44 protein-coding genes, 1 tRNA gene and 2 pseudogenes are annotated in these 46,490 nt (G+C 63.0%); 24 read left to right on the top strand and 23 right to left on the bottom strand.

The features are described 5' to 3' along the window. Positions 1-417: 417 nt before the first annotated feature. Entirely contained in the window at positions 418-2,358 is a 1,941-nt protein-coding gene (locus tag CN933_RS30810; RefSeq protein ID WP_018096972.1) for a M23 family metallopeptidase, read from the top strand. 77 nt (positions 2,359-2,435) lie between these two features. Here CN933_RS30810 and clpB read toward each other — a convergent pair whose 3' ends face one another. The 6 genes from clpB to CN933_RS30775 form a co-directional block, all read right to left on the bottom strand. Further along, positions 2,436-5,042 carry an ATP-dependent chaperone ClpB gene (clpB, locus tag CN933_RS30805; protein WP_018096971.1) on the bottom strand — a complete coding sequence of 869 codons (2,607 nt, stop codon included), beginning with the start codon at positions 5,040-5,042 and terminating at the stop codon, positions 2,436-2,438. A 255-nt stretch (positions 5,043-5,297) separates the two neighbouring features. Beyond that, positions 5,298-5,942, bottom strand: a complete 645-nt coding sequence (locus tag CN933_RS30800; protein ID WP_018096970.1) for a DUF4167 domain-containing protein — start codon at positions 5,940-5,942, stop codon at positions 5,298-5,300. Positions 5,943-6,275: 333 nt separating this feature from the next. Continuing rightward, positions 6,276-7,157, bottom strand: a complete 882-nt coding sequence (prmC, locus tag CN933_RS30790) for a peptide chain release factor N(5)-glutamine methyltransferase (protein WP_102763386.1) — start codon at positions 7,155-7,157, stop codon at positions 6,276-6,278. Positions 7,158-7,163: 6 nt separating this feature from the next. Next, positions 7,164-8,246, bottom strand: coding sequence for a peptide chain release factor 1 (gene prfA, locus CN933_RS30785; protein ID WP_018096967.1), 1,083 nt, complete (start codon positions 8,244-8,246; stop codon positions 7,164-7,166). Positions 8,247-8,315: 69 nt separating this feature from the next. Next, positions 8,316-10,583, bottom strand: a complete 2,268-nt coding sequence (ptsP, locus tag CN933_RS30780; RefSeq protein ID WP_018096966.1) for a phosphoenolpyruvate--protein phosphotransferase — start codon at positions 10,581-10,583, stop codon at positions 8,316-8,318. A gap of 190 nt (positions 10,584-10,773) precedes the next feature. Beyond that, positions 10,774-12,048, bottom strand: coding sequence for an aspartate kinase (locus CN933_RS30775; RefSeq protein WP_003533520.1), 1,275 nt, complete (start codon positions 12,046-12,048; stop codon positions 10,774-10,776). 355 nt (positions 12,049-12,403) lie between these two features. On the opposite strand from CN933_RS30775, the gene CN933_RS30770 reads away from it, so the two are divergent. From CN933_RS30770 to ubiG, 3 genes are all read left to right on the top strand, one after another. Continuing rightward, positions 12,404-12,949 carry a dihydrofolate reductase family protein gene (locus tag CN933_RS30770; protein WP_018096965.1) on the top strand — a complete coding sequence of 182 codons (546 nt, stop codon included), beginning with the start codon at positions 12,404-12,406 and terminating at the stop codon, positions 12,947-12,949. An 18-nt stretch (positions 12,950-12,967) separates the two neighbouring features. Next, positions 12,968-13,375, top strand: coding sequence for a DoxX family protein (locus CN933_RS30765; protein ID WP_018096964.1), 408 nt, complete (start codon positions 12,968-12,970; stop codon positions 13,373-13,375). A gap of 108 nt (positions 13,376-13,483) precedes the next feature. Then, on the top strand, positions 13,484-14,230 hold the full coding sequence (gene ubiG / locus CN933_RS30760) for a bifunctional 2-polyprenyl-6-hydroxyphenol methylase/3-demethylubiquinol 3-O-methyltransferase UbiG (RefSeq protein ID WP_018096963.1): 747 nt from the start codon (positions 13,484-13,486) through the stop codon (positions 14,228-14,230). Between the two features lie 12 nt (positions 14,231-14,242). Here the strand turns inward: ubiG and CN933_RS30755 are convergent, their stop codons facing one another. The 4 genes from CN933_RS30755 to CN933_RS30740 form a co-directional block, all read right to left on the bottom strand. Continuing rightward, a complete protein-coding gene (locus CN933_RS30755) occupies positions 14,243-14,671 on the bottom strand; it encodes a DUF1178 family protein (RefSeq protein WP_018096962.1) in 429 nt (142 codons plus the stop codon). Then, positions 14,668-15,525 carry a carbon-nitrogen hydrolase family protein gene (locus tag CN933_RS30750; RefSeq protein ID WP_018096961.1) on the bottom strand — a complete coding sequence of 286 codons (858 nt, stop codon included), beginning with the start codon at positions 15,523-15,525 and terminating at the stop codon, positions 14,668-14,670. Before CN933_RS30750 ends, CN933_RS30755 begins: the two co-directional genes overlap by 4 nt. A 98-nt stretch (positions 15,526-15,623) precedes the next feature. After that, positions 15,624-15,908 (bottom strand): glutaredoxin 3, encoded by a 285-nt coding sequence (gene grxC / locus CN933_RS30745; RefSeq protein ID WP_026168806.1) that lies wholly within the window; start codon positions 15,906-15,908, stop codon positions 15,624-15,626. A gap of 20 nt (positions 15,909-15,928) precedes the next feature. Further along, entirely contained in the window at positions 15,929-16,675 is a 747-nt protein-coding gene (locus CN933_RS30740; protein WP_018096959.1) for a ComF family protein, read from the bottom strand. A 194-nt stretch (positions 16,676-16,869) separates the two neighbouring features. On the opposite strand from CN933_RS30740, the gene CN933_RS30735 reads away from it, so the two are divergent. Continuing rightward, complete coding sequence (locus CN933_RS30735) at positions 16,870-17,766, top strand: methyltransferase domain-containing protein (protein ID WP_018096958.1); 897 nt, start codon at positions 16,870-16,872, stop codon at positions 17,764-17,766. 111 nt (positions 17,767-17,877) lie between these two features. On the opposite strand, the gene CN933_RS30730 is transcribed toward CN933_RS30735, so the two are convergent. From CN933_RS30730 to CN933_RS30705, 6 genes are all read right to left on the bottom strand, one after another. After that, positions 17,878-18,051, bottom strand: a complete 174-nt coding sequence (locus CN933_RS30730) for a Flp family type IVb pilin (RefSeq protein ID WP_102763385.1) — start codon at positions 18,049-18,051, stop codon at positions 17,878-17,880. Positions 18,052-18,236: 185 nt separating this feature from the next. Next, complete coding sequence (locus CN933_RS30725) at positions 18,237-18,557, bottom strand: hypothetical protein (protein ID WP_018096955.1); 321 nt, start codon at positions 18,555-18,557, stop codon at positions 18,237-18,239. A 263-nt stretch (positions 18,558-18,820) separates the two neighbouring features. Further along, on the bottom strand, positions 18,821-19,228 hold the full coding sequence (gene mutT, locus CN933_RS30720) for an 8-oxo-dGTP diphosphatase MutT (protein WP_026168805.1): 408 nt from the start codon (positions 19,226-19,228) through the stop codon (positions 18,821-18,823). A 5-nt stretch (positions 19,229-19,233) separates the two neighbouring features. Continuing rightward, positions 19,234-20,052 (bottom strand): GNAT family N-acetyltransferase, encoded by an 819-nt coding sequence (locus CN933_RS30715; protein WP_018096953.1) that lies wholly within the window; start codon positions 20,050-20,052, stop codon positions 19,234-19,236. 73 nt (positions 20,053-20,125) lie between these two features. After that, positions 20,126-21,367: a bifunctional glutamate N-acetyltransferase/amino-acid acetyltransferase ArgJ gene (gene argJ / locus CN933_RS30710; protein ID WP_026168804.1), complete on the bottom strand. Its 1,242-nt coding sequence runs from the start codon at positions 21,365-21,367 to the stop codon at positions 20,126-20,128. Positions 21,368-21,520: 153 nt separating this feature from the next. Beyond that, complete coding sequence (locus CN933_RS30705; protein WP_018096951.1) at positions 21,521-22,375, bottom strand: peptidylprolyl isomerase; 855 nt, start codon at positions 22,373-22,375, stop codon at positions 21,521-21,523. A gap of 244 nt (positions 22,376-22,619) precedes the next feature. Here CN933_RS30705 and secA point away from each other — a divergent pair, with 244 nt between their 5' ends. The 4 genes from secA to CN933_RS30685 all read left to right on the top strand — a co-directional run bounded on the left by secA (position 22,620) and on the right by CN933_RS30685 (position 29,585). Further along, on the top strand, positions 22,620-25,331 hold the full coding sequence (secA, locus tag CN933_RS30700; protein ID WP_018096950.1) for a preprotein translocase subunit SecA: 2,712 nt from the start codon (positions 22,620-22,622) through the stop codon (positions 25,329-25,331). A gap of 237 nt (positions 25,332-25,568) precedes the next feature. Continuing rightward, positions 25,569-26,768, top strand: a complete 1,200-nt coding sequence (gene cml / locus CN933_RS30695; RefSeq protein ID WP_102763384.1) for a CmlA/FloR family chloramphenicol efflux MFS transporter — start codon at positions 25,569-25,571, stop codon at positions 26,766-26,768. A gap of 153 nt (positions 26,769-26,921) precedes the next feature. Beyond that, positions 26,922-28,310, top strand: a complete 1,389-nt coding sequence (locus CN933_RS30690; RefSeq protein WP_018096948.1) for a lipopolysaccharide biosynthesis protein — start codon at positions 26,922-26,924, stop codon at positions 28,308-28,310. Positions 28,311-28,313: 3 nt separating this feature from the next. After that, the gene (locus tag CN933_RS30685; RefSeq protein ID WP_018096947.1) at positions 28,314-29,585 is read left to right on the top strand and encodes a GNAT family N-acetyltransferase; all 1,272 of its coding nucleotides are present in this window, start codon (positions 28,314-28,316) and stop codon (positions 29,583-29,585) included. A gap of 15 nt (positions 29,586-29,600) precedes the next feature. Here the strand turns inward: CN933_RS30685 and CN933_RS30680 are convergent, their stop codons facing one another. Together CN933_RS30680 and CN933_RS30675 are read right to left on the bottom strand one after the other, a co-directional pair. Further along, positions 29,601-31,247, bottom strand: a complete 1,647-nt coding sequence (locus CN933_RS30680; protein ID WP_018096946.1) for an AMP-binding protein — start codon at positions 31,245-31,247, stop codon at positions 29,601-29,603. 149 nt (positions 31,248-31,396) lie between these two features. Next, a pseudogene (locus CN933_RS30675) lies at positions 31,397-31,654 on the bottom strand (arylsulfatase); the annotation flags it as partial. 221 nt (positions 31,655-31,875) lie between these two features. Here CN933_RS30675 and CN933_RS30670 point away from each other — a divergent pair. The 8 genes from CN933_RS30670 to CN933_RS30635 all read left to right on the top strand — a co-directional run bounded on the left by CN933_RS30670 (position 31,876) and on the right by CN933_RS30635 (position 38,540). Next, positions 31,876-32,025 carry a hypothetical protein gene (locus CN933_RS30670; protein ID WP_018096944.1) on the top strand — a complete coding sequence of 50 codons (150 nt, stop codon included), beginning with the start codon at positions 31,876-31,878 and terminating at the stop codon, positions 32,023-32,025. A 152-nt stretch (positions 32,026-32,177) separates the two neighbouring features. Next, positions 32,178-33,074: a LysR family transcriptional regulator gene (locus CN933_RS30665; protein ID WP_018096943.1), complete on the top strand. Its 897-nt coding sequence runs from the start codon at positions 32,178-32,180 to the stop codon at positions 33,072-33,074. A 104-nt stretch (positions 33,075-33,178) separates the two neighbouring features. Next, a complete protein-coding gene (locus CN933_RS30660; RefSeq protein WP_102763383.1) occupies positions 33,179-33,982 on the top strand; it encodes a carbon-nitrogen hydrolase family protein in 804 nt (267 codons plus the stop codon). Between the two features lie 10 nt (positions 33,983-33,992). Further along, on the top strand, positions 33,993-34,655 hold the full coding sequence (locus CN933_RS30655; RefSeq protein ID WP_018096941.1) for an RraA family protein: 663 nt from the start codon (positions 33,993-33,995) through the stop codon (positions 34,653-34,655). A 57-nt stretch (positions 34,656-34,712) separates the two neighbouring features. Then, positions 34,713-35,768, top strand: coding sequence for an ABC transporter substrate-binding protein (locus tag CN933_RS30650; protein ID WP_018096940.1), 1,056 nt, complete (start codon positions 34,713-34,715; stop codon positions 35,766-35,768). A gap of 16 nt (positions 35,769-35,784) precedes the next feature. Beyond that, the gene (locus CN933_RS30645) at positions 35,785-36,852 is read left to right on the top strand and encodes an ABC transporter ATP-binding protein (RefSeq protein ID WP_102763382.1); all 1,068 of its coding nucleotides are present in this window, start codon (positions 35,785-35,787) and stop codon (positions 36,850-36,852) included. Next, positions 36,849-37,736 (top strand): ABC transporter permease, encoded by an 888-nt coding sequence (locus CN933_RS30640; protein WP_018096938.1) that lies wholly within the window; start codon positions 36,849-36,851, stop codon positions 37,734-37,736. Before CN933_RS30645 ends, CN933_RS30640 begins: the two co-directional genes overlap by 4 nt. A 9-nt stretch (positions 37,737-37,745) precedes the next feature. Continuing rightward, the gene (locus tag CN933_RS30635; protein WP_018096937.1) at positions 37,746-38,540 is read left to right on the top strand and encodes an ABC transporter permease; all 795 of its coding nucleotides are present in this window, start codon (positions 37,746-37,748) and stop codon (positions 38,538-38,540) included. A 201-nt stretch (positions 38,541-38,741) separates the two neighbouring features. Here the strand turns inward: CN933_RS30635 and CN933_RS32645 are convergent. Both CN933_RS32645 and CN933_RS30620 read right to left on the bottom strand, forming a co-directional pair. After that, positions 38,742-38,855 (bottom strand): annotated as a pseudogene (locus CN933_RS32645) (RcnB family protein); the annotation flags it as partial. A 317-nt stretch (positions 38,856-39,172) separates the two neighbouring features. Continuing rightward, a tRNA-Leu gene (locus CN933_RS30620) sits at positions 39,173-39,257 on the bottom strand. 269 nt (positions 39,258-39,526) lie between these two features. On the opposite strand from CN933_RS30620, the gene CN933_RS30615 reads away from it, so the two are divergent. Then, positions 39,527-40,057 (top strand): disulfide bond formation protein B, encoded by a 531-nt coding sequence (locus CN933_RS30615; RefSeq protein WP_018096934.1) that lies wholly within the window; start codon positions 39,527-39,529, stop codon positions 40,055-40,057. A gap of 2 nt (positions 40,058-40,059) precedes the next feature. On the opposite strand, the gene CN933_RS30610 is transcribed toward CN933_RS30615, so the two are convergent. Both CN933_RS30610 and CN933_RS30605 read right to left on the bottom strand, forming a co-directional pair. Beyond that, positions 40,060-40,617 (bottom strand): HNH endonuclease, encoded by a 558-nt coding sequence (locus tag CN933_RS30610; RefSeq protein ID WP_018096933.1) that lies wholly within the window; start codon positions 40,615-40,617, stop codon positions 40,060-40,062. Between the two features lie 105 nt (positions 40,618-40,722). Continuing rightward, positions 40,723-41,370, bottom strand: coding sequence for a DNA-3-methyladenine glycosylase family protein (locus tag CN933_RS30605; protein ID WP_018096932.1), 648 nt, complete (start codon positions 41,368-41,370; stop codon positions 40,723-40,725). Positions 41,371-41,524: 154 nt separating this feature from the next. Here CN933_RS30605 and gluQRS point away from each other — a divergent pair, with 154 nt between their 5' ends. After that, entirely contained in the window at positions 41,525-42,421 is an 897-nt protein-coding gene (gene gluQRS / locus CN933_RS30600) for a tRNA glutamyl-Q(34) synthetase GluQRS (RefSeq protein ID WP_018096931.1), read from the top strand. 18 nt (positions 42,422-42,439) lie between these two features. Here gluQRS and CN933_RS30595 read toward each other — a convergent pair whose 3' ends face one another. Then, on the bottom strand, positions 42,440-43,315 hold the full coding sequence (locus tag CN933_RS30595; protein WP_018096930.1) for a YihY/virulence factor BrkB family protein: 876 nt from the start codon (positions 43,313-43,315) through the stop codon (positions 42,440-42,442). A gap of 170 nt (positions 43,316-43,485) precedes the next feature. Between CN933_RS30595 and CN933_RS30590 the strand changes: the two genes are divergently transcribed. From CN933_RS30590 to CN933_RS30570, 5 genes are all read left to right on the top strand, one after another. After that, on the top strand, positions 43,486-44,319 hold the full coding sequence (locus CN933_RS30590; RefSeq protein ID WP_018096929.1) for an SDR family oxidoreductase: 834 nt from the start codon (positions 43,486-43,488) through the stop codon (positions 44,317-44,319). A 22-nt stretch (positions 44,320-44,341) separates the two neighbouring features. Next, the gene (locus CN933_RS30585) at positions 44,342-44,545 is read left to right on the top strand and encodes a twin transmembrane helix small protein (RefSeq protein ID WP_018096928.1); all 204 of its coding nucleotides are present in this window, start codon (positions 44,342-44,344) and stop codon (positions 44,543-44,545) included. A 17-nt stretch (positions 44,546-44,562) separates the two neighbouring features. Further along, a complete protein-coding gene (locus CN933_RS30580) occupies positions 44,563-45,141 on the top strand; it encodes a cob(I)yrinic acid a,c-diamide adenosyltransferase (RefSeq protein WP_018096927.1) in 579 nt (192 codons plus the stop codon). 38 nt (positions 45,142-45,179) lie between these two features. After that, the gene (locus CN933_RS30575) at positions 45,180-45,971 is read left to right on the top strand and encodes a rhomboid family intramembrane serine protease (RefSeq protein ID WP_018096926.1); all 792 of its coding nucleotides are present in this window, start codon (positions 45,180-45,182) and stop codon (positions 45,969-45,971) included. Positions 45,972-46,271: 300 nt separating this feature from the next. Further along, positions 46,272-46,490: electron transfer flavoprotein subunit beta/FixA family protein (locus CN933_RS30570; RefSeq protein WP_522954424.1), on the top strand; the 219-nt coding region annotated here is incomplete at its 3' end.

The raw sequence follows: 46,490 nt of genomic DNA, 5'->3' as shown, positions 1-46,490 counted from the left end.
GGCCCAGTCCCGACAATCAGCATCCGCCAATCTTGGAAACCCTAGAGCGAAGGACATCGTCGCCAGCAGCGCCGCCGCCCTCGTCAGTGATCGGGCTTATAGACCCCCACCCTCCGACACGTCAACAGGGTTCTTCAAAAAAAATGACAGTTTTCTGACAAAGCCCGGCAAAGCAGGGTTTTGCGGGGCGCAGATTCTTTTTGGAGCTCGTCCCTCGGGCTGTGGATACATAATTTCGCCCTTACTTCTTCACAATCGACCGATCTAAACCAGATCATCGCCGCTTCGTTCCGGAGGCGCCGCGTCGGGGCCAGCCCTGCGCTGCGATTTGACTTCCGTAAACGGAAGATGCACATCTTCGCGCAACGTATCGACGATAAGCATACGGCAAGAGCATTTAGGGGGCCTCCAGCCTGCATGAGCAGCGATAAGAACATGCTTCGTTCGCTTGGCGACCACCCGCCGATCCTAGCGGACGGCCGTCGCGCACCGGACCGGCGCGAGATCTCGATGCGCTGGCTCTCGGGCACGTTCTTGACCGGCATTACCTCAAGTCTTCTTATGGGCGTGGCGCTCTTTGCGGCCCTCGACGGACGGCAGCAACTGGCGATTCCGGCGGAAGCCTTTGCCGCGCTCGATCCGTCGGCGCCGGTCGGCGCCGCCAAACGGGGAGATCGCGTTCTTTCCCCCAACATCGTTGCCAAGCCAGCCGACAAGACCGTGATGGAAGTCTCGACCATGATCCATGACGGCGAGAAGGAGGTGGTGCGCCGCCAGCCCTTCGTGCATGTCAAGATGGCGCTTGCAGCCAACCACCAGACTTCCGAATCCTATCCCGACTTCGACCCGCTGGCGATCTTCTCCACGGATGAGGCGGACGCCGAAGCGCCGCCGGTGAAGACCGGAACGATCTACGGCTCCGACGTCGAGTCCGAGGTGGCATTGAAGACCGTGGATTTTCCGCTGAATGGCGGCGGCTTCGCACTCGGGCCCTCGATGTCGCTCGACGAGGTCGAGGAGAACGTCCGCACCAACGGCTCGGTGCTGACCGAAGGCAATACCCAGGTCGCCTCGCTCTTCTATGTCGACCCGCAACGCTTCGCTTCCGACGCCGACAACCTCGACCTGATGCAGGGCCTCGCCGCGCGCGTCGTCGAGGAGAACATGAGCGTTTCCTCCTATGAGAACATCACGAAGCAAAGCGTCGAATACGCCGACGACATCATACCGGTGCGCCGCGCCATACCCATTGCGACGGCGATGATCAATGCGGGATATGCCAAGGCCCAGGCCGAAGACGCGGCCGGCTATCTCGAAAAGGCGCTCGGCGCCAAGGAACTCGGCCCCGGCGACGTGCTGCGCATCGGCATCATTCAGAAGGGCGAAGAAGCAAAGATCGTCCGTGCCACGATCTATTCCCATAGCCGGCACGTGCTGACCATGGCAGTGGACGACCGCGGCCGTTTCATTCCCGGCGCCGAGCCGGCGAAGCTCGAAGCGGTAGCGGCTGCCTTCGACGACACCGGCAGGCCGGTGATTTCCAGCGGTCACGACCTGCCGAGGGTCTACGACGGCATCTACCGTGCGGCCCTTTCCTACGGCATGAACGCCGACATGATCGCGCTCGTCGTCAAGCTTTTGGCGAGCAATGTCGACTTCCAGGCTCAGCTGAAGCCGACGGATTCGCTCGAAGCCTTCTTCTCGGTCGCCGATGAAAGCGGCAGGGCAACGGAAGATTCGGAACTGCTCTACGTCAACGCCAAATTCGGCGACGCCGAGACGCGGTTCTACCGCTTCCAGGATCCGGACGACAATTCGATCGATTATTTCGACAAGGACGGCAAGAGCATCCGCCAGTTCCTGCTGCGCAATCCCGTTCCGAACGGCCATTTCCGCTCCGGCTTCGGCATGCGCCGCCACCCGATCCTCGGCTTCTCGCGCATGCACACCGGCGTCGACTGGTCCGCTCCGCGCGGCACTCCGATCATCGCGGCCGGAAACGGCGTCGTGCAGAAGGCCGGCTGGGACTCCGGCGGCTACGGCAACCAGACGCTGATCCGCCATGCCAACGGCTATGTGTCGTCCTACAATCACCAGAGCGCGATCGCCAAAAGCGTCAAGCCGGGAACGAAGGTCGTCCAGGGTCAGGTGATCGGCTGGGTCGGTACGACCGGCCTCTCCACCGGCCCGCACCTCCACTACGAACTGATCGTCAACGGCAACAAGGTGGATCCATTGCGTATCCGGCTGCCGGGAGGAAAATCGCTCGGGGGCGAGGCGCTGGCGAAGTTCGAGAAGGAACGCGAACGCATCGACGAGCTTCTCGGCGACGATGCGAAAGAGGTCGCAAGCAAGTAGCCGACCCATCGACGGTATCGCGAACTCGCAAAAAGGCCGCCCGGAGGGCGGCCTTTTTGGCTGTCGGAATGCGAGGCTTACGCGGCTTCCTGGTTCGCCCCCGCCCCGCGCTTGAAGTTCAGACGGTCTGAACCGGCAACGACCTTGATAACCGAGCCATCCGGGAACTCGCCCTGCAGCACTTTTTCGGCCAGCGGATCCTGCACGTATTTCTGGATCGCCCGCTTCAGGGGGCGAGCGCCGTAGGCCGGATCGTAGCCCCTGTCCGCCAGGAAAACGCGTGCATCGTCCTCGAGCTCGAGCGTGATCTTGCGATCCGCGAGGAGCTTGCGCAGCCTTTCGAGCTGAATGTCGACGATCGCGCCCATTTCCGAACGGCGCAGCCGGTGGAACAGGATGATCTCGTCGACGCGGTTCAGGAATTCCGGACGAAAAGCGGCTCTCACCACTTCCATGACCTGATCGCGAACCGCATCGCTGTCCTCGTTTTCGCCGAGTGCGGTCAGGTATTCCGCACCGAGGTTCGAGGTCATGATGATCATCGTGTTCTTGAAGTCGACCGTGCGCCCCTGACCGTCGGTCAGACGCCCATCGTCAAGCACCTGCAGCAGAACGTTGAAGACATCCGGATGCGCTTTCTCGATCTCGTCGAACAGCACGACCTGATAGGGCCGGCGACGGACCGATTCCGTCAGCGCCCCACCCTCCTCATAACCGACATAGCCGGGAGGCGCGCCGATCAGGCGGGCGACCGAATGCTTCTCCATATATTCGGACATGTCGATCCGCATCAGCGCGGTCTCGTCGTCGAAGAGGAAGCGGGCAAGCGCCTTGGTGAGCTCCGTCTTGCCGACCCCGGTCGGACCCAGGAAGATGAAGGAGCCAATCGGCCGGTTCGGATCCTGAAGCCCTGCGCGCGAACGGCGAACCGCCCGTGAGACGGCCTGGACGGCATCGCCCTGGCCGACGACCCATTTCGCCAGCTCGTCTTCCATCCTGAGCAGCTTGTCGCGCTCGCCTTCCAGCATCTTGTCGACCGGAATGCCGGTCCATCGAGACACGATGTGGGCGATGTTGTCGGGGGTCACGACTTCCTGGACCATCGGGTTGGCGCTGGCGCCATCCTGGCTTTCCGCCTCCGTCAGTTCCTTTTCGAGATTCGGGATCACGCCGTAGGCAAGCTCCCCTGCCCGCTGGAACTCGCCGTTGCGCTGCGCGATCTGCAGCTCGTTGCGCGCTTCGTCGAGCTGCTTCTTGAGATCGGCTGCCTGCCCGAGCTTCTGCTTCTCGGCCTGCCAGCGCGCCGTCAATGCGGCTGCCTCCTCTTCGAGCGAAGACAGATCGAGTTCGAGCTTGGCAAGGCGATCCTTGGAAGAAACGTCGGTCTCCTTTTTCAAGGCTTCCCGTTCGATCTTCAGCTGAATGACGCGCCTGTCGAGTTCGTCGAGTTCCTCAGGCTTCGAATCGACCTGCATCCTGAGACGCGAGGCTGCCTCGTCCATGAGGTCGATCGCCTTGTCGGGAAGGAAACGATCGGTGATGTAGCGGTTGGAAAGGGCCGCGGCCGCAACCAGCGCGGAATCGGAGATCCGCACCTTGTGATGCTGCTCGTATTTTTCCTTCAGGCCGCGCAGGATCGAGATGGTATCTTCGACCGTCGGCTCCTCGACCATGACCGGCTGGAACCGGCGGGCAAGGGCCGCGTCCTTCTCGACGTGCTTGCGGTATTCGTCGAGCGTCGTCGCGCCGACGCAGTGCAGCTCGCCGCGGGCGAGTGCGGGCTTCAGGAGGTTCGAGGCATCCATAGCCCCGTCCGCCTTGCCTGCACCGACCAGCGTATGCATTTCATCGATGAAGAGGATGATCTCGCCACCTTCCGAGCGCACTTCGTTCAGCACGGCCTTGAGCCGCTCTTCGAATTCACCGCGGAACTTCGCACCGGCGATCAACGCGCCCATGTCGAGCGCCATCAGGCGCTTGTCCTTCAGGCTTTCAGGCACATCGCCGTTGACGATTCTCAGCGCTAGGCCTTCCGCGATCGCGGTCTTGCCGACGCCCGGCTCGCCGATCAGCACGGGATTGTTCTTCGTCCGGCGCGAGAGCACCTGGATCGTTCGGCGGATCTCGTCGTCCCGGCCGATCACCGGATCGAGCTTGCCTTCCCTCGCCTCGGCGGTCAGATCTCGCGCATATTTCTTGAGCGAATCGAAGCCCTGTTCGGCATTGGCGCTGTCGGCGGTGCGGCCCTTGCGGATTTCGTTGATGACCTGGTTGAGCTTCGTCGGCGTGACGCCCGCCTTGGAGAGGATCGACGCCGTCGCGGCCGAGCTTTCGATCGCCAGTGCCAGGAGCAGGCGTTCGACGGTTACGAAGCTGTCGCCGGCCTTCTTGGCCGCCTCTTCCGCTGCGGTGAACACCTTGGCGAGCGGCTGCGACAGATAGACGGAGCCGTTGCCGCCGGTCACCTTGGGAAGCTTCGCCAAAGCTGCGGCCGTACCGACCTTGGCTTCGCGCGCATTGCCGCCGGCGCGCTCGATAAGCGAAGCCGCCATGCCCTGATCGTCGTCGAGCAATACTTTGAGGACGTGCTCCGGCGTGAATTGCTGGTGCCCTTCGGCCAGTGCATAGGTCTGCGCCGACTGCAGGAAACCGCGGACGCGTTCCGAATATTTTTCGATATCCATTCTCTACCTCCATAGCCCGGCGAGCCCATCATCGTGGCACTGGCCGGCGTTTCAGGATCAGGCTCCCGCATTCGGCAAGCCTTCGAAGCGAAATATGGTGCAGCGCTCTTCGGAATTAAAGAGCGGCAAATGGAGGCAGCAGAGACAATCGCGCGCGAATGCGCTCACGGTGGATGCGGCACGCGTCGAGATCCCACGAAAGCAAAAAGCCCAGCCGTTACGGGCTGGGCCTTTAAGAGAATCGCTGCGGAAGGGTTATTCCGAGGCGGCGAGCGCCGGGGTGCTGCCGTCGGTTTCGGGCTGCGCATCGCCCCCTGCCTCTTCCTGCGCGCCGCGGCGCGGCTGCCGGCGAGGCCGGCTCGTGCTGCGGCGACGGGAAGCCGAGCGACCGGCCGATCCCTGCGCTTCCTCTTCCATGGCGACTTCGGCAGGCATGCCCTCGATCACCGGCTGAGGACCCGAACCGTCGATGACCGGCTGAGGCTCGTTGGCCGGAGCCGCTGCGGCCGACGGAGCGGCCGGCATTTCCTCTGCGTAGCCCTGATCCAGATCGTCCTGATCGCGATCGGAAGAGTCACGTTCCTGATAGTCCTGGCGTTCGTCGCGCTGGAACCGGTCCTGCATCTGAGCCTGCGCAGCCGCGATGATGCGGTTGTAATGCTCGGCATGCTGCAGATAGTTCTCAGCGATCACGCGGTCGCCGGAGCTCTGCGCGTCGCGAGCAAGGGCCGCATATTTTTCGGCGATGTGCTGTGCGGTACCACGAATCTTCACATCCGGGCCGGAGCTGTCGTAGGTCCGCGTCAAGGGATTGGATCCCTTGCGATTGTTGTTGTTGTTGTTTCCGCTGTTGTTGTTATTCCGCCCACGGCCGCGCTTGTTTTGCTGTCCTGGCCTCATAGTCCATTCACCTGAATTTTCTTGATAATGATGATCATGTGGTTCCGCTCTCGGTGCGGAAAGTCCGCACCTGAGAAAACATGCGCCATGACAGATCGCCTCTTCGCGATCTCGGCGCCGGTCAACGTTAAATTAACAGGTACCCGCACAAGGCACTGTCGAACCCTAGCAACTCTTTCTTGAGAGCAATCCCCGTGGCCAGGTCATACTGGAACGAATCCTTGGTCCATGACCTTCTGCCCAGTGCGCGGGGTGAAACTAGCCCGCTTCCTTCGGGATTCCAAGCCCTTTCTTTGCTCTTCCGGAAAAGAGAAGTGCGAGTGCAGCATTTTTTCAACGGTTATTGCTGCGCTCAATATCCTGCTGGAACATCAGGACCCGATCGTTGCCGCCGAGGTCCTTTGCGGCAGAGAGCAAACGAAAGCCCTGCGCTTCGAATAGCGCCGTTACCGCTCGTTTTTGATCGAAACCGATTTCCAAGCCTATTACGCCGTCTGTTTCGAGATGGCGACCAGCGTGAGAAGCAATGGCACGATAGGCATCAAGCCCATCCTCTCCGCCATCAAGTGCGGCGACCGGATCGTGGTATCTCACTTCCGGTTCAAGCTCCGGTATTACATTGGACCGGATATAAGGCGGATTTGAGACGATGATATCGAACCGCCCATCCACCGCCTCGAACCAATTGCTTCGAACGGCTCCGAAGCGCGCCGCCAAGCCATTCCTGCGCGCATTTTCAAGTGCTGTCACCAGAGCGTCTTCCGATATATCGGTACCGAGGCCGTGCGCGTCAAGTACCGCTGCGAGAAGAGCAAGACAAATCGCACCCGTGCCCGTTCCAAGGTCGACGATGCGACAACTCCCCTTGCTTGAAGCGATTCGCCGCGCATGGGGAACCAGGCAGTCGACCAGGGTCTCAGTGTCCGGACGCGGTTCCAGCGTCTCTTTCGAGAGCTTGAGCTTCATGCCGAAGAATTCCCGCTCGCCCAGAATCCGGTAGACCGGCTCGTGCGCCGCGCGGCGCTCGACTGCGGCACGAATGCGAGCCGCATCCTCGTCGCTGACGAGCTCCCTCCCGCGCGTCAGGAGCGCGGCTAGCGCAAGGTCGAGCAGGCCGGAGATCAGGTGGCGTGCATCGAGCCCCGCCGATTCGAGGCCGGCGGCCTTCAGCCTGTCGCGGCTCTCGGCTAGGAGGCTGTCGAGGGTTTGGGCCATTGAAACTCAGTTCTGCCTTTCGCCGAGCAGCGCGAGCTGGCTTGCCTGATGGTCGGCGAGCAGCGCATCCACCACGTCGTCGATCTCACCTTCCATCATTCGGTCGAGCTTGTAGAGCGTGAGATTGATGCGGTGGTCGGTCAGGCGTCCCTGCGGAAAATTGTAGGTGCGTATGCGCTCGGAACGATCGCCGGAACCTACCTGGCTCCTGCGGTCGGCTGAGCGCTCGCTGTCGGCGCGCTGCCGTTCCATGTCATAGAGCCGGGAGCGCAGCACCTGCATCGCCTTGGCACGGTTCTGATGCTGCGACTTTTCCGAACTGGTGACGACGATGCCGGTCGGAATATGGGTTATGCGCACGGCCGAATCGGTCGTGTTGACGTGCTGTCCGCCTGCTCCCGAGGAACGCATCGTATCGACGCGGATATCCTCCGGGCGGACCTCGATGTCGATCTCTTCGGCCTCCGGCAACACCGCGACCGTCGCGGCCGATGTATGGATCCGGCCGCTCGCTTCCGTCTCGGGCACGCGCTGCACCCGGTGGACGCCGGACTCGAATTTCAACCGCGAGAAGACACCGCGTCCCGATACCGTTGCGATGATTTCCTTGTAGCCGCCGGCCTCGCCCTCGCTCGCGGACAGCACTTCGACGCGCCAGCCCTTGCCCGCCGCGTATCGCTCGTACATGCGGAAGAGATCGCCGGCAAAGAGGGCGGCTTCCGAGCCACCCGTACCGGCCCGGATTTCGAGGATCGCACTCTTTTCGTCGGCCGCATCCTTCGGCAGGAGCAGGATCTGGATTTCCTGCTCGAGCGCTTCGATCTTCTCTTCGACTTCGGGCTTTTCCATCTCCGCGAGGTCGCGCATCTCCTTGTCGGTCGCCCGGTCGGCAAGCATTGCTGCGATGTCGGCAAGCTCGGCAGTCGCCTTTTCATAGGCGCGAATCTTCGAGACGACCGGCTGCAGCTCGGAATATTCCGAGGCCAGCTTCACGTAAACGTCGGCCGACGGGCCGGCGGACATGCGCGCCTCGATTTCGCCGAACCGCCGCTCCAGTTCGCGCATCTTTTCAACGGGAAGCTTTGCCAAATCTCACTCCAAATGCACTCGCCTCGCCCGGATCGCGTCCGGACGGAGACGAGAGCCCTCTTGTTCAATCTAAACCGGTATGCCGTTCGCCGCAGCGAAATCGACCAGGAGCTGGCGGATCGACGTGTCGGACTTGACGTCGTCGAGCGCCGCCTCAAGGAGTTCGTTGAGCCTGCCGGCATCGAGCGCCAGGAGCATCGCCTTGACCGGCCCGACAGCCGTCGGCGACATCGAAACCGACCGGAAGCCGAGCCCGAGCAGCGCCATGGCCGAAAGCGGTTTGCTTGCCATCTCGCCGCAAAGCGTCACGGGCGTGTTGTTGCGCTCGCCGGCCCGCACGATCTCCCGGAGAATCCGCAGGAAAGGCCGGCCGAGAATGTCGAAACGTTCGGAAACACGCGCATTACCGCGGTCGACCGCCATGGCGAACTGGAAGAGATCGTTCGAGCCGACCGAAACGAAATCGACTTCGGCCATCAGTTCGTCGAGCTGCCAAAGCAGCGCCGGCACTTCCAGCATCGCCCCGAACTGCAGCTTGCGCGGCAACTGTTCGCCGAGCTTCGATTGGCGCTCGATCTCCTTCTGCAGGAGTTCTCGCGCGCTCTTCAGCTCCGCGACTTCCGTTACCATCGGCAGCATCATCTTGAGCTCGGCGCCGACCGTCGCTCTCAGCATTGCCCGGAACTGGGTACGCAGGAGACCGGGCCGGTCGAGCGACAGCCTGATGGCGCGCCAGCCGAGCGCCGGGTTCTCCTCTTCCGCGGCACGGAAATAGGGAACGACCTTGTCGCCGCCGATATCCAGCGTCCGGAATGTGACCGGCTTCCCCGCCGTCTGCTTCATGACGTTGCGGTAGAAAGCTTCCTGCTCCTCGGCCTTGGGCATGGTCGAAGCGATCATGAATTGCAGTTCGGTCCGGAAGAGACCGATACCTTCGGCACCAGCCTCGTTCAGATGGGGCAAGTCGACCAGCAGCCCGGCATTCATCTGCAACGTAATGCGCTTGCCGTCCTTCGTCAGAGGCTCGACATCCCTGAGAGCGCGGAACTGCGCCTGCCTGCGCGCACGGAAGCGCACTTTCTCCTCGTAAGCGCGCTGCAGATCGGCCATCGGCCGCAGATGCACCTTCGCATCGTCGCCGTCGACGATGATCGCATCGCGGTTTTCGGCGAGCGCCACTGCCCCTGCCGCCTGACCGACCACCGGAATGCCCATGGCGCGGGCGACGATGACCACATGGCTGGTGACCGCCCCCTCCTCCAGCACAAGGCCGCGCACGTTCTCGCGGGGATAGTCGAGCAACTCCGCAGCGCCCATGGCGCGCGCGACGACGATTGCGTCATTGGGGAAATCGGCAGCCGAAAGCTTGGCGCCATAACCCGAAAGCTGGCGCAACAGCCGGTTCGCAAGATCGTCGAAATCGTGCATCCGCTCGCGCAGATACGGATCGGTCAGCCGGATCATCCGCGCCTTGGTCTCGCTCTGCACCCGCTCCACCGCCGCTTCCGCCGTAAGGCCGTTGCGGATCGCCTCCTCGAGCTTTCTCACCCAGCCGCGGTCGTGGGCGAACATGCGGTAGGTCTCCAGCACCGCGCGGTGCTCGCCCTCCATCGAGACGTCGCGGCGCGACAGCATGTCGTCGATGGAGATGCGCAGCGACCCGAGCGCTTCCGCAAGCCGCTGCAGCTCCTGCTCCGTGTCCTCGTTGAGCAGATTGGTGACGACGATGCGAGGCTCATGCAGGACGACGTAACCGAGTCCTATGCCTTCGCCGTAGCTGTTGCCCTCGATCGTCACCGGGCGGGACAGATCGAGCTCGAGCCCGGGCTTGGTGATCTTCTTGAGCTCGCCGGTCGCAACCATCTCGGCGAGCACCATGGCGGTCGTTTCCAGCGCCTCGACCTCGTCCTCGCGATAGTTGCGTTGCGCCTTGTTCTGCACGACGAGGACGCCGAGCGCGCGGCCCGTGCGCAGGATCGGAACGCCGAGGAAAGAGTGATAGATCTCTTCGCCCGTCTCGGGCAGGTAGGTGAAGGCCGGGTGCGACTGGGCATCGGAGAGATTGAGCGGCCGCGCCGAAGCGGCAATCGTGCCGACGAGGCCCTGTCCCATCTTCAGTTGCGCCAGGTGCACCGCCGTCTTGTTCAGGCCTTCGGTCGCGTAAAGTTCGAGCACGCCATCGGAGCGCAGCACGTAAACCGAGCACACTTCCGCAACCATGTTCTGCGCTATCTGGCGCACGATCCGGTCAAGGCGCTCCTGCGGCTCGAGCGGTTCCGCCATGAGCTCGCGCAACCGCTTGAGGAGAACGCGCGGACCTGCGGAAAGGTCTCTCATCGCGTGGGGTCTCCTGAATAAGAATAAACGTCGGGCCCATGCGGGACGCCGCGGCCTCTGCATGCATCCTCGAAGCGAAATCGATCCGAGGACAAGTTCATGCAGCAGTTCCAATCACTAAAGCGACGTCTTCCGTGCCTTTTCAGACGCGCGGCGCCGGGTCGCGAATCCCAAATCAAATGCCTGCCGTTTAACTCTTATCCAGACCGTAGACGGAATGCAAAGTGCGAACGGCCAATTCGGCGTAAGGTCCGTCGATCAGGATGGAGATCTTGATTTCCGAGGTGGTGATCGCCTTGATGTTGATCCCCTTGTCGGCAAGTGCCCGGAACGCGGAAGCGGCGACGCCCGCATGGCTGCGCATGCCGATGCCGATCACCGAGACCTTGACGAGGCCCGACTCCGACTGAATGACGTCATAGCCGATCTTTTCCTTGTTATCCCCCAGAACCCTGAGGGCCTTGTCGACGTCGCCGGACGGCACGGTGAAGGTCATGTCGGTCTTCGAGCCGTCTTCCGAAATGTTCTGGACGATCATGTCGACATTGATATGGGCTTCCGCAAGCGGCCCGAAGATCGCGGCGGAAACGCCCGGCCGGTCGGCCAGGCGGCGCAGCGAGATCTGTGCTTCATCCTTGGCATAGGCGATGCCGGTTACGACTTCCTGTTCCACGATCTCATCCTCATCACAAATCAGCGTTCCGGGCGGGTTCATGAGATCACCCATGCCCGGCGCATCGGGGTCCTCGAAAGAAGAACGCACGAAGGTGCGTACCTTGTGCACCATGGCGAGCTCGACCGAGCGTACCTGCAGCACCTTGGCGCCGAGAGACGCCATTTCCAGCATTTCCTCGAAAGCGATCTTCTTCAAACGCCGGGCCTTCGGCTCGATGCGCGGGTCCGTCGTGTAGACGCCGTCGACGTCGGTGTAGATGTCGCAGCGATCGGCCTTGACGGCGGCTGCGATCGCGACGGCGGAGGTGTCCGAGCCGCCGCGGCCGAGCGTCGCCAGGCGGTTGTCCGGGCCGAGACCCTGGAAGCCGGCGACGACCGCCACCTGACCCTCGCCCATGCGTCGGATGACGTCGGCGCCGTCGATTTCGAGAATGCGGGCCGCACCATGGGCGTTGTCGGTCTTGATCGGCAACTGCCAGCCCTGCCACGAGCGGGCGTTGATGCCCATCGACTGCAGCGCGATCGCGAGCAGGCCGGAGGTCACCTGTTCGCCTGAGGCGACGACCGCGTCATATTCGCGCGCATCGTAGAACGGGGCGTTCGAGCCCGCGACCTTCGGCATGTTTTCGACCCAGCCGACCAGCTCGTTGGTCTTGCCGGACATGGCGGAAACCACGACAGCAACCTCGTGGCCGGCATCGACTTCGCGTTTCACATGGCGGGCGACATTGTGGATGCGGTTCAAATCTGCGACGGAGGTCCCGCCGAATTTCATCACGATGCGTGCCATTTCGCCTCTACCGTACCACCATGTTTGCGCGCCCGATGCGGCGACCTTGGAGCGTCCAAGAAGACGCGCGTCGCCGTAGACGCGACAGGAAAACGCCCCCGCCGGCGCCTGACGATCAAAAAGCTTGAAGGAGACTTCTCGGACATCGGCCAGTCACCGCCTCGGGGAGCGGAAAGTCGCGGCGTCTCTTAGCGGATCAGCGGGCTGCGTGCAATGGCCGTCAGCGCGGTGGCCAAGAGCGTAACTCTCGCTCAGGGAGAACCGATATCGATTCAAAACCGCTTGCATCTCGATACTAGTTCTGTCAATCTCACTTCAGACGCAGGGCGGTGGCCGCCCAACGGGAGGAAGGACAATGCGCAAAGTCATCATGTGGGACATGGTCAGTGTCGACGGGTTTTTCGAGGCGCCGGGGCATGACATCGGCTGGTTCGTTTTCGAAGACGAACTCGACGCCTATATCCGCGAAACGCAGTTCGAGGCCGGCACACTGCTCTTCGGCCGCACCACCTACGAACTCATGGCCGCCTATTGGCCCTCGTCGGAGGATCATATCGCCGCCTTCATGAACGGCGTCGAGAAATACGTCTTCTCCAGGACGCTCAGGAGCGCCGACTGGAACAACACGACCCTTGTTTCCGGCGATGCCGCCGACGAGGTCAGGCGCCTGAAAGAACGCGAAGGCGGCGCAATCTTCATCTTCGGCAGCGCCGATTTCGCTTCGACGCTGATCGCTCAAGGACTCGTCGATGAATACCGTCTCGGCATCAATCCGGTGCTGCTCGGCAAGGGCACGCCCCTCTTTCAAAACGTTGCCGAGCGGACGAAGCTCGAGCTTACTCAGGTCCGTCCTCTGAAGTCCGGTGTCGTCATCCTGCATTACCGGCCGGAATTGGCGTGATCGGCGAAGGAGGAGGCTATGGAGAACCGTCTTTCCATCTATGCGCCGCAGGCGCTCGCCCTGCTCAGGATCGTGACCGCTCTGCTCTTCGTTCATGCCGGCATGGTGCTCCTCTTCCAGGTCCCGGCATCGACCCATCCGCTGCCGCCGCCGGAAATGAAGCCGATCCTCCTGGTGGCCGGCATCCTGGAACTCGCCGGCGGCGCTTTGGTGCTCGTCGGGCTCTTCACCCGCGCGGCGGCCTTCATCCTGTCGGGCATGATGGCCGTCGCCTATTGGGGCTTTCATGCACCGATGAACATGTGGCCCGCCAACAATATGGGCAGCGCCGCAATTCTCTTCAGCTTCATCTATCTCTATCTGGTTTTCGCCGGCGCGGGCGCCTGGAGCCTTGACGCTCGCCGGGTGCGAGCCTCAGGCCCTTGACATCCCCCGCCGATCGTCCGACTTCAGCATCGGATCGATGAGCTACAGCGAGCTTTGCGCGCCCGATGAGGACGCGCGGCACCGAAAGAACGAGGCAAGGAGGCTCTCATGAGCGAGACGGCGCGCACGACGATCGACCAGAGCGAGGTGGACCGCTTCTCGGCCATGGCGGCCGAATGGTGGGATCCGACCGGCAAGTTCCGCCCGCTGCACAAATTCAATCCCGTGCGCCTCGCCTATATACGTGACAGGGTCTCGGAGCATTTCGGCCGCGATCCGAAAAGCCGGCAGCCGCTCGAAGGGCTGCGAGTCCTCGATATCGGCTGCGGCGGCGGGCTTCTTTCCGAGCCGATGGCCCGGATGGGAGCGGACGTCGTCGGGGCCGACGCCTCGGAAAAGAACATCGGCGTCGCCAAAACGCATGCGGCCGGGAGCGGCGTCAGCGTCGAATATCGCGCCGTAACGGCGGAGGCCCTTGTTGAAGCCGGCGAGAGCTTCGACGTCGTTTTGAACATGGAGGTGGTCGAGCATGTCGCGGACGTCGAATTCTTCATGACCACCTGCGCGCATATGGTGCGCCCGGGCGGCCTGATGTTCGTTGCAACCATCAACCGCACGCTGAAAGCGGCAGCACTCGCGATCTTCGCGGCCGAAAACGTGTTGCGCTGGCTGCCGCGCGGTACCCACCAATATGAAAAGCTGGTGCGGCCGGAGGAGCTCGAAAAGCCTCTCGCCGCAAGCGGCATGGAGATTGCCGACCGCACCGGCGTCTTCTTCAATCCGCTGGCCAACCAGTGGAACCTGTCGAAGGATATGGACGTCAATTACATGATCGTGGCGAAACGGCCGATCTGAGCCCTGTTATCGTCAGTTCGTGTCGTCCGGCAGCACCGGCAATGGGGCGATCTCGATTCCCTCCTCTATGAGGGCAATCGCCTCTTCCGCCGTCGCCTTGCCGATCAGCCCGCGCTGGTCGGCTTCGCCGTAATGAATCTTGCGCGCCTCGTCCGGGAAGCGCTCGCCGACGTCTTCCGCGTTCTCGCGGATCGATTTCACCAGTTCCTTGAGCTTGGCGACCGCTTCCTTCTGCGCCTGATCCATCACCAGCTCGCGGCGCGCCTCCTTCTTGCGCGCCGTTGAGACGGCGGGCGCCATCAGTTTCTTGCTGACGGAAACGGAACCGCAACTGGGGCAGGCGACCAGACGCCGCTCGACCTGCCGGTCGAAATCGTCGCTCGAGGAGAACCAGCCTTCGAAGTCGTGGCCCTCGTCACAGGCAAGATTGTAGTGGATCACGCTGCAGCGCCTCCTTTTCCCGCCGGAACCACCTCATCCAACACGAAGCTGCGCGCGTTCCTGAGGTTGGGAATCTTCTCGCGCGCCGCGTGCACCGCCGCCACATCGATCCCGGCGACGATGATTTCCTCGCCGGTCGGAGCGGCTTCGGCCAGCACCCTGCCCCAGGGATCGATGATCATCGAGTGGCCGAAGGTTTCCCGGCCATCCTCATGCGTGCCCGCTTGAGCGGCGGCAATAACGAAGAGCCCGTTTTCGATGGCCCGAGCGCGTAACAGGATTTCCCAATGCGCTTCGCCGGTCTGGCGCGTGAACGCAGCCGGCACCGTCATGATCTCGGCTCCGGCCACGGCCTGCTGACGAAACAGCTCGGGGAAACGGACATCGTAGCAGATCGAAAAGCCGAGTTTGCCGAAGGGGAGATCCGCTATACGCGCGGTACTACCCGGATGGTAGGCGGCGCTCTCGCGCCAGCTCTCGCCGTTCTCCAGATCCACGTCGAACATATGGATCTTGTCGTAGTCACAGATCTTCGCGCCGTCAGGCCCGAACAGGAAGCCGCGATTGGCAATCTTTCCATCCGCGCGAGCGATCGGCGTCGAGCCGACATGCAGGTAGAGGCCGAGCTCGCGGGCAAGCCGGGATGCCTCGCGAATGACGACGTCGTTCTCCCCATCCTTCAACACTGACCGCAAACCCGTCCGGTCGCGCTGGACCGCTCCGGTCATCTCCGGCGTCTGGACATAGGTTGCACCCCGCGAAGCGGCTTCACGCACCAGCTTCGCCATCGTCTCCGCATTTCGTGCGGGATCGACACCGGAGCACATCTGGACGGCGGCAGCCTTGAACGTCATCGCTTTCTTTCTCCCAAGCGGAACTCTGGATCGGAACGATCCGGCATCGCAGCACTCATCTCTTTTTCGGATGGGCAGGACTGTCGTGACATTCCGCTTCAGGCCGCGAGCATATCGTCGAGCTTGCCGGCACGATCGAGCGCATGCAGCTCGTCGCAGCCGCCGACGGGAACATCATTGATGATGATTTGCGGGAACGTCCTGCCGCCCCTGGATTTTTCCATCATCTCCTGGCGAAGTTCAGGCGCATAAGTGGCGTCATACTCGGTGAAGTCGACACCTTTGCTTTCCAGAAGTTTCTTCGCCCTCGTGCAATAGCCGCAGAACTGACGCGTATAAATGACGACCGAAGCCATGGTCTCCAACTGCTCCTTCACCGGCATCGATCGCCGGACATTTCTTGTCATATAGGACCGGACATGGCCCTTGCAAAGGTCAAAACCGTGACGTCTCCGGCGCCCGCACGCTTCAGCGCCCGTGTCGCAGCGGCGACGGTCGCGCCGGTCGTATAGACGTCGTCTACGAGAACGATGCGCTTGCCCGCGAGTTCCCGCTTCGCGCCTTCGGGGACTGCGAAGGCGCCGCGGACATTCTCCTCGCGTGCCCTGGCGCCAAGTCCGACCTGGCGGCTCGTGCGCTTGATGCGGCGAAGAACATCCGGTCGATAGGCTCTTGCGGAACGTTCGGCAATGACGCGTGCAAGCTCCGCCGCCTGATTGAACTTGCGCCTCCAGAGGCGGAGCGCATGGAGCGGAACCGGCACGATCATGTCCGCCGCTGCCACGGCACCGTCGCCGGCGCGGATCATCCACTCGGCCATCATGGGTGCAAGGTCGGTGCGATCACGGTATTTCAAGCCATGCACGAGATCGCGGACGATTCCTTCGTGAATGGCCACCGAGCGCAGCCTGTCGAAGACCGGAGGATTGGCGATGGCCTCGGGCGAAACCGCGCCCTCGCCAGGATCATAGGCGAAGGGCAAGCCCAGAACCTCGCAATAGGGCCGCTCGATGAGCGGCATGCCTGCCCAGCAGGAAGCGCAGACGGCATGGGCATGGCCGGTCAGCCGGCCGCATCCCGAGCAGACGGGCGGAAAGACGAGATCGACCGCCTGGGCCGCAATCCGGCGGAGCATGCCCGCCCAATCCATCGCCCGGTTTTCCTGCCCGCCCCGTTTCATGCGCTTGACTTGATTCGTGTTGCTGTCTGTCGCGTTAGACCCTAACTGAGCAGAGGACGAAGGGGGCAGCAAGTTTTAAAGCGCTGCAGCGGCCTCTGCGCGCCCGACAAGACACGCGGCGCTGTAGGGTTTCTGTCGCACCCCGCGATTTCGGAGAGACTGTCGTGGAAATCATCTTTGACCAGAGCCTCGTCGAGGCACACCGCCGGCGCGCACTGCGCCAGGCCGACGAGAAGGCAGGCTTCCTGCTCGACATCGTCGCACAGGAACTTGCCGAGCGCGTAAGCGTCGTCGAACGGCAGTTCGAAACGGCCATGGAGCTGCACGGCTATACGGGTGCCGCCGCGCGCAGCCTTTCCACGACCGGCAAGGTCGGCGCGATCGAGCGGGTGGAAACCGACAGCGCCTTCGGTTCGGCCGACGAGCCGGTGACGGAAGCACCTCTGGAGCGTATCCCGGCCGACCCGGCGTCGCTCAGTCTCCTCGTGTCGCCACTGTCGCTCCATCTTACCAATGATACGCCCGGCGTCTTCATCCAGGCGCGCCGCGTGCTGAAGCCCGACGGGTTGTTCCTTGCCGCAATACCCGGCAGCGGCACGCTGCAGGAACTGCGCGAGGCGCTTCTCGCAGCCGAGGCGGAACTGACGGGCGGGGCGAGCCCACGGGTAATCCCCTTCGCCGACGTGCGCGACATGGGAGCCCTTCTGCAGCGGGCGGGCTTTGCCCTGCCGGTGGCGGATACCGAGACGTACACCGTCCGCTACGATTCGCTCTTCGGCCTCATCCGCGACTTGCGCGCAATGGGCATGACGAACCCGCTGGCTTCGCGCAACCGCAAGCCGATGCCGCGGCGCTTCTTTCTCAGAGCCGCAGAAATCTACGCGCAGCGCTTCTCCGATCCGGACGGGCGCATCCGCGCGACCTTCTCGATCATTTATCTTTCGGGCTGGGCGCCGCACGAGAGTCAGCAGAAGCCGCTCAAACCCGGCTCGGCGAAGCAGAGATTGTCCGACGCACTTGGCGCGAGCGAGCACAAACTCAAGGATGACGGCGAGCCGTGATCTGAGCTCTTAGAGCACTTCCAGGAAAAGTGTGTAACGGTTTTCCGTCCGGAAGTGCGTTGGATCAAATGGTTGGAGCATTCAGTGTTTCTATGAACACGTTGAAATGCTCTAGATCCAGGCCGCCTCGATCGTGTCGGTGACGAAGGTCAGCATGCCGAGCAGTGCGCCGGAGAAATTCTGCAGGCCGATGAGAAGGCCGACCGAGATCAGCGCGGCCAGGAGTCCGTATTCCACCGCCGTAGCGCCGTCGTGGTCTCGAAACAGGCGTCTCAGCCTCTCCATTGGTCCTCCAGCCGCTCAGAGCACTTGCCGGAAAAGCGTATAACGGTTTCCGTCCGAAGTGCGTCGTTTCAAAAGGTCGAGGCGTTTCGGCGCTTCAACGCAAGCACGCAACGTTTCAACGGCAAACGAGGCGTCGCCTCGCCACAGGTCAACCGCAAGCGGTGCCTTTCGGCGCTCCGCTGCGATCAGCATCCACTCCTGCTGCCATCGGCGTCGATGATGCAGACGGCACCCGGCATCTCCTGAAGCACGCTGCGCCGAACGGTGTAGCGCTTGGCCGTACCGCCCGAGGGTATGGAGCCCGTCGAGATGTTGTCGTAGTCGATCGGCGTGTTCGCAAGCATTCGCTTGTCGCCCTTGGACGACAGCATCGGCGTCAGGATGAGCGTCAGCGCGATGACCGCCGTGCCGAACAGCAGCGACAGATTGAGCACGCCTGTCCGGCGGGACTGGCTCGTCACCAGATCCTTGTCCTGAACCGTCCTCCAGAAATCCTCGTCCACCATCCCAGCCTCATGCAACACGTAAAGAGCGGCGGGCGAAGCACCCTTCCCAAAGCCTCGTCCTGACCACACCTGCCCGAAAACGGCGCCGTCGAAGTGACGCGCGCCGGAACTGACCCCATCTTGCCCAAGGGTGATAAACGTTCGATTAACGAATTATCGAATTTCGCGGGATTGCGCACCAACAGCGGGGCTCTTGACGCTCCAACTTCGAAGCTACGCACGTCCGCACGGAAAGCCGTTACACACTGTTCCCGCAAGCGCTCTTAGAGCAAATCCATCAGGAACGGGATCAGCGGCTCGTCGGCGGGCGGCATGGCGTAGTCGCGCAACGCCTTCGGGCGCACCCACTTGATAGCTTGGCCTTCGCGGCCTTCGGCAAACCCCTCGTAGCGACGGCAGATGTAAAGCGGCATCAGGAGGTGAAAGTCGTCGTAGCCATGGCTCGCGAATGTGAGCGGCGCCAGGCAGGCGACTTTGGTGCGGATGCCGAGCTCCTCTTCGAGCTCGCGGATCAACGTCTCCTCCGGGGTCTCGCCACTCTCGACCTTACCGCCCGGGAACTCCCACAGGCCCGCGAGAGGCTTGCCTTCCGGGCGTTGCGCCAGCAGAACGCGTCCATCGGAATCGACGAGCGCGCAGGCGGCGACGAGCACGATCTTCTTATCCTGCATGTCCATCAGACTTTCGGCGTTCGATAGAGATAGCGGTAGACCTCGGTGAAACCGGCCTTGCGATAGAGCTCGATCGCAGCCTGGTTGTCGGCCTCCACCTGCAACCAGGCCTTCTTTGCGCCCTTGAGACGTGCCCAACGGAGCGAGGCGTCGAGAAGAGCACTGCCGACGCCGCGTCGACGCACCGCTTCGGCAACCGCGAACTGCATGATCCCGGCAAGATCGTTGTCGTGGACGACGAGCGACACCGCCGTCGGCCCGGTCTTACGGTCCTCGAACAGGAACAGGCCGCACTCGGGCTTGATGGCGTTGATGATCCCGGTCAGCGCCTCCTTGGCTTCCGGAGGATCCCCGCCGATCAGAATGCGGGCATCCACGAAACGGCCGATATCCTTGATCGGAAGATGGTCGATGCCTTCGCTGAAATCGCGATCTGCCAGGTCGAGCGTCAGGACCAGGCTGTGAGCGAACGACGTCCAGCCCTCGCCATCCATATGGTCGATCATCTTCGGCGGCGTCAGCGGCGTCTGGCGAACCGTAAGGGTACGGTTGGATTGCGCAAAAAGCCGGCGCGCCTTCTCCAGACGGATGGGTATGTCGCGATAGTCGGACGGGTCCAGCGGGTTGACGGAATTCAGGCGCTTGGAAGGGTGCCCCGCCGTCAGACGGATAAGCCAGCTGCCGTCATATTGCACCGACGAGGCCGGCCAGGCGCGAAAACCGACCGCCTCCAGCCGCCGCACGCTCGGTAAATCGACCGCGACCGTTTCCCCGTTCCCCGCCCCGTTGCCGGGCGGCTCTCTGCCGTTCGTTGTCATGTCCATAGCCTTGAATGCTGCGGGGCCGGGAAGAGCGCGCGGCCGTCCGGCCGCAACCGCTCTCAACGCCTCAACCGTGTCAGCTTCTGTAATCGCCGTTGATTTCGACATATTCCTTGGTCAGGTCGCAGGTATAGACCGTGGCGTGGCCCGAACCCAGACCGATATCGACGCGGATCGGAATGGTCTCGCCCTGCATGACCGCAGTCGCGGCCGCTTCCGAATAGGCCGGATCGCGCTCGCCCTCGACTGCGACGCGGATATCGCCGAACCAGATCGCCAGCCGGTCGCGCTCGGCCATCTCTCCCGACTTGCCGACAGCCATGACGACGCGTCCCCAATTGGCGTCCTCGCCCGCAACCGCCGTTTTGACGAGCGGCGAATTGGCTATCGAAAGCGCGATGCGTTTGGCGGCGGCATCGTTTTCCGCGCCCTCGACCGTCACCTCGACCATCTTGCGCGCGCCCTCGCCGTCGCGCACGACCTGCAACGCCAGATCACGCAGCAGATCGCCGAGCGCGGCACGGAACCCGTCGAGACGCGGGTCGGCCGCGTCCTCGACCTTAGCCTGGCCATCGTCCGCCGCCGCACCGGTCGCAAACAGCATCAGCGTGTCGGAGGTGGACGTGTCGCTGTCGACCGTCACCGAATTGAAGGTGGGTTCGACGCCTGCCTGAAGCAGCGCCTGAAGTGCCGCCGGGGCAATGTCGGCATCGGTGACGACGAAGGAGAGCATGGTCGCCATGTCGGGCGCGATCATCCCGGCGCCCTTGGCGATCCCGTTGATCGTGACCCTGACACCGCCGATCTCGGCGCTGCGGGTGGCAACCTTCGGATAGGTATCGGTCGTCATGATCGCTTTGGCCGCTTCGAACCAGAAGTCCTGGGTAGCGGACGCGGCAAGCTTATCGAGAACACCGGCGAACTTGGTGGCGTCGAGCGGCTCGCCGATGACGCCCGTCGACGCCAGGAAGACCTCCGCCTCGCTGCAGCCGACGGCCTTTGCCGCGGCCTCGGCCGTGAGCCTGGTCGCCTCCCGGCCCTTCTTGCCGGTGAACGCGTTGGCATTGCCGGAGTTGACGACGACGGCGCGCGCAATGCCGCCCGGCAGGTTCTGCCGGCAATGGTCGACCGGAGCTGAGGGGCACTTCGACCGCGTGAACACGCCCGCCACGGATGCCGGCCGGTCGAAGAGCATCATCAGCACGTCGGTCCGGTTCTTGTACTTGATCCCTGCGGCAGCGGTCGCCATGCGTACGCCGCGAAGGGCCGGCATTTCGGCAAAGGTTTTCGGAGCAAGCGGAGAGACGGAACCGGACATGGATTGAACCTGCTTTTCAGAAGCCTCGAACGTTGTGCGAAATGCCCGAACGGCATTCAGCCGTCGGGCATCCGGATCTTTGAAGGCGGAGCGGAGCAAATGCGAGCGACCTCCGCTCGGGGGCCGCCTCCCTAAGAGGCCGCCCGGCCGTAATTACTTGGTTTCCTGCGGCTTGCCGGCCTCGTCATAGGCCTTCTTGAGCGCCGGATCGGAGATTTCGACGGCAGTGCTCTCCTTGGCGGAATTCAGAAGCTCGAGGTACTTGTCGCGCATGACGAGCTGGCGAACCTGCGGCTCGACCTGTTCGAGTGTCGGCGGAGCCTGGGGACGCTTGTCCTCGAGGAGGATCACATGGAAGCCGAACTGCGTCTTGACCGGTGTCTTCGTATAGGCGCCCTTTTCGAGCGCAAAGGCGGCCGTCTCGAATTCAGGTACCATGCGGCCCTTGGTGAAGTAGCCGAGATCGCCGCCCTCTTCCTTGTTCGGGTCGGTGGACTTGGCCTTGGCAAGGTCGGCGAAGTTCTTGCCCGCGTCGAGTTCCTTGATGACGTCCTTCGCCTCGTCTTCGGTCTTGACGAGGATATGGCGGGCCTTGACCTCTTCCTGCGGCGGAATCGCTGCGACTTCCTTGTCGTAGCGCGCCTTCACTTCTTCCGCCGTTACGGCATCGACCACGTGCTTCTTGAAGAAGGCGTTGTGCAACTCGCGTTCGGTCAGGAACGCGACGCGCTGCTTGAACGCCTCGTCGTTCTGAAGCCCTTCCTTCTCGGCGTCCTTCAAAAGAAGCTTCACGTCGATGACGGCCGAAAGTGCTGCTGCGCGCTTCTGCTCGTCGGGCATCCGCTGGAGCTGCGGATCGAGGCTCATGATTGCGAGATCAAGTTCCGACTGGTGGATTTCCTGGTCCCCGACTTTGGCAATGACCGGGTCGGTCCCTTCGGCGCGGGCGACACCCGCCGCGATCACCGCGACCAGTGCCGCGGCCGCAAGGGTCTTGTATCTAGACATGTTTCTAACCTTTCACCATTGGCCGCCAGCGCGATTGGCTCCGGCCCCGGGGGCTGCACAACAACCAGAATGTGGCGGTTCTGTAGCCGTCCGGCCGTGCAAGTGCGTTGACATAATCCGACCCCCCTCTTATCTGTCACGCAACCTCGCGTCCAGAACAGTTTCCGGGCGTTTCGCGGCGTGACGCGGTTTTTCGACCGCTCGCCTGAAACCCCAGGCGACAAATAAGGAAAGGACCATTTGCATGGTCAGTCTCGGCGGCTTTGCCCGCAAGTTGTTTGGTTCCGCCAACGATCGCCGCGTCCGCGGCTACAAGGGCCGGGTGGACGCCATCAATGCTCTCGAAGCCGAAATGAAGGCGCTGAGCGACGAGGCCCTGGCGGCGAAGACGGCGGAATTTCGCAGTGAGCTCGCCGGCGGCAAGACCCTGGACGACATTCTCGTGCCGGCCTTTGCGGTCGTGCGCGAGGCTGCGCTCCGCGTCCTCGGGCTGCGCCCCTTCGACGTCCAGCTGATCGGCGGCATGATCCTGCATGAGCGAGCCATCGCGGAAATGAAGACCGGCGAAGGCAAGACGCTCGTCGCCACCCTGCCGGTCTATCTCAACGCGCTCGCCGGCAAGGGCGTGCATGTAGTCACCGTCAACGACTACCTCGCCCAGCGCGATGCGGGCATGATGGGCCGCATCTACGGCTTCCTCGGCATGACCACCGGCGTCATCGTCCACGGTCTCTCCGACGAACAGCGCCGCGACGCCTATGCCTGCGACGTCACCTATGCGACGAACAACGAGCTCGGCTTCGACTATCTGCGCGACAACATGAAGTACGAGCGCTCCCAGATGGTGCAGCGCGGCCACTTCTTCGCCATCGTCGACGAGGTCGACTCGATCCTGGTGGACGAGGCGCGCACCCCGCTGATCATCTCCGGCCCGCTCGACGACCGCTCCGATCTCTACAACACCATCAATGAGTTCATTCCGCGCCTGTCGCCGGAAGACTATGAAATCGACGAGAAGCAGCGCTCGGCCAATTTTTCGGAAGAAGGCACCGAGAAGCTCGAGAACATGCTGCGCGAGGCCGGCCTGCTGAAGGGCGAGTCGCTCTACGACATCGAGAACGTGGCGATCGTTCACCACGTCAACAACGCGCTCAAGGCCCACAAGCTCTTCACCCGCGACAAGGATTACATCGTACGCAACGGCGAGATCGTCATCATCGACGAGTTTACCGGCCGCATGATGCCCGGCCGCCGCTACTCCGAAGGCCAGCACCAGGCGCTCGAAGCCAAGGAAAAGGTGCAGATCCAGCCCGAAAACCAGACGCTCGCCTCGATCACCTTCCAGAACTATTTCCGCATGTACGACAAGCTTGCCGGCATGACCGGTACGGCTGCGACGGAAGCGGAGGAATTCGGCAACATCTACGGCCTCGAAGTTCTCGAGGTGCCGACCAACCTGCCGATCAAGCGCGTCGACGAGGACGATGAGGTCTATCGCACCGTCGGCGAAAAATTCAAGGCGATCATCGACGAGATCAAATCCGCACATGAGCGCGGCCAGCCGATGCTCGTCGGCACCACCTCCATCGAGAAATCCGAACTTCTCGCCGATATGCTGAAGAAGAGCGGCTTCTCCAAGTTCCAGGTGCTGAACGCCCGCTACCACGAGCAGGAAGCCTATATCGTCGCGCAGGCCGGCGTCCCCGGCGCGGTCACGATCGCCACCAACATGGCCGGCCGCGGCACCGACATCCAGCTCGGCGGCAACCCCGACATGCGCATCCAGCAGGAGCTGGCCGATGTCGAGCCCGGCCCGGAGCGCGAAGCGCGCGAAAAGGCGATCCGGGAAGAGGTTCAGAAGCTCAAGGAAAAGGCGCTCGCCGCCGGCGGGCTCTACGTTCTTGCCACCGAACGGCACGAAAGCCGCCGCATCGACAACCAGCTGCGTGGCCGCTCGGGCCGCCAGGGCGACCCGGGCCGCTCCAAGTTCTACCTGTCGCTTCAGGACGATCTGATGCGCATCTTCGGATCCGACCGCATGGACGGAATGCTGCAGAAGCTCGGCCTGAAGGAAGGCGAGGCAATCGTCCATCCCTGGATCAACAAGGCGCTCGAACGCGCCCAGAAGAAGGTCGAGGCGCGCAACTTCGACATCCGCAAGAATCTCCTGAAATACGACGATGTGCTCAACGACCAGCGCAAGGTCATTTTCGAGCAGCGCATCGAACTGATGGACGCGGAGAGCGTCACCGATACGGTGACCGACATGCGCAACGAAGTGATCGAGGAAATCGTCGCCAAACGCATTCCGGAGCGGGCCTATGCCGAAAAATGGGATGCCGAGGGGCTGAAGGCCGACGTCCAGCAGTATTTCAATCTCGACCTGCCGATCGCCGAATGGGTCGCCGAAGAAGGCATCGCCGAGGACGATATCCGCGAGCGCATCACTGCCGCAGTGGACAAGGCGGCTGCCGAGCGCGCCGAGCGTTTCGGCCCCGAAATCATGCAATATGTCGAGCGCTCCGTCGTCCTCCAGACGCTCGACCACCTCTGGCGCGAGCATATCGTCAACCTCGACCACCTGCGGTCGGTCATCGGCTTCCGCGGCTACGCCCAGCGCGATCCGCTGCAGGAATACAAGTCCGAGGCTTTCGAGCTGTTCCAGGCCCTGCTCGGCAATCTGCGTCAGGCGGTCACGGCACAGCTGATGCGTGTCGAGCTGGTCCGCGAGGCGCCCGAGGAACCGCAGCCGCTGCCACCGATGCAGGCGCACCACATCGATCCGCTGACCGGCGAGGACGACTTCGCGCAGGCCGGCGAGACGCTGCTGGCGGTCGCGCCTGCGAACCGCGATCCGGCCGACCCTTCAACCTGGGGCAAAGTCGCACGCAACGAAGCCTGCCCGTGCGGCTCGGGCAAGAAATACAAGCATTGCCACGGCGTTTACGAAGCCTGACCCGCGGTGCTGCGCGTCCGGTCGGGCGCGCGAACGATTGTCTGCCTGCCACTGACATGGCAGGCAACTTACCTCACCTCAAGATGCGCATGGAGCCGTAGCATGGGAGCTCAAAAGTCCTCGGACAAGTAAGCCGCAACAACGCTTTTTCCTTGTTGTTGCGGCGTCTGTCGAGCCGACCCCCGTGCCGAAGGCAGGCCGCCGCCGAATGTTCCTCATTTGAGCGGATGTCTTTCCATGCCTAAAAAACCTCATGTCTGGCGCTATTCGCTGCCGGCAGCGCTGCTGCTGATGGCGCCCTTCGATATCCTCGCCTCCCTGGCCATGGATATCTATCTCCCGATCGTTCCGGCGATGCCGGGTATTCTCGGGACCAGTCCTGCCGTGGTCCAGCTCACGCTGAGCCTCTATATGGTGTTGCTCGGCCTCGGCCAGATCGTCTTCGGGCCCGTCTCCGATCGCATCGGACGACGACCTGTGCTGATCGGCGGAGCGATGCTGTTCGCCGCGGCGTCGTTCTGCCTTGCGGCATCCTCCAGCACCATACCATTCGTCGCTTTCCGCTTCCTGCAGGCGGTTGGCGCATCTGCGGCCCTGGTGGCCACCTTTGCGACGATCCGGGACGTCTATGCCGACCGCCCGGAAAGCACGGTTATCTACAGCCTGTTCAGTTCCATTCTGGCATTCGTTCCCGCTCTGGGACCGATAGCCGGCGCCATGCTGGCGGAGAGGTTCGGATGGCGCTCGATCTTCGTTACGCTCGGTGCATTTGCCGTAATCGCGCTGGTGCAGGCACTGCCTCGCTGGCATGAAACCCGCCCTTCGGCGGCAGCGCTGCCGCGGCGCGCATTCGGGCCCCTTTTCCGCAGCCTCGCCTTCTGGACCTATACCCTCGGCTTCAGCGCCGCCATGGGCACGTTTTTCGTGTTCTTTTCCACCTCTCCGCGCGTTCTGATCGACAGGGCAGGATATTCGGAGCTGCAGTTCAGCCTCGCCTTTGCAACTGTAGCAATCGTGATGATCATCACGGCGCGCTTTGCCAGGCGGTTCGTCTCCCGATGGGGAACTTCGGGCAGCCTCCTGCGGGGCATGTGCATGTTGCTTCTCGGGGCGGCGCTCCTGGCCGCCGGGCAAAGCTTCGGCACCCCTTCGCCCTGGACGTTCGTCACGTCGATGTGGGTCATGGCGGTCGGCATCGTCTTCACCGTATCGGTGACTGCAAACGGCGCGCTCGAAGAGTTCGGATACATGGCGGGTTCGGCGGTCGCAGTCTATTTCTGCGTCCAAAGCCTCATCGTCGGGACGGCGGGGACACTGCTCGTGATCGGACTGCCCGGCGACAGCGCATGGCCGCTCGTGGTCTATGCCTCGACAATGGCCGGTGTCGTGCTGATCGCGCGCCGGCAGTTGCAGTCCAGAAGGAACGCCCAGGCATGATTGAAGAGGAAGTCGGGCAAAAGCCCGGCTTCCTCGCCCTCAAGCGAGGGTGCTGAACCCTTTGTTAACGCTGATCTGACAGAAGTGAAGCCCAGTATTGCGTAATGTCAGGGTGTCCTCGTGTTCATGGCGGTATGTCAATCGGCCGGACGAATGCTGCCGTCGGCGCTGAGATATCGCCTGCCTCTTCTCTTGCACGGCCTCGCGTCGCTTCTTGCGGGGGACGATCCCAGGAACCGTGCACAGCGCGTGGCGCTCATCGCCTTTCTGATCCGTATCGTCAGCGCAGCCATCGCCTTCGTCTCGCAAATCGTCCTTGCGCGCCTCGTCGGCGAGTTCGAATACGGCATCTTCATTTTCGTCTGGGTGCTGGTCGTCCTCTTCGGAAACCTGTCCTGCCTCGGTTTCCATGCGACCGTGATCCGCTTCCTGCCGGAATACCATACCACCGCCGCGCTTGCGAACATCCGCGGTCTGACCACGACGGCGCGGGTCTTTGCGATGCTTTCCGCGACCGTTCTCGCCGCAGTCGGCGGAGCCGGCCTCTGGCTCTTCGGCTCCGCCATCGAAAGTTACTATGTGATTCCCCTCTATCTCGGCCTGTTCACTCTGCCGATGATCGCGCTCGGCGACGTACTGGACGGCACCGCGCGGGCGCATAGCTGGCCCATCGTCGCGATGAGCCCGACCTATCTCGTGCGGCCGCTGCTGATCCTCGGTTTCATGGTCATCGCGATCGCCGCCGGGCTTCCGCGCGATGCGACGACAGCCATGGGCGCTGCGCTGGGGGCGGCCTATGTCACCACGCTCGGACAATTCGTGACGATGGCATGGCGGCTCCGCCGCCATTACGTGCGCGGGCCGATGAAGATCGAGCTCGGGCGGTGGCTCAGCGTCTCCCTTCCCATTTTTCTGGTCGACGGTTTCGGTTTCCTGCTCACCAATTCCGACGTCGTCATCGTGGGCCTCTATCTCAATCCCGACGATGTGGCGGTTTATTTTGCGGCGGCCAAGACCATGGCGCTCGTCCATTTCGTGATGTTCGCCGTCAAGGCGGCAGCAGGTCCGCGTTTCTCTGCGGCAATGGCCGCGGGCGATCGCAGGCAGCTGGCTGAAATCGCCGTCGAAAGCGCGCGCTGGTCCTTCTGGCCGTCCCTGGCGATCGGCGGCTGCGTACTCGCAGCCGGCAACACCCTGCTTTCGCTGTTTGGCCCGGCGTTCACGGCGGGCGCCCCCTTGATGGCGATCCTGCTGACGGGAATTCTCGCCAAGGCCTTTGTCGGACCCGCCGAAACGCTGCTCACGATGGCGGGGCGGCAAAAGCTCTGCGTCCTGCTCTATGCGGCCGCGCTCGGAGTCAACATCGCCTTGAACGTGACACTCATCCCGGTCTTCGGCCTGACGGGCGCAGCTGCCGCCACTGCCGGCGCGATGTTCGTGGAGGCAGCCATCCTGCATTTCGCCGTAAGGCGCACTTTCGGCTTTCCCCTGCTGGCCGTTGCCGGCGCGGGGAGCGTGAACAACAAGAACGAGGCGATTTGAGCCATGATCGGCAATGTCCTTTCCGCAGACGTGAACGGCAGCGCCAACCGCCTGCTTGGCAGCCTCGCGCAATCCGGTCCCGATACGTTGCAGTCCGAGCGGACATTGATGGTCGGAAGGCCCGGACGGCACCTCGCGGTCTATCCGGCGAGAGCGGGATACGACCTGCAGCGCGAGCTCGACTTTCTCTCCAATCGCGCCATCGAGCAGAACGTCTTCTTTACCGGGCGCTTTCTCGCGCCGGCCATGCCGCGCCTCGAGGACCGGGTAATCCGGCTTGCGGTCATCCGCGACCAAAACGAACAGAGAAGCCGAATCCGCTTTCTCATGCCGTTCTCGATAGAGAAGCCGGGTTTTTCGATCGGCGCGACCATTATTCGCGCCTGGTCCAATCCTTTCGGGCCGCTGGGCACGCCCCTCCTCGATGCCGAAGACGCGGCCGAGACGATCAGCAATCTTTACGAAGCGCTGGCCGCGCCTTCCGCCGGCCTGCCGCCGGTGCTCGTGCTTCCGGACATCAGGTTGAACGGCAAATTTGCGCAGCTTGCCCGTGCCGTCGCGATCGGCGAAAACCTGCCGCTGACGGTGACGGATACATTCAGCCGGCCGATGCTCGAAAGCCTGCTGGACGGCCCCACCTATTTGCGCGAGGCCGCGGGCCCCCAGCGCCTGAGGGAGCTGAAGCGGCAGTGGAACAATCTCGCGAAGCAGGGATCGCTGGCCTACAATGTCGCGCGCCAACCCGATGAGATCCGCCTGCGCATGGAGGAGTTCCTGGTCCTCGAAGCGTCCGGCTGGAAAGGCCGCGAACGCAGCGCCATGATCATGGACCGGTTCCGCGCCGCTTTCGCGAGGGAAGCGGTAAACAATCTGGCCGAGGCCGACAGCGTCCGCATTCACACGCTCGATCTTGACGGCAAGGCGATCGCGACCATCGTCGTTCTGCTGATGGCCGGCGAAGCCTATGCCTGGAAGACCGCCTATGACGAGCGCTATGCGAAATACTCTCCGGGCAAGCTGCTTGTCGCGGAGCTCACGGAGTGGCATCTCGACGATGCCAATATCATCCGCTCCGACTCCTGCGCCGTGCCCGATCATCCGGTGATGAGCCGCCTGTGGCAGGAGCGAGAGGAAATGGGCACGCTCGTGATCGGGCTGGCACAGAACCGCGACCGCGACGTGCGTCAGGTCGCCGCGCAGCTCCACCTTTATCGCAATACCCGAAACATGGCCCGGCTGCTGCGTGAAAAGATCCGGGCGCTGGCAGGCCGCTGATCTTTCAGCCGAACATCAGCCGCCGGACACGGCGCGCGCCTCTGCCGCCGCCTTCTCCCGCAGAAGCCGGCGGATCACCTTGCCCGAGGTGGTCAAAGGCAGGCTGTCGACGAAAGCGATCTCGCGCGGATATTCATGCATCGACAGCCTGTTCTTCACCCAGTCGCGGATCCCTGCCGCGGTCTCGTCGCCGGCAGAGACGCCGGGTTTCAGCACGACATAGGCCTTGACGATCTCGGTCCGGAGCGGGTCCGGTTTGCCGACGGCCGCGGCGAGCTGCACGTCCGGATGCCCGGCGAGACAATCCTCGATCTCGCCCGGGCCGATGCGATAGCCTGACGACGTGATGACGTCGTCGTCACGTCCGAAAAAGGTGAAATAGCCCTCTTCGTCCATGGCGCCCTGGTCCCCGGTTGTCATCCAGTCGCCGATGAACTTGGACTCGGTCGCCTCTTCGTTGCGCCAGTAGCCGAGGAACATCACCGGATCGGGACGCCTGATCGCCACCTGCCCGACCGCGCCGGGCGGCAGAACCCGCCCCTCGCCGTCGATGATCGCGACCTGATGACCCGGTGCCGCCTTGCCCATGGAGCCGGGCTTCGCCACGCCGAGATCGGTCGCAGAGGAGATGACGATATTGCATTCCGTCTGGCCGTAGAATTCGCTCACCTCGACGCCGAGCGCCGCCCTTGCCCATTCGAAGGTCTCCCGCCCGAGCGCCTCGCCGGCCGAACCGACGGTGCGCAGCTTGAGCGCGTAGCGATCGCGCGGCCGCTCGACGGATTTGAGGAGCCTGAGCGCCGTCGGCGGGATGAAGGCGTTGCGCACCTCCATTTCCTCCATGATCCGGAACGCGGTATGCGCATCGAATTTCTGCGCCGGCGAGGACACCACGGGCACGCCGAAGAAAAGCGACGGCAGCAGAGCGTTCAGGAGACCGCCCGCCCAGGCCCAGTCGGCAGGCGTCCACATCCGGTCGCCAGGCTGCGGCAGGAAGTGGTGATGGAACTGGAACCCCGGCAAATGGCCGAGCAGCACGCGATGGCCATGCAGGGCTCCCTTCGGCGGCCCGGTGGTCCCCGAAGTGTAGATCATCAGAGCGGGATCGTCCGGCTTCGTTTCCGCGGGATCGAATCGGCCCTCCCGGGCCACGAGTTCACCGAACCGCACGGTGCCTGATTCGTGCTGTTCTTCGGCAAGCACCACCAGGCGCAAATCCGGCAGCTCTTCCCGGATCGACGTTAGCCGCTCATGGCCGAAGCGATTGGTGACGATCGCTGCCGCACCCGCATCCTTCAGCCGGTAGGCAAGCGCCTCGGCGCCGAAAAGCAGAGCAAGCGGCAGCGCGATGCAGCCCAGCTTGTAGATTGCCGCATGGGCTATCGCCGCCTCGAACCCCTGCGGCAGCAGGATGGCAACGCGATCGCCGGGATTCACCCCATGTGCGGCAAGTCCGCCGGCAAAAGCGGACGAACGGGCGGCAAAGGCGCCATAGGTCAACGCAAGATGCGCCCCGTCCGAGCTGAAATGCTGGAGACAGACGCGCTCCGGCTCCCGCGCGCCCCAGCCGTCGCTGACGGCTACGCCGATGTTGAAGGTATCGGGTATCCGCCAGCGGAATTCGCCGTAGAGTTCGTCATAGTCTTCGATCTTCGGTAGCATGAGCTTGCTGCAGCTGGGTTTTGCTGCAATGCAGCTAGCATTTGAGCGCGGGGGAATTCAATGGCGGTGCCCACCGTGGGCGCGGATTTTGGGGAGAGGTGAACGCACCGGGTTCGGTGCGTTCTTTCCGGTTCGACCGGCCATCAACGTTATTGCTCGATGCCGCGGTCTTTGAACGATTGATCGATCGCCTTATCCACTTTGGCCCGCACACCTTCGAGGTTGAAGCTGGCTCCGCGCTGGCTAGGCGGATATTTGATGAAGCTCTCCAGGAACGCTGCAGCCTTCAATTGACCCTTCACCAGCAGGAAATCGTTTCTTACAAGCCAGTCGTTGTACTGATCGGACACCAGGTCCGCACGCTCATAGGGGTCCATTCGCAGGTTGAACAGCTTGGGCACGCGCCAGCATGTGGTCAACCAGATCGGCCGACTGCGCTTTCAACCAAGCCGCTCCATGCCCAGCTTACCCCATCAACTGCCACCTGAGCACGTAGAGAACGCAGGCACCCAAAAGCGTCGATATCGCTCAAACCGAGCTGCCGCCCTTGATTCATTAGAGAACAGTATGAGCCCATTGCGGCCTTTCGTTTGGTCACGCACAGTCGGTACCACGGGAGTACGGTATCATGATCAATCTCAAATCCTTGGAAGTGTTTTTCTGGGTGGCCAAGCTGCGCAGCTTCTCCGTTGCGGCCGAAAAAGCTCAACGTGATCCAGCCGATAGTGTCGCAGCGCATCTCCGGCCGTTACTCAGCGTGGTGGCGCCAGCGGGTTGAAGATGCCGGAACTCATCGCGATCGACGCGATGCTCGACGCCGACCGCGGCGCCGATTTCAACGCCACACCCACGGAGTAAGGCCCCCGCCGGCGAAAAAACGCGTGGAATCGACGCGGCAGTGACTGTATCGACGGGACGGGGGGACACGGCATGAACCTGCGCTTCGTCGAAACATTCGTATGGGTCGCGCGGCTCGGAAGCTTTCGCGCCGCGGCAGAGCGGCTGAATGCCACCCAGGCCGCCGTTTCCAACCGCATCGCGAGCCTCGAAGCGGAGATGGGCTGCGAACTCTTCGAGCGCGTGCCCGGCGGCGTGCGGCTGTCGACTGTCGGCCAGCGCGCCATGCAGCCGGCCGAAGAGCTCCTGAAGGCCGCGGCCAGCTTCAAGGTGGCAATCGGCAGTCCGCAGCACCTGCGCGCCACCGTGTCGATCGGCACCATCGATTCCATCGTGCATGCCTGGCTGCCCACTTTCATCGAGCGCGTGAAGGAACGTTTTCCCGCGCTGGGACTCGACCTCAATGTCGACACGTCGCTGGCGATCGGCAAGGAGATCAGCGAGCGCCGGCTCGACCTGGCGCTCTTGATGGGCCCGGTGCTGACCCCCGGTCTCAAGAACATCGACCTCGGCACGATGGAATGCGCCTGGGTGGCCGCCCCGTGCTTTGGGCTCGGAGGCCGGGAGCTCACGCTGCAGGACCTCTCCAACCATCCCGTGCTCACCTTCTCGCGCAACAGCGTGCCGCATATCTGGCTGCTCCGGCAGTTCGAGGAGCTCGGCGTGCAGCCGCCGGTCATTTCCAATTCCAACTCGCTTTCGGCCATGCTGCGGCTTGCTCGCGACGGCATCGGCGTCGCGCTGCTGCCGGTGCCCATGGTGGTGCCGATGATCGCGGAAGGCGTGGTGGAGCGGCTGTCGATCACCCCGCATTTCCCTGCGCTGAAGCTACACGCCGTCTATGCCGACGACCCGGAAAACTTAATCCCGTCAATACTTTCGGTCATTGCCCGCGAAGCCTCGCTCGACACGGCGGGCATCTCGGCTTGAGGGGATACCCACAAGTTTTTTCTATCAGGGGCGACAATTCTTTATCGTTTGTCATTCCAGTCTCAAGGCCTGACGATGCCCGGACTGAGACTTGGAGGACTTCGATGAAGATCAGTGTTGTGCAGATGAATTCCGGTTCCGACAAAGCGAAAAACCTCGACGAGGCCGAGCGTCTGGTGCGTGACGTGGTGGCCGGCGAGGCGCCGGACCTCGTGGTGCTGCCGGAATATTTCGCCTTTCTCGGCGAGGGTCGCGATGCGGTCCACGGCAGCGGCGAAAGCTTTCCGGACGGCCCGAGCTACCAGCGCTTCAGCGCGCTCGCCAAGGAGCTTGGCGTGACGCTGCATTGCGGCTCGATGGTCGAGAAGGCCGGCAACAGCCACTACAACGCCACCGTGGTCTTCGGCCCCGAGGGCAAGGAAATCGCAAAGTACCGCAAGATCCACCTGTTCGACGTCGATACGCCCGGCGGCGTCTCCTACCGCGAATCCGACACGATCGGCCGCGGCGAGGACGTGGTGACCTACAAGGTCGGCGACACCACGGTCGGCTGCGCCATCTGCTACGACATCCGCTTCCCGGAACTCTTCCGGGCACTGCGCGACAAAGGCGCCGACGTCATCGTGCTTCCCGCCGCCTTCACGCTGATGACCGGTAAGGACCATTGGGAAGTGCTCGCCCGGGCCCGCGCCATCGAGACCCAGACCTATTTCGTCGCCGTCGGCCAGACGGGCGCTCATGCGGACGGCAAGAAGTGGTGCTGGGGCCATTCCATGGTCATCGACCCCTGGGGCCACATGGTCGCCCAATGCTCCGATGGCGTCGGCGCCGCCTCGGCCCGCATCGATCTCGACCGCATCGGCACCGTACGCCGGGACGTGCCGGTCGCCCAGCATCACGTTCTGTGAGAATACCACCATGTTCGTCGTCAATCCCATGCCGCAGCAGATCGCTCCGGCACTCATTGCAAAGATGGAACAGGTCGAGACCGCGACCGTCGGCCATTTCCTGCATTCGGGCTTCATGGACCGGGAACTGCGCGCCGTGCTGCCGGAAAAGCGCATCGCCGGCACGGCGGTCACCGTGCGCCTGCCGCATGCCGACTCGACCATCCTGCATTATCTCACCAAGCTGGTGCGGCCGGGTGACTTCATCGTCGTCGACCGCTGCGGCGACGACAAACACGCCTGCTGGGGCGGCGTGGTCACCCATTCGATGAAGCTCGGCGGCATCATCGGCGCGGTCATCGATGGCCCGGCAACGGATTTTTCGGAGATCCGCCGCGTCGACCTGCCGATGTGGTGCCGCGGCCCCTCGCCGATCACCACCAAGATCCTCGGCCTCGAAGGCGCGATCAACGTGCCGGTCTCGGTCGGCGGGCAGACGGTCAACCCGGGCGACGCCATAATCGCCGATGAAAGCGGCGTGCTGGTGCTCGATCCGTCGAAGGCGGAATGGGCGACCGACAAGGCGCTCGGCATGCAGCAGAGCGAGCTCGTGCTCCTCGAACGGCTGCGCGAGGGCGAGAAGCTGCCCGACATTTCCGGCGCCACGAAAATCGTGGAAGCCTCGGCCGCCTGAGGCGGCCCAACACTATAAGCATACGGGAACAATTCGGTTGAAGAGCGGAGGAAAACTATGATCGCGATGAAACACGCAACCCGCGCCGGCCTTGCCGCGCTCGCTATGGCCCTCGCCACTTCGGTGGCGATGGCCGACACGGTGGTGCTCACCGCCTATTCCGGCATCTTCCAGGAAAACTACATTAAGGCCGTCGTCGAGCCCTTCATGAAGGCCAATCCGGACATCACCGTGGAATTCTACGGTATGCCCAACTCGGCCCAGATGCTGGGCACGCTGCGCGCCCAGGCGAGCGCCCCGCAGATCGACATCGCCATCATGGACGTCTCGGTGGCGAAGGCCGCGACCGACGAGGGTATTTTCGCCCCCATGGACGAGAGCGTCACCAAGCATCTCGCCGATCTATACCCGCAGGCCAAGGCCGAGGGCGTTAATGCCGTCGGCGTCACCTTCGACAATCTCATTCTGCTTTATAACACCGACAAGGTGAAACAGGCGCCGACCTCGTGGAGTGCGCTCTGGGACGCGCAATATGCCAAGCAGGTCTCCATTCCCGCCGTGCCGGACATCCAGGGCACGACCTTAACCATCCTCACTGACAAGATGGCCGGCGGCACGAACTACATGGAAAGCGTCGAGGCTGGCATCAACCGGCTCGCGGAACTCGCCCCCCTGGTCCAGACCTGGGAACCGCGGCCGGACGTCTACCAGCCGATCTCCAGCGGCACGGCGGCCATCGGCATCGGCTGGAATGCCCGCGCGCAGGTCTATGCCGATCTTTCCGACGGCAAGCTCGGCGTCGTGCTTCCGGAGGAAGGCAGCGGCTTCCAGATCAACGTGATCGGCCTCGTCAAAGGGGGTCCCGCCAGCGACAGCGCCAAGAAATTCATCGACTATGCGCTGAGCCCGGAGGTGCAAGCCGCCTTCACCGAGCAGATGTTCTACGCGCCGACCAATTCCAAGGCCGCCGCCCTCATCTCGGAAAAGGCGCTGAGCCGCACCGCCGCCGGCGCGATGGACAAGATGATCGACATCAACTGGCTCGAGGTCGCCAAGATCCGCGACGCCATCACCGAGCAGTGGCGCCGTCGCGTGATCCCGCTCAGCCGTTGATGGAGATTGATCGCCCATGACATCCGCTTCCGAAGAGCATCTCAGACTGGAAGGGGTCGGCGTCAGCTTCGGCGCCGTCAACGTGATCCCCTCTCTCGACCTGTCGGTCCGCAAGGGCGAGATGGTCGCCTTCCTCGGCCCGTCCGGATGCGGAAAGACCACGACACTGCGCATCATCGCCGGGCTCAACAATCCCTCCCGAGGCCGCATCATGGTGAGAGGGCGCGACATCACGCGCCTTCCCATCCATGATCGCGACATGGGCATGGTGTTCCAGAGCTATGCGCTGTTCCCGCACATGAACGTCTCGCGCAACGTCGCGTTCGGCCTGCAGATGCGCAACATGCCGGCGCGCGATGCGGAGAGCCGGGCGGCGCAGGCGCTGGACATGGTCCAGCTCGGCCATCTCGCCCACCGCAAGCCGAAGGAGCTGTCGGGCGGCCAGCAGCAGCGCGTGGCGCTGGCCCGCGCACTCGTCATCGAGCCATCGATCCTGCTTCTCGACGAGCCGCTGTCGAATCTCGACGCAAAACTGCGCGACGAGATGCGCGTGCAGATCCGCACGCTGCAGCAGCAGAGCGGCATCACCGCCGTCTTCGTCACGCACGACCAGGTCGAGGCGCTTTCCATGTGCGACCGCGTCGTGGTGATGCGCGGCGGCCGGGTCGAGCAGTTTGGCACGCCCACCGAAGTCTATGAGCGACCGGCAACCGCCTTCGTCGCCAATTTCGTCGGCCGCACCAACTGCCTTAAGGGCAGAATCACCTCCGAGGGTACGCTGACGGCCGCCGGCCAGCAGCTGCGCTCCGCCACCACGCTTGCGCCCGGCACCGTCGAAATCCTCGTGCGCCCGCACCGCATCCGCATGCAAGAGACCGGCGAGGCCGCCAACAAGGTCCAGGGTACGGTGTCGAGCATCACCTTCATCGGCGATCTCGTGCAATATGCCGTGCGCGTCGGCGACGCGGAGGTGGTCGTGGAAGAGGCGACACGACGCGACCGCAGCCCGCTTGCGGTCGATGACAGCGTCACGCTCGGCTGGTCGGCCGAAGACACCCTCGTTTATCCGGCGGGCGAAAAATGAACGCTATCCCCACCCCTGCCCCTGTCCCTGCCCCTGCCCTCCCCCAGCAATGGCGCGATGGCGAGCTTGCCGTCCTCCTGCTGCTGCCGATCGCGCTGGTCAATGCGATCGGATTCATCCTGCCGGTGCTGAACCTCGCGCGCTATTCGTTCAACAAGTCGCGCATCGGCGGCGGCATCGAGGCCGTCTTCACCTGGGAGAACTGGGCGGGCCTGCTCAGCGACCCCTTCTATTTCGAACTGGTCTTCAACTCCGTGTGGATCAGCCTGGCGATCACGCTGACAACGCTCGTCGTCTCCTATCCGATCGCGCTCTACCTGCATCGGGCGTCCGGCTCCTGGCGCACCTTCCTCACCGTGCTCGTCATCTCGCCGCTTCTGACCTCGGCCGTCGTGCGCACCTATGGCTGGATCGCCATCCTCACCGACGATGGCCCGGTGGTCGGCGCCATCAAGGCGCTCGGCCTGCCGGCGCCGAGCCTGATGTTCAACATCAAGGGCGTCTTCGTCGGCCTCACCGAGATCCTGATGCCCTACATGATCCTCGCGCTGATGGCGGGCTTCGGCCGGCTCGATCCGCGGGTGGAGGAGGCCGCGCGCACGCTCGGCGCCACGCCAGCCCGCACTTTCACCAGGGTCATCCTGCCGCTGACGCTGCCCGGCATCGCGCTCGGCTGCCTGCTCTGCTTCGTGCTCGCGGTCTCGTCCTTCATCACGCCGAAGCTGATGGGCGGCGGGCGGGTCTTCCTGCTTGCGACCGAGATCTACGACCAGGCGATCGTCACGCTCAACTGGCCGCTCGCTTCGACGCTGTCGATCCTCGTGCTCATCGTCTTCGGTGCGGCGCTTTGGGCCTACTCCGCCGTGCTGCGGCGTCTGGATTAGGAGGGAAGCATGGAAATCCACAAGACCACCTGGCCGATGCGCATTGTCGTCTTCCTGCTCTTCGTCTACCTGCTCGCGCCGGTCATCCTCGTCTTCCCGCTGTCGTTTTCCGGCGACCAGGTGTTGCGCTTCCCGCCGTCCTTCTGGTCGACGCGCTGGTATTCGGCGCTCTTCGCCAACAGCCAGGTGCTGAAAGCCTTCTGGACGAGCCTGTCGCTGGCGGCGATCGTCACCGTGCTGTCGATCGTCATTGCCGTGCCCGCCGCCTGGGTGATGACGCGGCTGCGTTTTGCCGGCCGCGACCTCTTGTTCAACCTCTTCACCGCACCGCTGCTGTTGCCGACCATCGTGCTCGGCCTCGCCATCCTCATCGTCTTCGCCTCCTTCGGGCTGCTGGCGACGATGCAAGGGCTGGTTTTCGCCCATCTGGTGGTGACACTGCCCTATGCGCTGCGGGTGCTGGCCGTGTCGCTGAGCACGCAGGACCGCGCCTGCGAGGAGGCGGCGCGCACGCTGGGGGCGAAACCGCTGACGGTGTTCTTCCGCGTCACCGTGCCCATGCTGACGCCGGGCATCGTCGCGGCCGCAGCGCTGTGTTTCCTCGTCTCCTTCGACGAGGTGGTGATTACGCTGTTCCTAACCGGCCCGCGCATCAGCACCCTGCCCGTCGAGCTCTATAACTACGTCTACAATCAGGCCGACCCGCTGGTCGCCGCAGCTTCCGCGCTGCTGATCCTGCTGACGCTCGGCGTCATTATGATCGTGGAGCGCGCCATGGGCCTCGGCAAGGCCTTCGTGAAATAACGCCCCATTGCCTCCGGCTCGTCGCGCGCCGGAGGCAACCAGTCCCAGCCCAATAGCGACAGCTCTGAAAAGTGGCTCCCCTATCGCAAGCCGATGCCGAAGGAATCGCCACCCGAACTGGTGGTCCCCCATGTCATTCCCGATGACGAGCGCGTTTGGGTGCCGGTCGACCACAGTGTGTGGTTCCGGCCACTCTGCATGTCAGCGACGCACGCTGGCAATAACCCCGGAGGTTATCCCGACCAGCAAGAATTCGTTGTCAACCTGACCCAGCGGTGGCCGCGCGGAGGGGCAGACAGGGTAACGGCGGTATTCACGGTTTCAGCCATTCGACAGCCTGTACACGTGAGTCACTTCCAGATGACCACAACCTCGGAGCTTTCCCTGTCCGAGAATGACCATCGCGATGAACGCGTCATCCGGGTTTTAAAAAGGTACCCGATCATGTCGATCTTCCCGGTTGGCCAACTCTTTGATCGGACGGACTTCACAAGGAAGTAATCAGAAAGGTCCCGTTCAATGACGGCAACGCTTTCCACATCTTCGACGGCGAGCCACTTTGTATCCGCCGGCGTAATACGCTCAAAGCCATGCTGCTGCGAGTGTTTCAGATCAACGGCTGTCTTTGAAGTTGGTGCCCCATGCCGGAGTCGAACCAGCACTCCTTTCGGAACTCGATTTTGAGTCGAGCGCGTCTACCAATTCCGCCAATGGGGCTAGAGGCATGCGTGATATCAGCGCTTGCGATTTACACGATCGATTTCGGGCCGGTCAACCGCGAAGTTGCGAATTTCGCCGATCGTGTGAATTTGGCCGAGTGCTCCCACGAAAGGGGCCGCCGGCTGCTCCATACGATCACAAAAGCGTGCAGGCGGCCGAACATGCGACCCGATTTACAGAGCCGGCGATCCTGCCTAAGAAGGCGGCGTTCGATTTCACTGGCGCCCGGGCGGCATGTTCGCCGCTCCGCGCGCCGAGGGGTGTGCATGTTTGCAGATTCGTTCGCTCAGCGCCGGCAACTCATTTGTGCCGTACTCGTCACCATCGGCATGGCGGCGACCGTCGGCGGTGCGCTCGGCTTCGAGCATATTGGGGGCTACATCCCCTGCGCGCTGTGCCTGCTTCAGCGCGATCCCTATTATTACGGCATTCCGCTCGGAATTCTCGCCATCGCAACCAGCGTGCTGAAGCTGCCCGGCTGGACCACCCGCACGCTGCTCCTCGTCGTCGGCATACTGATGCTGGTCGGTGCGGGCCTCGGTGTGTACCATGCGGGCGCCGAGTGGCACTTCTGGGAAGGGCCCTCGACCTGCGCCACCACGGCCCAAGGCATTTCTTCCGATGTCGGCGACCTGCTCGGCGATCTGGATGCGAAGCACGCGCCCTCCTGCACGGATGCGGCGCTGCGCGTGCTCGGGCTTTCTTTCGCAGGCTGGAACGTCATTGCGAGCCTGATCTTCGCGGCGATCGCTCTGCGTGGTGCCTTGAAGGCGTCAGCTCAGAGTCGAGCGTCTTAACCTTACGGCTGCAGCTCGACATCCCAGTAGAGATAATCCATCCAGCTGTCATGCAGGTGGTTGGGCGGGAAAAGCCGGCCGTTATTGTGCAGATCCTGAACCGTCGGGTGATAGGGCTTCTGGTGCGGGAACATGCCGGCCTGCTTCGGCAGCTTGCTGCCCTTGCGCAGGTTGCAGGGAGAACAGGCGGCGACGACGTTTTCCCAGGTGGTCTGGCCGCCATGCGCACGCGGGACCACGTGATCGAAGGTCAGGTCGTCCGGCGAGCCGCAATACTGGCACTCGAATTTGTCCCGCAGGAATACGTTGAACCGGGTGAAGGCCGGGTGGCGTGTCGGCTGGACATAGCTCTTCAGACAGACGACGCTCGGCAGCCGCATCGAGAAACTCGGCGACGAGACGGAGTGTTCGTATTCGGCGAGGATAGTCACACGGTCGAGAAAGACCGCCTTGATCGCGTCCTGCCAGGACCAGAGCGACAAGGGATAATAACTCAGCGGCCTATAGTCGGCGTTCAACACGAGCGCCGGCAGGGCCTGAGGTGAGACTGCAATCGTCAAGCGTATTCTCCTGAGCGATTCGGCATCTGCCTCTTCTATATTAGGCGCGTTGCGACAGGATTGTGAAGCCACAAAGAAAAGGGAGCAAAGGATCCGCTTTTTTCTTCAAGGCGTCACGGGAAGCGCATCGCGGCGCATCTCCTGCGCATAATAGGCCCAAAAAAGCCGCGCGGCGACACTGCGCCATGGCGACCAGCCGCCCGCGAGCGAATCGACCTCGCTTGCCGTCGGTCGCAGTTCGAGCCCCAGCGCATGGCCGATGGCATTCTGCAGGGCGACATCGCCGGCCGGGAACACATCCGGATGGCCGGCGCAGAAGAGCAGATAGACCTCGGCGGTCCAACGGCCTATGCCCTTGATCGCCGTCAGTTCGTGAATTGCCTTCACCGCTTCGGCGTTGCAGATGGCGTCGAGATCGATCTCGCCCGCGGTCGCGGCAGCGGCGACCCTTCTCAGCGTATCGGCCTTGGCCCGGGACAAGCCGAAGCGTCGGCAATCTTCGTCGTCGAGCGCAAGCACCGCGTCTGCGGTGATCTCGCCGAGCGAGGCCTCCATCCGGTTCCAGATCGCCGCCGCGCTCGCCTTCGAGACCATCTGGGAGACGATTATGTTGGCGAGGCCGCGGTAACCGGGGTCGGTGCGCCTCAAGGGTACCGGCCCCGCCTTGTCGATGACGTGTTCGAGCCGGGCATCGAGCATCACCAGACCGGCAAGACCGGCCTCTATATCCTCGTGCGTCCGGATGATCCGCATGCATCCTCCCACTGCACGTGTCCGGGATCGTCGCCGATTTACGGACGAAGCATGCAGGAATTCAAAGTGCTACAGAGCCCTTGGTGCGCAGCAAGACGCACGGCCCTGTAGAAAGCGGGTGATCTTTACAACGCTTCCATGGCAAAGGAAAAGAATGCCGATTTCACGACCAGAACAACCGGTTTTTCGTTTCGCGCCGAGTCCCAACGGTCTCCTGCATCTCGGCCACGCCCTGTCGGCGATCCTCAATCACGACATGGCGACAGCCATGGGCGGCCGTTTCCTGCTGAGGATCGAAGATATCGACCGGACGCGCTGCCGGCCGGAATTCGAGGCGGCGATCTTCGAGGACCTCGCCTGGCTCGGTCTCGATTGGGAAGAGCCGGTGCGGCGCCAATCCGAACATCTCGGCGTCTATGCCGCTGCGCTCGAGCGCTTGAACGCGATGGGCCTCGTCTATCCCGCCGTGATGACGCGCGGTGAAATAAGGGCGGCGGTGGCCGCGGCAGAGGCGAAGGGGCAAGCGTGGCCGCGCGATCCGGACGGGACACCACTATATCCCGGCCGCGAGCGCGGCTTCACGCCGGACGAGCAGGCCGCTCTCCTGGCGAGCGGCCGCCCCTATGCCTGGCGTCTCGACATGGGAGAGGCCCTGCGGCGGGCCGGCGGGCCACTCACCTGGCGAGAAACGGGGTCGAACCAATCGGGCGAAGCCGCGTCCATCGTCGCCGATCCGGCCGCCTGGGGTGATGTCATCCTGTCGCGTTCGGATGCGCCGTCGAGCTATCATCTCTCGGTCGTGGTCGACGATGCCCTGCAGGGGATCACCCATGTCGTGCGCGGCCGCGACCTCTACCACGCGACATCGGTGCACCGCCTGCTGCAAAGACTTCTCGGCCTGCCGCAGCCGGTCTACCACCATCATCGCCTCGTTCTCGGGCCGGACGGACGGAAACTGTCGAAGAGCAACAGCGACACCGGAATCGCCTCCTTCAGGGCTTCGGGGCACAGGCCTGCGGATGTCAGGGCCATGCTTCTCGGCGAGCGATGAGGAGAGAAATTCGCGGCCTTACTCTCCTCGGCCTCCCTGGAAACTGCGCCTGACCATGAGCTTCACCTTGTATTTCAGGATGGCAGCGTTGATTTCCGCGCCGATGATGAAGATCGCGCCAAGCATGTAGAGGAAGACCAGGACGATCATGATGGAAGCGAGCCCGGCATAGGTCGTCACGTAGTTGGAAAAATTGGCGATGTAGGAGGCGAAGGCGTAGCCGCCGACGGACCACAGCACGAGCGTGAGGAAGATGCCGGGCAGGACGTCGACGACGTTGCGGTGGCCGGCCGGCAGCCACAGATGCGCGACGAGCAAGCCTGCCGTCAGCATGGTCAGCGTCAGGGGCAAGCCCCAATCGTCCACCGCCGCCATAAGCGTATCCAGCCAGGGGAACCACTGATCCGCATTGCGGACCGCCAGAGGAACCGCGACCAGAAGAAGGCTGAGGGCGGCCAGAATGAGCACGGCGCCGAGCACGAAGCCGAGGCTCGCAAGCCGCGTCACATACCAGTAGCGGCTTTCGGCAACCCTATAGGCGCGATTGAGCGCGATCCTCAATGCTTCGACGCCGTTCGACGCGAAATAGGCTGCAGCAAGAACGGAGATCGTAAGCAGGCTGCCGCGCGGGATGGTCAATACGCGCACGACTTCATCGGCGACCGGCTTGGCGATCGATTCCGGCCAGGTGTCGAAGATCAGATGGACTGCCGTCTGCGCGAACTGATCGGCGCCCAGAAAACTGGCAAGCGCGGTGCCGAAGATCAGAAAGGGAAAGACGGCCATAAGGGAAGAAAGCGCCACGTGACTGGCCATCGCCCAGCCATCGTCCTCGCTGAAATGCCAGAGCGCATCAAACACGACCTTCCAGATGATGCGAACGAATGCCGGCATTCCGTCTCCCACTCTTTCACCAATCCCGCTCCTGATGAGGACCAGCCGGCGCAGTACCTGCGAACGGCCTTGACGTCACGTTCCGGTCCCAGCCATCGCCTTTGCAATTCAATTGTATCCCAACGATGAATATGGGAAATGGGGCTTGGATTTCTACAGGAATCGCGTGGATGCCGGATCGCCCCACAATCATCGTCACCGGTTGCTCGTCAGGCATCGGGGCCTATTGCGCCCGGGCGCTGCAGCGGGACGGCTGGCGGGTCTTCGCGACCGTGCGCCGGCCGGAGGATCAGGCGCCGCTGGAGGCCGAAGGCATCGAGACCTTCATCATGGACTATACCCGGCTGGAGACGATTGCCGCGCTGGTGGAAGCCGTGATGGCGCTGAGCGGCGGACGAATCGATGCGCTTTTCAACAATGGCGCCTACGGCCAGGCCGGTGCGGTGGAGGACCTGCCGACGGAGGCCCTGCGGCTCCAGCTCGAAACCAACGTCATCGGCTGGCACGACCTGACGCGGCGCGTCATCCCGGCGATGCGCGCCCGCGGGCATGGCCGCATCGTCCAGTGCTCGTCCATTCTCGGCCTCGTGCCCTATCGCTGGCGCGGCGCCTATAATGCCTCGAAGTTCGCGCTCGAGGCGCTTTCGCTCACATTGAGGATGGAGCTCGCCGGCAGCGGCATCGGCGTGAGCCTGATCGAGCCCGGCCCGATCGCCTCGAAATTCACGACCAATGCGATCGCCTATATCGAGCGGTTCATCGATCTTGAGAATTCCGTCCATCGTGCGGAATACGAGCGGCAGATGCGGCGCCTGCGCGGCGAGAGCAAACCGGCAGCCGGCAAGCTCGGGCCCGACGCCGTTTATGCCGTACTGAAACACGCTTTGACGGCACGCCGTCCGAGGCCGCATTATATAGTGACAAGGCCGGCCAGGCAGGGAGCGCTTCTCAAAAAGCTCCTGCCGGCGGCACTGTTCTACCGCATCATCGGTCGTCTCGGCTGACCGAACCACAAGGATTTACGCCATGAACAGCTTCCTTACCGGTCTGACCCTGCTCGTCATGGGCCTGGTAGCGATCGTGCTGATCCGCGGCCTGCTCAACATGGCCAGGGGCGGCAGCGGCAACACCTCCAACAAACTCATGCAGGCCCGCGTGCTGTTCCAGGCCATCGCCATCGTGCTGATCATGCTGACGCTCTGGGTGACCGGCGGCGGCCGTCCGAGCTGAGGTAAAGCGACAGCATCATGGTAAAATTGAACAAGATCTACACCCGGACAGGCGACAACGGCACCACCGGCCTCGTCTCCGGCCCACGCCGCCTGAAAAGCGACCTCAGGGTCGAGGCCTATGGCGCCATTGACGAGACGAATGCCTTTGTCGGCCTCGCCCGCCAGCACACGCATGCGATCCCGGATCTCGACGCGATGCTCATGCGCGTCCAGAACGATCTCTTCGATCTTGGCGCCGATCTCGCCACACCGGATACGGGCGAGAAGCCCGAATACGAGCCGCTTCGCATCGTCGCTGCCCAGGTCGAGCGCCTCGAACGGGAGATCGACCGGCTGAATGCCGACCTCGAACCGCTGCGCTCCTTCGTCCTGCCGGCCGGCAGCGCCGCTTCGGCCGCGCTCCATGTTGCCCGTACCGTAGCGCGGCGCGGCGAGAGGCAAATGGTCGCACTCGCATCGATGGAAGGCGAGGCCGTCAGCGCGGAGGCGATTGCCTATGTCAACCGCCTTTCGGATTTCCTGTTCGTCGCGGCCCGCTGGGCGAACGACAAGGGGCGCGCCGATGTCCTTTGGGTCCCCGGCAACAACAGATAACGTATTTTTGTTTCGGCGCGGGTCGTCTCGGGGATCGCATGTTCATACCGCTGCATGACAGGAACGAGCTGAAACACATAAGGGTGCAGTATGTGACGATCACGCTGATCGTCATCAATTTCGTTGCCTGGCTCGCTACCGGACCCGTCGCAAGCGAGGATTTCGCCAATGCTGCGATCCTCGGGCTAGGCTATATCCCCGCGATCATCTTCGAGTATGCCGCCCTCGATCCCTCGCTGGTGATCGTTCCGGACGAATTCACCTTCGTCACCTACTCGTTTCTGCATGGCGACTTCATGCATCTCGCCATGAACATGCTTTTCCTCTGGGTCTTCGGCGACAATGTCGAGGACGCGCTCGGGCATTTTCGATTTCTCGTTTTCTATCTTCTGTGCGCGGCGGCCGGAGCGCTGGCCCATGGGCTCCTCGATCCGGCCTCGGAGGCGCCGCTGATCGGCGCCTCCGGCGCCATATCCGGCGTCGTTGCCGCCTATTTCCTCCTGCACCCCAAGGTGCGGGTCTGGGTGCTCGTGCTCTTCCGCATCCCCCTGCCGCTCCCCGCCGCCATTCCGCTCGCCTTCTGGATCGGCCAGCAGTTCTTCATGTTCGTGGCCGATCCCGCCGGCGGCGTTTCCTGGAGTGCGCATGTCGGCGGCATCGTCGCGGGTCTCCTGCTCGTTGTCGTTTTGCGACGCCGCGGTGTGCCGCTATTCGATCGGACCATTGTCACTCCACGCGCCGTGGAGCACAGGACGAGAGCGCCCGATGAAACGTTGCCGGCAGCCGCCGGCGCTTCGAAGCCCGCTCCGCAATGGGGCCGGCCGGGTTGATTTTCGAGGGGAGCCCGAGAAATAAAGGTCGAGTTTTCAAGGGATTGCATGCCCTCCGTTGGGGGTCATGCCCGATAGAAGCCGCCCTTACGCCTCCGCTTGCCAGCGGATTTTTTTACCTGTACGTAAACGTAAGTATGAATAAGCCTGGTCATATCGAATTGGCGTTGGTTCATCGCGATTTAGCGTCAAGAACGGCTTGTCTATGGAGCAAAAACGCGTATCGATGTCGCCAACCGACAATCAGGCCGCCTTGTTAAGGCGCATTTTCCTGCGAACGTTCTTGGAGGGAAAGAATCCATGAAAATACTTGTGACGGTGAAACGGGTCGTCGACTACAACGTCAAGATCCGGGTCAAAGCGGATGGAACGGGCGTCGAGCTTGCCAATGTGAAGATGTCGATGAACCCCTTCGACGAGATCTCGGTCGAAGAGGCGCTGCGGCTGAAGGAAGCCGGCAAGGCGAGTGAAGTGGTGGTCGTGTCGATCGGCCCGGCCAAGGCGGAAGAGACGCTCAGG

Source organism: Sinorhizobium sp. M4_45, assembly GCF_002885915.1.
In the GTDB taxonomy this organism is placed as follows: domain Bacteria; phylum Pseudomonadota; class Alphaproteobacteria; order Rhizobiales; family Rhizobiaceae; genus Sinorhizobium; species Sinorhizobium meliloti_A.
Note: the sequence above shows the minus strand (reverse complement) of the source record. Positions and strands in the feature narration are given on the sequence as shown.

Coding starts and splice junctions, on each gene's coding strand:
- argJ (WP_026168804.1), bottom strand. CDS start 21,367: ATGTCCGGTTCCGTCTCTCCGCTTGCTCCGAAAACCTTTGCCGAAATG.
- gluQRS (WP_018096931.1), top strand. CDS start 41,525: ATGCCGATTTCACGACCAGAACAACCGGTTTTTCGTTTCGCGCCGAGT.
- CN933_RS30650 (WP_018096940.1), top strand. CDS start 34,713: ATGATCGCGATGAAACACGCAACCCGCGCCGGCCTTGCCGCGCTCGCT.
- CN933_RS30670 (WP_018096944.1), top strand. CDS start 31,876: ATGATCAATCTCAAATCCTTGGAAGTGTTTTTCTGGGTGGCCAAGCTG.
- CN933_RS30615 (WP_018096934.1), top strand. CDS start 39,527: ATGTTTGCAGATTCGTTCGCTCAGCGCCGGCAACTCATTTGTGCCGTA.
- CN933_RS30585 (WP_018096928.1), top strand. CDS start 44,342: ATGAACAGCTTCCTTACCGGTCTGACCCTGCTCGTCATGGGCCTGGTA.
- CN933_RS30640 (WP_018096938.1), top strand. CDS start 36,849: ATGAACGCTATCCCCACCCCTGCCCCTGTCCCTGCCCCTGCCCTCCCC.
- CN933_RS30590 (WP_018096929.1), top strand. CDS start 43,486: ATGCCGGATCGCCCCACAATCATCGTCACCGGTTGCTCGTCAGGCATC.
- CN933_RS30765 (WP_018096964.1), top strand. CDS start 12,968: ATGGAGAACCGTCTTTCCATCTATGCGCCGCAGGCGCTCGCCCTGCTC.
- CN933_RS30810 (WP_018096972.1), top strand. CDS start 418: ATGAGCAGCGATAAGAACATGCTTCGTTCGCTTGGCGACCACCCGCCG.
- CN933_RS30705 (WP_018096951.1), bottom strand. CDS start 22,375: ATGTCTAGATACAAGACCCTTGCGGCCGCGGCACTGGTCGCGGTGATC.
- CN933_RS30635 (WP_018096937.1), top strand. CDS start 37,746: ATGGAAATCCACAAGACCACCTGGCCGATGCGCATTGTCGTCTTCCTG.
- CN933_RS30680 (WP_018096946.1), bottom strand. CDS start 31,247: ATGCTACCGAAGATCGAAGACTATGACGAACTCTACGGCGAATTCCGC.
- CN933_RS30775 (WP_003533520.1), bottom strand. CDS start 12,048: ATGGCACGCATCGTGATGAAATTCGGCGGGACCTCCGTCGCAGATTTG.
- CN933_RS30725 (WP_018096955.1), bottom strand. CDS start 18,557: ATGGTGGACGAGGATTTCTGGAGGACGGTTCAGGACAAGGATCTGGTG.
- CN933_RS30690 (WP_018096948.1), top strand. CDS start 26,922: ATGCTGCCGTCGGCGCTGAGATATCGCCTGCCTCTTCTCTTGCACGGC.
- mutT (WP_026168805.1), bottom strand. CDS start 19,228: ATGCAGGATAAGAAGATCGTGCTCGTCGCCGCCTGCGCGCTCGTCGAT.
- CN933_RS30770 (WP_018096965.1), top strand. CDS start 12,404: ATGCGCAAAGTCATCATGTGGGACATGGTCAGTGTCGACGGGTTTTTC.
- CN933_RS30645 (WP_102763382.1), top strand. CDS start 35,785: ATGACATCCGCTTCCGAAGAGCATCTCAGACTGGAAGGGGTCGGCGTC.
- CN933_RS30655 (WP_018096941.1), top strand. CDS start 33,993: ATGTTCGTCGTCAATCCCATGCCGCAGCAGATCGCTCCGGCACTCATT.
- CN933_RS30800 (WP_018096970.1), bottom strand. CDS start 5,942: ATGAGGCCAGGACAGCAAAACAAGCGCGGCCGTGGGCGGAATAACAAC.
- grxC (WP_026168806.1), bottom strand. CDS start 15,908: ATGCCGGTGAAGGAGCAGTTGGAGACCATGGCTTCGGTCGTCATTTAT.
- ubiG (WP_018096963.1), top strand. CDS start 13,484: ATGAGCGAGACGGCGCGCACGACGATCGACCAGAGCGAGGTGGACCGC.
- prmC (WP_102763386.1), bottom strand. CDS start 7,157: ATGGCCCAAACCCTCGACAGCCTCCTAGCCGAGAGCCGCGACAGGCTG.
- clpB (WP_018096971.1), bottom strand. CDS start 5,042: ATGGATATCGAAAAATATTCGGAACGCGTCCGCGGTTTCCTGCAGTCG.
- CN933_RS30685 (WP_018096947.1), top strand. CDS start 28,314: ATGATCGGCAATGTCCTTTCCGCAGACGTGAACGGCAGCGCCAACCGC.
- CN933_RS30750 (WP_018096961.1), bottom strand. CDS start 15,525: ATGACGTTCAAGGCTGCCGCCGTCCAGATGTGCTCCGGTGTCGATCCC.
- secA (WP_018096950.1), top strand. CDS start 22,620: ATGGTCAGTCTCGGCGGCTTTGCCCGCAAGTTGTTTGGTTCCGCCAAC.
- CN933_RS30595 (WP_018096930.1), bottom strand. CDS start 43,315: ATGCCGGCATTCGTTCGCATCATCTGGAAGGTCGTGTTTGATGCGCTC.
- CN933_RS30660 (WP_102763383.1), top strand. CDS start 33,179: ATGAAGATCAGTGTTGTGCAGATGAATTCCGGTTCCGACAAAGCGAAA.
- CN933_RS30605 (WP_018096932.1), bottom strand. CDS start 41,370: ATGCGGATCATCCGGACGCACGAGGATATAGAGGCCGGTCTTGCCGGT.
- cml (WP_102763384.1), top strand. CDS start 25,569: ATGCCTAAAAAACCTCATGTCTGGCGCTATTCGCTGCCGGCAGCGCTG.
- CN933_RS30580 (WP_018096927.1), top strand. CDS start 44,563: ATGGTAAAATTGAACAAGATCTACACCCGGACAGGCGACAACGGCACC.
- CN933_RS30715 (WP_018096953.1), bottom strand. CDS start 20,052: ATGGACATGACAACGAACGGCAGAGAGCCGCCCGGCAACGGGGCGGGG.
- ptsP (WP_018096966.1), bottom strand. CDS start 10,583: ATGAGAGACCTTTCCGCAGGTCCGCGCGTTCTCCTCAAGCGGTTGCGC.
- CN933_RS30740 (WP_018096959.1), bottom strand. CDS start 16,675: ATGGATTGGGCGGGCATGCTCCGCCGGATTGCGGCCCAGGCGGTCGAT.
- CN933_RS30665 (WP_018096943.1), top strand. CDS start 32,178: ATGAACCTGCGCTTCGTCGAAACATTCGTATGGGTCGCGCGGCTCGGA.
- CN933_RS30730 (WP_102763385.1), bottom strand. CDS start 18,051: ATGGAGAGGCTGAGACGCCTGTTTCGAGACCACGACGGCGCTACGGCG.
- CN933_RS30575 (WP_018096926.1), top strand. CDS start 45,180: ATGTTCATACCGCTGCATGACAGGAACGAGCTGAAACACATAAGGGTG.